The organism is Janthinobacterium kochi (assembly GCF_051380715.1).
Taxonomy (GTDB): Bacteria; Pseudomonadota; Gammaproteobacteria; order Burkholderiales; family Burkholderiaceae_D; genus Janthinobacterium.
On the sequence record NZ_JBNYXO010000005.1, the window covers coordinates 410,642 to 454,653 of the forward strand.

General features: G+C 62.9%; 34 protein-coding genes and 2 pseudogenes (1 of these 36 cut by a window edge). 17 read left to right on the plus strand and 19 right to left on the minus strand.

Annotation, left to right across the window (positions count from 1 at the left end; genetic code table 11):
- The 4 genes from ACQ4WL_RS14520 to ACQ4WL_RS14535 form a co-directional block, all read left to right on the plus strand.
- Positions 1 to 914: the final stretch of a TonB-dependent receptor gene (locus tag ACQ4WL_RS14520; RefSeq protein ID WP_436510379.1), read on the plus strand. It extends 1,240 nt beyond the left edge of the window; only the last 914 of its 2,154 coding nucleotides appear in the window; the start codon falls outside the window, past its left edge; its stop codon occupies positions 912 to 914.
- A gap of 32 nt (positions 915 to 946) precedes the next feature.
- A complete protein-coding gene (locus ACQ4WL_RS14525; protein ID WP_306595331.1) occupies positions 947 to 2,473 on the plus strand; it encodes a PepSY domain-containing protein in 1,527 nt (508 codons plus the stop codon).
- A gap of 232 nt (positions 2,474 to 2,705) precedes the next feature.
- Positions 2,706 to 4,895 (plus strand): TonB-dependent siderophore receptor, encoded by a 2,190-nt coding sequence (locus ACQ4WL_RS14530; protein WP_099759812.1) that lies wholly within the window; start codon positions 2,706 to 2,708, stop codon positions 4,893 to 4,895.
- Positions 4,896 to 4,904: 9 nt separating this feature from the next.
- Positions 4,905 to 5,816, plus strand: coding sequence for an alpha/beta hydrolase (locus ACQ4WL_RS14535; protein ID WP_099759811.1), 912 nt, complete (start codon positions 4,905 to 4,907; stop codon positions 5,814 to 5,816).
- Between the two features lie 55 nt (positions 5,817 to 5,871).
- On the opposite strand, the gene ACQ4WL_RS14540 is transcribed toward ACQ4WL_RS14535, so the two are convergent.
- From ACQ4WL_RS14540 to tssK, 6 genes and pseudogenes are all read right to left on the minus strand, one after another.
- Positions 5,872 to 6,246: a hypothetical protein gene (locus tag ACQ4WL_RS14540; protein WP_099759810.1), complete on the minus strand. Its 375-nt coding sequence runs from the start codon at positions 6,244 to 6,246 to the stop codon at positions 5,872 to 5,874.
- Positions 6,247 to 6,249: 3 nt separating this feature from the next.
- Positions 6,250 to 6,537 (minus strand): transposase, encoded by a 288-nt coding sequence (locus ACQ4WL_RS14545; RefSeq protein WP_436510380.1) that lies wholly within the window; start codon positions 6,535 to 6,537, stop codon positions 6,250 to 6,252.
- A 400-nt stretch (positions 6,538 to 6,937) separates the two neighbouring features.
- Positions 6,938 to 7,408, minus strand: a complete 471-nt coding sequence (locus tag ACQ4WL_RS14550; protein ID WP_436510381.1) for a hypothetical protein — start codon at positions 7,406 to 7,408, stop codon at positions 6,938 to 6,940.
- Between the two features lie 1,189 nt (positions 7,409 to 8,597).
- Positions 8,598 to 11,238, minus strand: a pseudogene (locus tag ACQ4WL_RS14555) (type VI secretion system Vgr family protein); the annotation flags it as partial.
- The gene (gene icmH, locus ACQ4WL_RS14560; protein ID WP_436510382.1) at positions 11,238 to 12,020 is read right to left on the minus strand and encodes a type IVB secretion system protein IcmH/DotU; all 783 of its coding nucleotides are present in this window, start codon (positions 12,018 to 12,020) and stop codon (positions 11,238 to 11,240) included. The pseudogene ACQ4WL_RS14555 and the gene icmH, both read right to left, overlap by 1 nt.
- Before the next feature lie 9 nt (positions 12,021 to 12,029).
- The gene (tssK, locus tag ACQ4WL_RS14565) at positions 12,030 to 13,376 is read right to left on the minus strand and encodes a type VI secretion system baseplate subunit TssK (protein ID WP_436510383.1); all 1,347 of its coding nucleotides are present in this window, start codon (positions 13,374 to 13,376) and stop codon (positions 12,030 to 12,032) included.
- A gap of 289 nt (positions 13,377 to 13,665) precedes the next feature.
- Here tssK and ACQ4WL_RS14570 point away from each other — a divergent pair, with 289 nt between their 5' ends.
- The 8 genes from ACQ4WL_RS14570 to tssH all read left to right on the plus strand — a co-directional run bounded on the left by ACQ4WL_RS14570 (position 13,666) and on the right by tssH (position 23,029).
- Positions 13,666 to 14,241: a hypothetical protein gene (locus tag ACQ4WL_RS14570; protein WP_436510384.1), complete on the plus strand. Its 576-nt coding sequence runs from the start codon at positions 13,666 to 13,668 to the stop codon at positions 14,239 to 14,241.
- 73 nt (positions 14,242 to 14,314) lie between these two features.
- The gene (gene tssB / locus ACQ4WL_RS14575) at positions 14,315 to 14,824 is read left to right on the plus strand and encodes a type VI secretion system contractile sheath small subunit (protein ID WP_058047866.1); all 510 of its coding nucleotides are present in this window, start codon (positions 14,315 to 14,317) and stop codon (positions 14,822 to 14,824) included.
- A 1-nt stretch (position 14,825) separates the two neighbouring features.
- Positions 14,826 to 16,310, plus strand: coding sequence for a type VI secretion system contractile sheath large subunit (gene tssC / locus ACQ4WL_RS14580; protein WP_436510385.1), 1,485 nt, complete (start codon positions 14,826 to 14,828; stop codon positions 16,308 to 16,310).
- Positions 16,311 to 16,343: 33 nt separating this feature from the next.
- Positions 16,344 to 16,835, plus strand: a complete 492-nt coding sequence (locus ACQ4WL_RS14585) for an Hcp family type VI secretion system effector (protein ID WP_035817450.1) — start codon at positions 16,344 to 16,346, stop codon at positions 16,833 to 16,835.
- 95 nt (positions 16,836 to 16,930) lie between these two features.
- Positions 16,931 to 17,422, plus strand: a complete 492-nt coding sequence (gene tssE, locus ACQ4WL_RS14590) for a type VI secretion system baseplate subunit TssE (RefSeq protein ID WP_058047868.1) — start codon at positions 16,931 to 16,933, stop codon at positions 17,420 to 17,422.
- 2 nt (positions 17,423 to 17,424) lie between these two features.
- Positions 17,425 to 19,269: a type VI secretion system baseplate subunit TssF gene (tssF, locus tag ACQ4WL_RS14595; protein WP_436510386.1), complete on the plus strand. Its 1,845-nt coding sequence runs from the start codon at positions 17,425 to 17,427 to the stop codon at positions 19,267 to 19,269.
- The gene (gene tssG, locus ACQ4WL_RS14600) at positions 19,233 to 20,318 is read left to right on the plus strand and encodes a type VI secretion system baseplate subunit TssG (RefSeq protein ID WP_436510387.1); all 1,086 of its coding nucleotides are present in this window, start codon (positions 19,233 to 19,235) and stop codon (positions 20,316 to 20,318) included. Before tssF ends, tssG begins: the two co-directional genes overlap by 37 nt.
- A 53-nt stretch (positions 20,319 to 20,371) precedes the next feature.
- Complete coding sequence (gene tssH, locus ACQ4WL_RS14605) at positions 20,372 to 23,029, plus strand: type VI secretion system ATPase TssH (protein ID WP_436510388.1); 2,658 nt, start codon at positions 20,372 to 20,374, stop codon at positions 23,027 to 23,029.
- Positions 23,030 to 23,042: 13 nt separating this feature from the next.
- Here the strand turns inward: tssH and tssA are convergent, their stop codons facing one another.
- The 7 genes from tssA to ACQ4WL_RS14640 are packed head-to-tail and all read right to left on the minus strand — an operon-like array spanning position 23,043 to position 32,315.
- Positions 23,043 to 24,080: a type VI secretion system protein TssA gene (gene tssA, locus ACQ4WL_RS14610; protein WP_436510389.1), complete on the minus strand. Its 1,038-nt coding sequence runs from the start codon at positions 24,078 to 24,080 to the stop codon at positions 23,043 to 23,045.
- Positions 24,081 to 24,128: 48 nt separating this feature from the next.
- Entirely contained in the window at positions 24,129 to 24,938 is an 810-nt protein-coding gene (locus ACQ4WL_RS14615) for an OmpA family protein (RefSeq protein ID WP_436510390.1), read from the minus strand.
- Between the two features lie 2 nt (positions 24,939 to 24,940).
- Positions 24,941 to 25,924, minus strand: coding sequence for a type VI secretion system-associated protein TagF (tagF, locus tag ACQ4WL_RS14620; RefSeq protein WP_436510391.1), 984 nt, complete (start codon positions 25,922 to 25,924; stop codon positions 24,941 to 24,943).
- A complete protein-coding gene (gene tssM, locus ACQ4WL_RS14625; protein ID WP_436510422.1) occupies positions 25,921 to 29,673 on the minus strand; it encodes a type VI secretion system membrane subunit TssM in 3,753 nt (1,250 codons plus the stop codon). Before tssM ends, tagF begins: the two co-directional genes overlap by 4 nt.
- Positions 29,674 to 29,726: 53 nt before the next feature.
- Complete coding sequence (locus ACQ4WL_RS14630; protein WP_436510392.1) at positions 29,727 to 31,160, minus strand: hypothetical protein; 1,434 nt, start codon at positions 31,158 to 31,160, stop codon at positions 29,727 to 29,729.
- A gap of 31 nt (positions 31,161 to 31,191) precedes the next feature.
- Positions 31,192 to 31,461, minus strand: a complete 270-nt coding sequence (locus ACQ4WL_RS14635) for a PAAR domain-containing protein (protein WP_436510393.1) — start codon at positions 31,459 to 31,461, stop codon at positions 31,192 to 31,194.
- Between the two features lie 11 nt (positions 31,462 to 31,472).
- On the minus strand, positions 31,473 to 32,315 hold the full coding sequence (locus ACQ4WL_RS14640) for a M15 family metallopeptidase (RefSeq protein WP_436510394.1): 843 nt from the start codon (positions 32,313 to 32,315) through the stop codon (positions 31,473 to 31,475).
- A 217-nt stretch (positions 32,316 to 32,532) separates the two neighbouring features.
- Here ACQ4WL_RS14640 and ACQ4WL_RS14645 point away from each other — a divergent pair, with 217 nt between their 5' ends.
- From ACQ4WL_RS14645 to ACQ4WL_RS14665, 5 genes are read left to right on the plus strand one after another with little or no spacing between them, the layout of a single operon-like run.
- Positions 32,533 to 33,336 (plus strand): hypothetical protein, encoded by an 804-nt coding sequence (locus ACQ4WL_RS14645; RefSeq protein ID WP_436510395.1) that lies wholly within the window; start codon positions 32,533 to 32,535, stop codon positions 33,334 to 33,336.
- Positions 33,333 to 36,221 (plus strand): type VI secretion system Vgr family protein, encoded by a 2,889-nt coding sequence (locus tag ACQ4WL_RS14650; protein WP_436510396.1) that lies wholly within the window; start codon positions 33,333 to 33,335, stop codon positions 36,219 to 36,221. Before ACQ4WL_RS14645 ends, ACQ4WL_RS14650 begins: the two co-directional genes overlap by 4 nt.
- A 2-nt stretch (positions 36,222 to 36,223) precedes the next feature.
- The gene (locus ACQ4WL_RS14655; protein WP_436510397.1) at positions 36,224 to 37,144 is read left to right on the plus strand and encodes a DUF4123 domain-containing protein; all 921 of its coding nucleotides are present in this window, start codon (positions 36,224 to 36,226) and stop codon (positions 37,142 to 37,144) included.
- A gap of 13 nt (positions 37,145 to 37,157) precedes the next feature.
- The gene (locus ACQ4WL_RS14660) at positions 37,158 to 37,820 is read left to right on the plus strand and encodes a hypothetical protein (protein ID WP_436510398.1); all 663 of its coding nucleotides are present in this window, start codon (positions 37,158 to 37,160) and stop codon (positions 37,818 to 37,820) included.
- A 3-nt stretch (positions 37,821 to 37,823) separates the two neighbouring features.
- Positions 37,824 to 39,467 (plus strand): T6SS phospholipase effector Tle1-like catalytic domain-containing protein, encoded by a 1,644-nt coding sequence (locus ACQ4WL_RS14665; RefSeq protein ID WP_436510399.1) that lies wholly within the window; start codon positions 37,824 to 37,826, stop codon positions 39,465 to 39,467.
- A gap of 18 nt (positions 39,468 to 39,485) precedes the next feature.
- Here the strand turns inward: ACQ4WL_RS14665 and ACQ4WL_RS14670 are convergent, their stop codons facing one another.
- The 6 genes and pseudogenes from ACQ4WL_RS14670 to ACQ4WL_RS14695 all read right to left on the minus strand — a co-directional run.
- On the minus strand, positions 39,486 to 40,589 hold the full coding sequence (locus tag ACQ4WL_RS14670; protein WP_436510400.1) for a hypothetical protein: 1,104 nt from the start codon (positions 40,587 to 40,589) through the stop codon (positions 39,486 to 39,488).
- Positions 40,586 to 41,422 (minus strand): PoNe immunity protein domain-containing protein, encoded by an 837-nt coding sequence (locus ACQ4WL_RS14675; protein WP_436510401.1) that lies wholly within the window; start codon positions 41,420 to 41,422, stop codon positions 40,586 to 40,588. Before ACQ4WL_RS14675 ends, ACQ4WL_RS14670 begins: the two co-directional genes overlap by 4 nt.
- Before the next feature lie 2 nt (positions 41,423 to 41,424).
- Positions 41,425 to 42,342, minus strand: coding sequence for a PoNe immunity protein domain-containing protein (locus ACQ4WL_RS14680; protein WP_436510402.1), 918 nt, complete (start codon positions 42,340 to 42,342; stop codon positions 41,425 to 41,427).
- Between the two features lies 1 nt (position 42,343).
- On the minus strand, positions 42,344 to 43,039 hold the full coding sequence (locus ACQ4WL_RS14685) for a PoNe immunity protein domain-containing protein (RefSeq protein WP_436510403.1): 696 nt from the start codon (positions 43,037 to 43,039) through the stop codon (positions 42,344 to 42,346).
- Between the two features lie 285 nt (positions 43,040 to 43,324).
- Positions 43,325 to 43,906 carry a PoNe immunity protein domain-containing protein gene (locus ACQ4WL_RS14690; RefSeq protein WP_436510404.1) on the minus strand — a complete coding sequence of 194 codons (582 nt, stop codon included), beginning with the start codon at positions 43,904 to 43,906 and terminating at the stop codon, positions 43,325 to 43,327.
- Positions 43,896 to 44,012 (minus strand): annotated as a pseudogene (locus ACQ4WL_RS14695) (IS481 family transposase); the annotation flags it as partial. The gene ACQ4WL_RS14690 and the pseudogene ACQ4WL_RS14695, both read right to left, overlap by 11 nt.

Below are 44,012 nucleotides of genomic sequence, written 5' to 3' on the forward strand. Positions count from 1 at the left end.
GCGCCGTGCCGACCATCCCCCGCTATCGCAACAAGGCCCGGCAATACGCCATTTTCGCCGAAGACCGCCTGGAGCTGACGCCGTCCTGGGCCCTCTTAGCAGGATTGCGTTATGACCACGCGGAGATTTCGCGCCGTAATTTAATCAGCGCCAAGACGGAATTCGAGCAGACCTATACCAATATCGGCTGGCGCCTTGGCAGCGTGTATGACCTGTCGCCGGATCTAGCCCTGTATGCCCAGTACGCCCAGGCAGCCGATCCGGTCGGTGGCTTGTTGTCGCTCAGTGCGGCCAACAGTAAATTCGACTTGTCCACCGGCAAACAGCTGGAAGTGGGCTTGAAACAGTCTTTCTGGCGCAAGCAAGGTGAGTGGACGCTGGCAGCGTATCAGATCAGGAAAAACAACTTGTTGGCACGCGATGCGAGCAATCCGCAGTTGCGCGTACAGGTCGGTCAACGCTCGTCGACCGGAGTGGAAGCCACGCTGTCGCTGGCACTGGCGTCCGGCTGGCAACTGGACGCGAATGCCACGGTGCTGCGCGCCAAATATGATGATTTTATCGAAGCAGAAGCCGGTGCAGCCGTGTCACGCGCGGGCAAGGTGCCACCAGACGTTGCCGAGAAGCTGGCCAATGTGTGGCTGAGCTGGAATTTCCTGCCCGACTGGACTGCCAGCAGCGGTGTGCGTTACGTGGGCCACCGCTACGCCGACAATGCCAACAGGATAGTGATGCCTGCTTATGCCACCACTGATTTTGCCCTGCGCTGGAAGGCCGCGCGCGATACCACATTGACGCTGCGCGCCACGAACGCCTTCGACAAACAGTACTTCACGACCGCCTACTACACCACCAACCAGTGGTTCAACGGGCCTGGCCGTCGCGTCGAGGCTACAGTGCATTATCGCTACTGATGGTTGTACAACGCTATAGGATGTCCGCCGTGATGTCTGCCGCCAAGCGTTTTTCTTACCAGCTGCACCGCTGGACGGGTGTGTTTGCCTGCGTCCTGATGGCATTGTGGTTTATCAGTGGCATGGTGATGCTGTTTGTCGGCTATCCCAAGTTGACGCCCTGGGAACGTCTGGTCAACATGCCGGCGCTGCAGCCGGCGACATGCTGCATCAGCCCGGACAAAATACTTGAACAACTGGCCGCGCCGGCCGGCGTGCGCGATCTGGTCCTGACGTCGGTAGGCGGCAGCCCTGTGTATCGCGTGCGGGACGACCGCGGCCACTTTCAGTTGTTTGATGCGCGCAGCGGCACACCTGCCGGCCTTGCCGGCCCTGCTGAAGCGCTGGCTGCGGCGCAGGCTTTCCTGCCCGGCGCCAAGGCAGCTTATCTGGGCAAGGTACGCGAAGATCGCTGGACGCATTCACGCGGACTGGATCCGCATCGACCATTGCACATGGTACGAATGGATGATGCCGACGATACGCTGTTGTATCTGTCGTCCGTCACGGGAGAGGTCGTGATCGATGCGCCGCGTACCCAGCGCCTGTGGAATTTCGTTGGCGCCTGGCTGCATTGGGTGTATCCCTTGCGCGAGCGCTCCACTGATCCGCTATGGAGCTGGACGGTGATCATACTTTCAGCTATCGCTACCGTGACGGCGCTGTCGGGTTCGTTGGTGGGTATCTGGCGCTGGCGTTTTACACAACGCTACAAGTCCGGCGCAAGGTCACCGTATCGCGAATCCTATATGCATTGGCACCACATCATCGGACTGCTCTTTGCGGCCATCGTGTGTACCTGGATCTTCAGCGGGCTGATGTCCATGAATCCCTTCCGCATCTTCGACGCCAAGGGCGAGCGGCCGGACCTGGCAGCCTATCGCGGCGGCACGCCGGCGACAGCTCGCCTTGCGCTGGAACCGCAACGGGCACTGTACATGCTGGAGGCAGAGGGATTTCATGCCAGCGAGCTTGAGTGGCGCGTACTCGACGGGCAGCCCTATCTGCTGGCGCGCGATGCGGCGGCGCGCACGCGCCTGATCGTGAACAGTGGCAGCAACGTGCAGGTGCGGGAACAGTGGGGGGCAGAGGCATTGCTGCACGCAGCCAGCAAGCTACTGCCTGGTATCGGAGCGGGCCATGCCTGGCTTGGGCAATACGATGCTTATTATTATGGGCGCCAGCCCGAGGCCATGATGGGCGCTGCGGAGCGGCGCCTGCCCGTGTTGTGCGTGCAGTTCCTCGATCCTCATGGAAATTGGGCCTATATCGACCCCTACACGGGCGACGTGGCGCTGGCGCTGGACCGGTCGCAGCGTGTGAGCCGCTGGCTGTTCAGTTTCCTGCACAGCTGGGATCTGCCGCCGTTGTTGCGCACGGGGCCATGGCGCGACGCGGTCCTGATCCTGTTGAGCATGGGGGGCCTGGCCCTGAGCGTCACCGGCGTCGTGATTGGCTTGCGTCGCCTGCGTATCTGGCTGCGCGACAAGGTGCGGCACAAGGAAAGGAGGATGGCATGAGTGACCCTCCGGGCTTCACCTAGAACGATCGTTATCAGACCATCGCCGTGTATGCACGGGACCAGGCCAGCAATGGCCGGCTTCACATGAGCGGCTCGATGGGCTGCACCCAGTGACGGTTCCACGCACGAGAACAGGCGACGGCCCCTATCTTTAGCGCGCTAAACCAAGGTTAGCTCTCAATTTTTTTCCACGCCATCCTGGCGCAAAAACGACTTGAATCAGGCATCTCATGAAAAAAACTTATCTGTGCATCTGCGTTGCTGCGGCCTATGCCACCAGCTTTGACCTCCACGCGCAAGCCGCAATTGTGCCGGTCGCGGATCTTTCTCCCGTTCCGTATGCAGCGGCCAACCAGACGGACACGCCGTCCGATCAAAAAGAGGGTGCATCAAGCTGGACGATTAAACAAGTTGTTGTAACTGCGAGGCGCGAGCGTTACACCGTACCTACCGCAGCGGCCGCTACTCGCACCGATACACCACTAATCGAGGTGCCGCAGTCGGTGCAAGTACTGACCCGCTCGCTGATCGAGGAACAGGACCGGCGCACTCTGGGCGAGGCACTGGTCAATGTTTCCGGCGTTGTCCCCACGCGATCCGAGGAGCAGCTATTGATCCCGCCGCTCGTACGTGGCTTTCCCGCCGAGGTCTATCTGGATGGCTTGCCGATTTACGCTGGCAACCAGCAGGCGTTCGATCCCACCAGCCTGGTGGGCGTGGAACGAATTGACGTACTCAAGGGGCCTAGCGCCACGCTCTACGGCGGCGGTCTGGGTACGCCGCTGGGCGGCATCATCAATATTGAATCTGTGCGCCCGAACGACAAGCTCGGCGGCTTCCTGGCGATGCGTGCTGGCAGTTTCTCCACTTGGGGGCCTTATGGCGATCTCAACGTGCCTCTAGCGCCAGGGATAGCGGCCAGGGTCGCGGCCGAATACCAGAGCAACCAAAGCTGGATAGATAAGGTCCATGGTCGACGCTGGTCTGTGCAGCCCAGTCTGTCGTTCCAGATCGATCCCCGGACTGATCTTCTGCTTCAGGCCCAGGCCAATCACCGCAGCCAACTGGAATACTCGGGCCTTCCTGCTGGGCAGGCACTGGCGGGGCAGATCGACCGCAACGCATTTCCTGGATCGCCGGTTGCACAGCCACTGACCACGAACGACAATCGGATGGGGCAGGCGACGCTGCGCCGTATCTTCTCCGACAATGTCAAACTGACTGTCAGTGGCCGCTATTACAATAGCGCGATCCGGCAGTATGGCAGCTTTGTCGATCCCGATATGATGCCGCCAGATCCGGCCACGCCCACCATCTATCCGATCCTCCCCATTACCATGATCACCGATACGAAGGAGGCGACATTCGACGCCAACTTGCTGGCAAAGGCCGAGATACTAGGGGGAATGCATACTTTTCTCGTAGGTGCTAACTATGACTGGACTCGTTTCTCCAGCAATATGGGACTATTCGTCAGTAACACGCCAGAGGGCAGCATCGACCTTGCCAAGCCGGTCTATGACGTCGTCTACACACCGCAGTTACCGGTCAACTCCCTCCAGACCGACCATTATCGGACGATAGCTTTTTATCTGCAGGATCAGGCGACCTACGGCAGGCTGCACGTGACAGGCGCGTTGCGCTATACGCAGCTCAAATTCGAGGAAGTCAGCAATATCGGGGTGGCGAATGAGGACACCTACCACCGCGTTTCGCCCAAGGTCGGGGCGACCTTTGATGTCGCTCCCGGTGTCGCGCTCTTTGCGGGCTATGCGACGGCCTTTCGCGCGGCATTTGGCTTCGTTGGCGTGGCTGTGCCCAAGCCTGAGACCTCGCGTAACGTCGATGGCGGCATAAAGCTGGCGTTACCGACAGCCGGCTTGTCGGGCACTATCGCGGTCTTCAACCAGACCCGCGACAATGTCGCCACGGCGGATCCGAACAATCTTGGGTTCAATATCCAGACTGGCCAGCAACGGGCACGCGGTGTTGAAGCAGACCTGATCTGGGAACCCACGCCGGCGTTCTCGTTGCTCGCCAATTATGCCCACACGAACACCAGGGTTACGGCAGATAATGCGATTCCTGTCGGCAGCGAATTGACCCGCGTGCCTCGCAATAGTGGGCGCATCGCTGCGCACTACCGCATCCTTAGCGGAGCGGCCAAAGGCTTGTCGTTCGGCGCAGGCGTAACCGCGCTCGGCGCCCGTCAGCTTACGCTTCCTAACACGCTGAGTGTACCCGGTTACGCAATGATCGACGCCCAGGCAGCCTATGACTTCGGACGATTTACGATACAGGCGTCCGTTGTTAATCTGGCTGGGCGACGCTCATTTGATACCTACCAGTATTTCGGAAACCCGCTCGTGATGCCGGCTCAGCCACGTTCTGCATTCATCATCCTCAAAACCAAGTTCTGAAAGCCGACAATGCTTACGAAGCACCACATCAGAAGAATCAGCCTATGTATCGCAGCGATACTGCTTTCGTCGACAGTTACTGCACAGATATCGACAGACGATGGGTTGATTATCCCGCTCTATCCCGAAGGCACAACCGTCTCGCTCGGCGTACCAGAAATCCGAGAGCATCTGGATAAAACAGGCGACACCATGATCCGCAACGTCAGTGAGCCCACGCTTGAACTGTTCCGTCCCGCGCCGGGCCAAGCGAATGGCACAGCCATGATTGTCGCTCCAGGCGGCGGTTTTGTTGGGCTGGGTTACGAGGCCGAAGGCACCGCGGTTGCGCGTCTGCTGGTGCAGCGTGGCGTCACCGCCTTTGTGCTCAAATACCGTACGATCCGAAGTGTTCCTGATGCGATGCAACTGCCCGAAGTTCATATGAAGGAGATGGAAGTAGTCATGGCGCGGGCTAAGAGCGGAGTTCCTATCGAGCTACCGCGCTTTGCCGGTGAGCAACACGCGGTGGAGGATGGCGCGCGCGCCATGAGGATCGTGCGACAGCGCGCGCCAGAATGGTGCATCGACCCCAAGCGGGTCGGTTTTATCGGATTTTCCGCTGGAGCATATCTCGCCGCGGATCTTGCCATTGGAGAAAAGGCTTCGAGACCTGACTTCGTCGCTTTGCTGTACGGCGGGTTACGAACGCCTGTTCCTGTTGATGCACCAGCGGCCTTCATCGCCGCCGCGGCCGATGACGAGTATCAGCCTAACGATGCCGTACAGCTCTACGCTGCCTGGCGGCAGGCGGGAGCAGCAGCCGAACTCCACGTCTACGAGCGTGGCGGTCATGGGTTCGACCTCAAGCAGAAAGGCACGACAAGTGACCACTGGTTCGACGAGTTGGCATGGTGGATGCAGTCTCGCGGTCTCATATGATCAAGGCTGCATTGCTGCGATAGGGATTTTTCGACTAGGACGTGTCTGACTCTCTTCACTGGAGCCGTAGCATCATTGTTGCCACCGACACGGCGGCGAGAAAGTTATGCCCGCGTTTTTTGAAGCGTATGGCGACAGCACGGAAGTCTTTTAATCGACTGATGGCCCGTCGGTTCTCAACCGCCACACCCGCCAACCAGCATGGAGGCACTGCTTTGTCCAAAACGTAGTGAGGGCTGCTCCAGTACCGGTCGTCGGGTGATGCCACCATGTGCGCCCGGACTGGATTCAAGACGATGTAGCGGGCCAATTCCAACAGATAATTTTCTTGCGGCACCAAGATGGCTTGATAGCGGCCTTGCAATACATGCCCGACAAGCTTGTGGCGCCGATTGAAATGCTGGGCATAAACGCCATTCAACTGGCGCATGCCCTATGACAGATTCGCTTCCGCCGTTTCAACGAGCAGATGATCATGATTACTCATCTGGCAGAAACTGTGCACGACAAAATGGTACCGCTCGCAGACCAGGGCTAGTACCTCTTGCCAGTCAAGGCGATCGGTATCGTCCCGGTAAATGGTGCCACGCCGGTCTCCGCGCGAAGTAACGTGGTAGAGGGCGCCGGGAAATTTGAGGTGTAGGGGGCGCGTCACGCGGTAGACGTTATCTGATCCGTACGCATTGGCACCGGGATCGCGCAGAGGTTGGGACATTGGCATGGCTAAGGTCGTGTCTGAATGACGAGAAATATGATCGCACGAAACTAAACACTTAGCGACCTCTCAATCCAGTAATTGTGTGGGGGGGGGTAGACAGGGGGGTAGCGCTCAAAAGTGAGTCGCATTTCATAGGGATGTTCTACGGACACCGTCTCCGCCAGAATCAAACAAAAAAGCCTCCCCTGCGGGAGGCTTTTTTGTTTGTCTGGACGGGACGGTGGGATTCGAAGACGGAGCGCCCTAAGGGGCGCGAGGCTATTCGACTCGCCCAACCACCGCGCTGCGCGGCACGTTGACCGCGCAGCGGCCAACGCCGTCCCCTCATCTCAAGCCGTAGCGGCCAGCGCCTACGCATCGCCTCCCACAGCCAGCATAGCCAGCCTCACCCAGACGGCCAGCATCACCTCTTCGCCTCCCGCTCCAGGGTATCCCTGCCAATAATTTTCAAGCTCGTCCCGCCCTTGAACGGCAGCGTTTCCTCGCCAGCGTCAGAACCAGCGCCGGCCCCGCTCCGTATCCCCGCCGAGACGCCGATTTCGGCCGTCACATCGACGAATTCCTTGCGGAACAGCAGCAGTTCCGTATGCTTGATGATGGTTTGCAGCGCCACCGACTGCCCCGGCGCGATGGTGGTGAAGGCGCGCTTGAGCGCATGGTCCGCCAGGCCCGTCTTCAGGACTTGGCTGCGCTCGCTGGCATTGTCGATCAGGCGCAGGTTGGGGCCGCGTTGCTGGATGTAGTCGAGCGGATAGCCGACGGCCGCGCTGCCGGTATTTTTGATGACGACCTCGATGCGCATGTCGCTGCCGGTGAAAATGCAGGCGGGATTGTCGAGGCAATGGGCGCTGACGGAGAGCACGTCGTTCGGCATGGCGTTTCCTGTAAGGTGGAGGGACACTGCAAGCAGTGCGGCTAGGAGCGGATGAGGATGATATCGCATTTGATTTTCCGTCCTATTTCCGCGCGCAGCAATTCTTGCACTTCGATGGCGATTTGCCAGGCGTGGCGGTGATAGACAATCGTGGAGCCGACCGAGTTCATGATATTGGCCAGCCGCTCTTCGGGTTCCTCGTCGTCCGACAGCGCCGACACGGGCGCGTCCCAGGTGCCGTCCGGCTTCATGTACTTGACGGTTTCATCGTCCCCTTCGACATACGAGTATTCGTCGGGAATGCCATAGCAGTGGCCGAACTCATGGGCATGCACCTGGCCGTTGGTGGAGGGGGAAACGTCGATCACGGTACCCGTCACGCCCTCGCGATCGTAGCGCTTGTGGATCTGCATGAGGTAGTGCTCGTTGCTTTCCACGTAGACGATGCGGTAAACGATGGGCAGGATGCGCGTGCCGCATTCGGGATCGCGGATTTCCATTTGAAATTTATTGTTCCAGTGCGCTTCCAGGCCCGCGGTGGCGATGCCCTTGACGTACTTGATGGCGGCGGCGCGCTGCTTGACCCTGGTCGCCGCCTGCGGGGTGCCCCGCTCGCGCTCTTCCAGCGCCTGGTCGGCCGCATCGAGCACCGTGATCGCCTTGATGCGCAATTCGGCGATGATGCTGGTATTCGACTTGACGGGCACGTAGATCTTGTAGCGCACGGTGTCGAAATAGTTATGCGGCGCGCCATTGGCACCGAAGGTGTTGTTGTAGCGCGGCACGCTGGAGACGTCGATCTCCTTTTCATAGTCGGCGATCCAGCAGGCGGGGCGCTTGATCAGCACTTCCTTGCGCTGCTTGTTGTCGACGGGACTGGTGCTCGACGTACCCGTTTCCTTGAATTTCGGTTCGGGCTTGGGCGGCGCCTTGGCCGTCGTGCCGGGCGCAGGCGCGGGGGCAGGGCTGTCCGGCGTCTCGGGCGACTGGCCTGGCGATTTGAGCAGTTCGATCACCAGCGCTTCGACGGCGGCGGCGGCCACGACGTGGGTCAAGCCCCTGGCGTCCGTCATGCCCGTTTCGATACTGCCATCGGCGCGCTTGATGCGGTATGGCTGGCGCGGCATCAGTTCGCCCGTGTCGCGGTCTTTCAGCACGAAGCCTTCGTCGAACAGTTTCAGGCGGCTGTCGGGCAGCGGCGGCAGGCCGGCGGCGGCGCTGGCGCCGCCGTTGAAGACATGCTGCCCGCCCTTGACCGTAAAATGGCCCGGGCAGCGGAAGGTGATGTCGCCGCCCTCGAGCGTGATCGACGATTGTCCCGCCTGCAGGACGATCTTCTGGTTGGCCTTGATATCGATGCTGTCGCTCACGGAGATCACCGTGACGGCTTGATCGGCGAGGATTTCCAGCTGGTCGGTATGCGCTTCGAGCGAGACGGGGCCGTTGCCCGCGACAGCCTTGATGCCGCCTTCCTGGCTGAACAGCGTGGCCGCGTTGGCCGCCACCGAGGCGACCGTCTGGCCGGCCGTCATGTGCAGGTCGGCCTGCGCCGTCCAGTGCAGCTGCTGGCCCGCGAACAGCACGGTCGAAGCGGGCGTGGCCCAGTTGATGCTGCTGGGCGACTCCATCAGCACGAGCGGTTGGGCGTAGCGTTCCACGGGTTGCGCCGTATCGGGCGCGCGCGTGCCGCTGCCCGCCTTGCTGGCGTCCTGGCCGCCGACCGCGGCCTGGTACTTGCCATCCTGCTGCGGGTCGATCTGCGCCGCCATGTCCAGCTGCGCCTGGTTCGCATCCTTGCTGACGAGGGCTTTTTGCTGGCTAGCCGACGTCGCCACTGTCTTGCTCAGTTCACAGGCGCCGCGCAGCAGGGCCAGCGCTTCCTTGGTGTCGAGCTGGCTCGACGCCACGCCGGCGCCCTGGCGCGCGCGCGCCGTGGTCGAGATCAGCATGCCTTCGCCGGCGCGCAGCATGGCCCAGGCATCGGTGCGCAATTCAAAGCCGCTGCCACGGTAGCGGCCCCGTTGCGCCGTGGTGGCGTCTTGCTGTACCAGGTAGCCCAGATTGAGCTCGGTGGCGGCGCTGCTCGAAGCGAGCCGGGTGCGCAGCTGGCCCTGGGTATCGTCGAGTACCCACTGGTTGTAGCCGGCGCCGTCGAAATTGTGGCTGTGCATGCCCGACAGGACACCCGCATGGTTGATGCCCGAATCCTCGCCAGCCGCATACGGCGGCGTGTCGCTGCCCGTGTAGAGCTGGGCGACGACGAGCGGGCGGTCCATGTCGCCTTCGATGAAGTCGACCAGCACTTCCGTGCCCAGGCGCGGCGTGAATTGCGAGCCCCAGTTCGGGCCGGCCAGCGCTTCGGCCACACGCACCCACGCGCCGGACGCCTCGTTGCCGGGCGCGTTGCCCTGCTGGTCGGTGTTGTGCGCCAGGCCGCCCGGATTGGCGGCGCTGCCGCGCTGCCAGGCAAACTGGATGCGCACCTGATGGTCGCGGCCCGTGGTGGCCACGCTGTCGGCCAGGCCCACCACCAGCGCGGTCTGCGGACCCAGCGCCACGGCCGGTGCGCGCGCGGCGGTGGCGCGCGGCACGATGGCCACGCTGGCGCGCACGCAGCCGAAGCGGTTGCGGTAGGTGCCCGGTTCGATCTGGCCGGCGATCCAGTCGGCCACGCCGCCCAGGCCGGCCGTCCTGGCCAGCTGCGACAGCATGCCGCCCGGGCCGGCGCCGGCCGGTCCCGTATTGTTGCGCGCCTGGTGCTCGGCCCACAGCACGGTGAATGCGTTGGCGCCATCGGCATGCTGCTCGTGCTGCAGCAGGCGCATGGCGTGGCCGGCGGCCAGGCGGCGCACGGCGCCGGCGCCGTCGAACTGCTTGTTGTCCAGTTCCAGAGCTTGCAGCATGCGCTCGTTGTGCGCCCCGGCCGCCGCGCGGTCGGCATGCAGGCGCTCGCCGGCGCCGTCATACACGGCCAGCTGCGGCAATTGCCCGGCCTCCAGGCTGGAAACCTGCTCGGCGGCGGGCGCCGTCACCTGCTCCGGGTGCCAGCTGCTGATGCTGACGGCATTCGACTGCAGCTGGCGGCGCGCGCCGAAGCGGTCGATGGCGTCGTCCGTATCGGTGGCGCGCACGCCGTGAAAGCGCATGTCGGCGCCGCCCGGCGTCTGCGGCGCCGTGGCCTTGCTGTCGAAGATCACCAGTTTGTGCCTGGCCTGCGCCTGGCCGTCGCCGCCTTCCTGCGTGCCGCCGGGTTGGTCGTGCTCGAAACGCCAGCTCAGGCCTTCGGCGGCCAGCAGGCGCGCGAAGAATGCGAAGTCGCTTTCGCGGTACTGGGTACAGATGGCGCGCATGGCCAGCGCCTGGCTGACGTCGAATTCGAAGCGCAGCTGCGGGTAGTCGGCCAGCAGCTCGGTGATGATGTCGCGCGCATGCTTGTCCTGAAAAATATAGCTGTCGCGGCGCAGCTGCAGCAGGGCCAGGGCCGGCTCGAGGCGCAGCCGGTAGCGCGCCACGCCGCCGTCGGCGCCCAGCCAGGCGCAATCGGTGCAGATGCCGTGCCAGGTGCGCTGGCTGCCGTCGGGCTGAAGCAGGCACAGCGTCATTTCCTCGCCGATGAAGGCGGACAGGTCCAGGCTGGCCGCGGTGCTCAGGGCATCGACCTCGAAGCGGAACAGTTCATTGACGGCCTCGCGGCCCTCGAACTGTTCCGCCATCAGCGATTCCGGCTGCCCGGACTGCTGCGCCGTGGCCAGGGTGATGAGCCGCGCATGCTGGCTCAGGCCGGTGCCGAACTGGCCCGTGGCCGCAGGAGCTTGTTGTGCGCCCCCCATCACGGCAGGGTAATGCTCAGGTTAGCCACGCGCGGCGCCAGCTTGACGATGTCGTTGTAGGCATTGATTTGCGCTTCCGTCTGCTTGGCCAACATGGTGCGCAGTCCCAGATAGCCCAGCGCGCAGATCAGGGCGAACACCGAACACAGCACCCATGGCGGCACGTTGTTGCGCAGCTTGTGGATGATCTGGTCGGGCCGCTCCGCATGCGGGGCAAAGCTGGTTTTCTTGCCCTTCATCTGGGCGATTTCGTCGCCCAGGCGCGCCGTCAGGTAGTTGAGTTTTTCCGGGCCTTCCAGGATGTAGCGGCCCTGGAAACCCAGCAGCAGGCACATGTGGAATACCTCGAGCGCCTGCAGGTGCGCGCTGCCGCGCGCGCGCAGCGCTTCCAGGCGGATGAAGAAGTTTTCGCCGGCCAGCTGGTCGCCGAACAGCACCAGTTGCAACGGCCGCCGCGCCCATTCGTCGCGGATGCTGTAGGGCGAGCGCAGGATGATTTCATCGACGGCCGCGCAGAACGCATATTTCGCGGCGTCGATATCGTCCGCCGACGCGCCCTGTTTTTTCGCGCCGCGGCTGAATTCATCGAGGAAGTGCGTCATCTTGCTGATGAAATCGGCATTGTCTTGCGGCCCGCTGCCGTTCTTCAGCATGAACAGGGCGTAAAAACCGTCGTACATCAAGTCCATCAAGGTGTGTGCCGTGCCGGGACCGGCAGCCATGCTGGAGGCATAGGCGGCCTGGCCGCCGGACATCAGGGAAGGAGGAGCGCTGGAATGCATCGTTGGACCTCAGGAAGTGACGGCGACAAGTTCGAGTTTCAGCTCACGCATGCCGGAAGGGACATAGACCAGCAGCGACTGCGACTGCAGCATGCGTTCGTACATCTGGCCCTTGGCCTCGATGGTGAAGTAAAACATGTCGGGGCGCACCGGCACGGCGGCCGGCACCTGCGGCGCGTGCTGCAGGCGCACCCCGGGCAGGGCGGACAGGACGAACTTTTCCACGTCGTCCGGCGCGCCCACCTTGAAGCGCAGCGGCACCACGTCGACCAGTTCCACGCCGGCCATGTCGGCGGACACGCCCAGGTAGAACGCCGTCTTGGCATCGATCTTTTCCGAGTCCAGCTTGCCGTGGTGGTAGGACGGCTTGGTTTCCGTCAGCGCGATGGCGAAGTATTTCGACGAGATCACGGTGTCGAGCAATTCGCGGATCATGGCGTGCAGCTGGGCGAACGGCGGGCCAGGATCGGCATGCCGGTACGGCGGCAGGTCGGCCAGCGCATGGCTTCTTGAAAATGTCATCAAGCCGCCCGCCAGGGCCAGCAACTGTTCGTACAGCCGCTCCGGATGCAGCGCCGGGTGATGGAAATAATGGCTGAGCGAGGCGTAGGCCGCGCTGGCCGTATGCAGCAGCCAGAACGAGGACATGTCGCCGGAGCGGAATTCGATCACGCTCTTGCTCGGCTCGCGGTGATGCCCGTACAGCGCATTGACCTTGGCCTGCAGCGCGTCGATCAGGCGGCGCAATTGCAGGAACAGCAGGGGCGCGCTGCGGACGGACAGGCTGGGGGGCACGAAGGCCGGATCCTGCTCGAAGCCGCCCGTCGACAGGCGCCGCAGGCGCAGCAGGGGGAAGCTGACGTAGGAATCGCGCGGTTCGGAATCGGCCACCAGGCGCAGGTTTTTTTTCAGGTAGGTCAGTTCGGCCTGCGCGGCCTGGGTGTACAGGTCCGGCGTGCTGAGATTGGCCTGGGCGTAGCGCGCCGCGTTGTTGGGCTGGCCGCTGGCGGCGAAGTTGCCGCCGAATGGCTTGAAGGCCGGCAAGGCGGCGTGGAAGGTCACCGATTGCAGCGACGACGGCAAGTTGCCCAGGTCGAGCGCATCGGGCAGTTCATCGCCTCCGGCCGCATTGTAGATTTCGCCGTCCTGGAAGACCAGCGACAATTCCAGCAGGCGCAAGCTGTTGTTGGCCAGCGCATCGCGGTCGATCTGCAGCTGGTTCACCCCCCACGCATACGGGTGCAGCGCCTTGACGCTCTCGTGCAGGCGCTGTTCGTGGTACTGGTCTTGCTGCTGGAAATGCTGGGGCCGCAGGAACAGGCCTTCGCCCCATAACAATTTGTTTGCCATGCTCATGAATTGCCCTCTATGCCAGACACAGTGAGGCGCGCGGCGGCGACTGAAAAACATGCTTCGCATCGCGCAACTTGGTGCTTTTTTCGCAACTGCAAGAACCTTAACATTATCTTGAGGAATGGTGCGTACAGTACGTTTTTAGCCTCAGTAGTGTGAGTTTTCGCGTATTTTCTATTGAACGCAATAAATTTTCAAATCATGCTACGCTCCGAAAAATAAATAATTAGCAACTATAAAAAGCAACTTTTCAGTCGTCAAATCGGTCTTCTTTTTTGAAGGAACGCTCAACATGACACGCTCGGTTTCGCTACGCACTCTCGCAGTTATCACCTGTGCTTTTGCCCTCAGCGCCTGCGCTACGGCGCCGGTGGCCAAACCGCCAACCGTCGTGGCGCCGCCGACGCTCGAGGAGCTGATGGCCAAGGCCACGCAGGCGGTGGACACGGGCAACAAGGCGGCGGCGCTGGCGCTGTGGCAGGAGGCCGCCGCCGCCGCGCCCGCCGACAAGCAGCCCTGGGTGCGCATGGCGCAAAGCCGCTACGATGCGGGCCAGTATGGCGAAGCCATCCTCAATGCCCAGGAAGTGCTGGTGCGCGATCCTGCCGACAAGCTGGCCAACAGCGTGATCGCCATCAGCGGACTGCGCCTGTCGACGCGGGCGCTGGCTGACCTGAGCCGCCAGAACAACCTGTCCGGCCCGCTGCGCGCGGAATCGCAGGACCTGGCCAAGCTGCTGCGCGAGAGCCTCGGCGAAACCGTGCTGGTGCCGCCGCCGGACAAGCCGCCCGTGCGCCAAGCGCGCAAGCAGCCAAGCAAGCGCGCCGCCGATGAGGGCAGCGCCAATCCATTCAATGCCCTGAAGTAGCCAGCCAGGCACAGGTACGCCACAGTTCAACAGGCGCATCGCCGATGCCGCCAACATTTGGGAAGGGGATGTCATGTCGAAAAAAGATAGTGTGCAGAAGCGCTTGCAAAAGGTACGCCCGCCACGCGTGCAGATGACCTATGACGTCGAGATCGGCGACGCCATCGAAAACAAGGAGCTGCCCTTCGTGGTGGGCGTGGTGGGCGATTTCGGCGGCAATTCGGAACTCGAGCAGAAGCGCCTGAAGGACCGCAAGTTCGTCGATATCGACCGCGACAATTTCGATGAAGTGATGAAGGGCATTGAGCCGCGCGCCACCTACCGCGTGCCCAATGAACTGGGTGCCGGTGGCGGCCAGTTCGGCGTCGAGCTGAAATTCCGCTCGATCGCCGATTTCCGCCCGGAAGCGGTGGTCGAGCAGGTCGAGCCGCTGCGCAAGCTGCTCGAGGCGCGCACCAAGCTGGCCGACTTGCGCAACAAGCTGGCCGGCAACGACAAGCTGGAAGACATCCTGAATGATGTACTCAACAGCACGGAAAAACTGGCCCAGCTGGAACAACATTCCCACGTCAGGAAAGATTGATATGTCCGCACAACTGACCCCCGCATTGAGCGCTGCCGGCGCCGCCGAAATCGACTTGCTCGACCAGATCGTCGAGCAGAGCAAGGTGGCCAAGTCCAGCGTCGAACACGCCCGCGCCAAGGATCTCATTTCCGAACTGGTCAGCCAGGTCATGGATGGCACGGTGGTGGTGTCGAACAACCTGGCCGCCACCATCGATGCCCGCGTGGCCGAACTGGACCAGCTCATTTCCGCGCAGCTCAGCGCCATCATGCACGCGCCCGAATTCCAGAAGCTGGAAAGCAGCTGGACGGGCCTGCATTACCTGGTGAAGAACACGGCCACCGGCACGAACCTGAAAATCAAGCTGATGAACGCGACCAAGCGCGAACTGGTCAAGGATTTCCAGAGCGCGCTGGAGTTCGACCAGTCGACCATGTTCAAGAAGGTCTACGAAGAGGAATTCGGCACCTTTGGCGGCGCGCCGTTCGGCACCTTGTTGGGCGACTTCGAATTCAGCCGCCAGCCGGAAGATATGTATTTCATCGAACAGATGTCGCATGTGGCCGCCGCCGCGCACGCGCCGTTCATCTCGTCCGCGTCGCCGGAACTGTTTGGCCTGGAAAGCTACAGCGACCTGGGCAAGCCGCGCGACCTGGCCAAGGTATTCGATACGGTCGAGTATGCGAAGTGGAAATCCTTGCGCGAATCGGAAGACGCGCGCTACGTGGGCCTGACCTTGCCCCGCTTCCTGGGCCGGCTGCCGTTCAATCCGCTCGATGGCGCTACCGTCGACGGCTTCAATTTTGTCGAGGACGTGGACGGCACCGATCACCAGAAATACCTGTGGTGCAATGCCGCCTACGCTTTCGGCACCAAGCTGACGGCCGCCTTCGAGGATTACGGCTGGTGTGCGGCGATCCGCGGCGTCGAGGGGGGCGGCCTGGTGGAAGACTTGCCGACGCATACCTTCAAGACCGACGAGGGCGAGGTTGCGCTGAAATGCCCGACCGAGATCGCCATCACGGACCGCCGCGAAAAGGAATTGAGCGACCTGGGCTTCATCTCGCTCGTGCACTGCAAGAACACGGACTATGCCGCGTTTTTCGGCGCCCAGTCGGCACAGAAGGCGAAAAAATACAATTCGGACGCCGCCAACGCGAACGCCGTGCTGTCGGCGCAGCTGCAATACATCTTTGCCGTCTCGCGCATCGCCCATTACATGAAGGCCATGATGCGCGACAAGATCGGCAGCTTTGCCGCCGCCTCCAACGTGGAAGATTTCCTCAACCGCTGGCTGACGCAGTATGTGCTGCTCGACGATAACGCCAGCCAGGAACAGAAAGCCCAGTTTCCGCTGCGCGAAGCTTCGGTGCAGGTGTCGGAAGTGCCGGGCCGGCCCGGCGTGTACCGCGCCGTGTCCTTTTTGCGTCCGCATTTCCAGCTGGACGAATTGTCCGTTTCACTCCGTTTGGTCGCGGAGCTTCCGCAGTCGACCAAATCGTAATGTATTTTTCTTTACACTATTGAAAGGAATAACATGGCAATCGACGTATACTTGCAAATTGATGGCATCAAGGGCGAATCCACGGATAACAGCCACAAGGATTGGATCGAATGCAAGTCGGTCCAGTGGCAAGTGCTGCAACCCAAATCGGCGACCGCCTCGACGGGCGGCGGCCATACCGCCGAACGTACCGAGCACAAGGATATCGTCATCGCCAAGATGGCCGATCTCGCCAGCCCCTTGCTGCTGCAAACTTGCTCCTCGGGCAAGACCATCCCGAAAGCCAAGCTCGAGTTCCTGCGCGCCGATGGCCAGGGCGAACGCATCAAGTACTTCGAAATCGAACTGGAAAACGTGATGATCAGCAGCGTGGCGCCATCGGTGGCCGCAGGCGACATTCTCGGCGAAGACCTGGCGCTCAAGTATTCGAAGGTCAAGTGGAAGTACACCCAGCAAAAAGTGGGCGGCGGTTCGGGCGGTAACACCTCTGGCGGCTGGGACCTGTCGGCCAACAAGACGGCCTGATCGTACCCGACCGCGTACGCCAGCGGCGCGCTGCCGCCGCTGGCTTTCCTGGCCGCCGGCAGCGGTGTCCACGCCATCCATGAAACGGGAAGCTCATGAAAGGTTTTACGCCTGGCCTGTTCGACCGCCTGATGGATACGCCCGTGCACGGCGCGTCCAGCGGCACCGTCTCGCGCCTCTCGCTCGAGGATTTGAAAGACACCGTGGCGCGCGATCTCGAAGCGCTGCTCAACACGCGCGCCGTGCTGCCCGAGGCGCTGCTCAAACCCTTTCCCGAGTGCGGCAAGTCGATCATCACGTACGGCTTGAACGATTTCGCCGGGCTTAGCCTGTCGAGCACGGACGACCGCGCCCATATCTGCCAGTGCCTGGAAAAGGCCATCGCCCGCCACGAGCCGCGCTTGCGCCAGGTACGCGCATCGCTGGAAATCGAGGAAGGCTCGATCAACCGCCTCAATTTCGCCATCAGTGCGCTGCTGGTGGTGCATGCGGCGCACGAACCGGTCAGCTTCGACGCCATCCTGCAGCCTTCCAGCCTGCATTACACGATCAGCAAAGGGCGCCGCGCCGCGTCCACGGGAGCCTGACCTTGGAAGAATTGCTGCCCTACTACGAGCGCGAACTGGGTTTCCTGCGCCGCTATTCACGCGAGTTTTCCGAGCGCTACCCGAAGATCGCCGGCCGCCTGCTGATGGGCGGCGAGGTGTGCGAGGACCCGCACATCGAGCGCATGATCCAGTCGTTCGCGCTGCTCAATTCGCGCATCTCGAAGCGCATAGACGACGATTATCCCGAGTTTACCGAAGCGCTGTTCGAAGTGCTGTACCCGCATTACCTGCGGCCGTTTCCCTCGTGCTCGATCGCACGCATGGATTGCGGCGCGGCGGCGGCGCAGCTGACGGCGCCTGCCGAAATCGCCCGCGGCACGGAGCTGACGACGCGTCCCGTGAAAGGCGTGGCCTGCACCTTCCGCACGGCCTATCCCGTGACGGTGGCGCCGCTGGCGCTCACGCATGCGGCGTTTTGCGCCATCATCGAGGCGCCGGAACAGGTGCTGCTGCCGGCGAATGCCACCTCGGGCGTGCGCATCACCATCGAGTCGAGCGCCGCCCAGCTGGCGCTGGACCAGCTGGGACTGGCCTCGCTGCGCGTGTTCATCGATGGCCAGCCCTCGTTTTGCGCGGCGCTGCGCGACGCCCTGTTCATGCGCACCGTGAAAGCCTACGCCGAGGCGGACGGCAGCGGCAGCTGGGTCCCGCTCGACGGCAATCCCGTGCGCAGCGCCGGCTTTGCCGAGGACGATGCGCTGATCCCGTTTTCCGCCCGCTCGCATCCGGCCTACCGGCTGCTGACCGAGTATTTCTGCTTTCCAGAGAAATTCAATTTTTTCGACATTGACCTGGGCGCGCTGTGCGCCGCGCTGCCGGCCGGCTGCCGCCGCATCACCTTGCACCTGGCGCTGAGCGGCCTGCGCACCGATTCGAATACGGCGCGCCTGCTGGGGACGATGAACACGCATAACCTCCTGCTGGGCTGCACGCCGGTGGTCAACCTGTTCCGCCAGCGCGGCGAGCCTATCCGCCTCACGCATACGGCCGCCAGTTATCCCGTGCTGGCCGATGCGCGCCGCGCCTATGCGTTCGAGGTGCAGTCCATCGATTCGGTCAAACTGGTGCGGCAGACGCCGCAGGGCGAATCCGTGGTGGAATTCCGTCCGTTCTATTCGCTGCGCCATGGCGAGTCGCCGGCCAGGGATGGCCACTACTGGGTCATGCGGCGCGACGAGATCATCGCCGGCAAGAGTCCCGGCTATGAAACGCAGATCTCGATCGTCGACATCGATTTCGACCCGGCCGCCGTGGAAACGGACACGCTCAGCCTGGAGTTGAGCTGCACCAACCGCGACTTGCCGGCGCAGCTGACCTACGGCTTGCACGGCGGCGACCTGTTCCTCGAAGGCGGCTCCAGCGTGCGCAGCATCAGCCTGCTGCGCAAACCCAGCGAGTCGCACCGTTTCGAACGGGGACGTGGCGCCCACTGGCGTCTGATTTCGCATCTGTCGCTGAATCACCTGTCGCTGGCCGGCAGCGGCCTGGAAGCGTTCCAGGAAATGCTGACCCTGTACGACTTGCCGCGCTCGGCCACTTCGCAGCGGCAAATCCGCGGCGTCACCGCCATCGCCCACCAGGCCGTCAATGCTTGGCTGCCGGGCAATCCCTTCGCCTGCCTGGTGCGCGGCGTCGAAGTGCGGCTGACGATAGACGAAGAGGCCTTCGTCGGCAGCGGCATCCACGCCTTTGCGCACGTGGTCGAGTGCTTCCTGGGCTTGTATGTGCATGCGAACAGCTTCACGCAGCTGGTGGTGCTGGCAAAAAAATCAGGAGAGGAGCTGTGGCGATGCAAACCACGCAGCGGCGATTCGAGCCTAGTGTAATCGAGCGCCTGTTTGCCCAGCCTTGCCGCTTCCAGTACTTCCAGGCGGTGCGCATGCTCGAGCTGTGGCTCAGGCGCAATGGCTTGCCGCACGACGATGCGGTGGCCAGTTTCCTGCGCTTCCAGAATTCCATCTCGCTCGACTTCGCCCCCAGCCAGCTTGAAGCGCTGGCGCCCGAACCGCGCGAACTGGCGACGGACCCCAGCGCCCTGGGCGCGGCGCTGCGCGGCGGGCAGCTGAAATACGTGCGCGTCACGCCGGCCTTCATGGGCTTTCTCGGCGTCGCCGGCGCGCTGCCGCTGCACTATACGGAACGCATCGCCACGCACCAGCTGTATGAAAAGGACGAGGGGCCGCGCGCCTTCCTCGACACGTTTTCGAACCGTGCGCTGGCCCTGTTCTATGAAGCGTGGCGCAAGTACCGGCTCGAGCTCAAATACCAGCTCGACGGCAAGGACCAGTTCCTGCCGCTGCTGCTGTCGCTGGCGGGACTGGGCAACGCCTCGCTGCGCCAGCGCCTGGCCGGGGACGGCGCCGGCGTGCTCGACGAATCGGTGGGTTTTTTCGCCGCCGCCATGCGCCACCGGCCGCCGTCTGCCGTGCTGATCGGCCAGGTGCTGTCCGAGTATTTCGGCCAGCGCATCGCCGTCAGCCAGTTTGTCGGCTGCTGGTACGACGTGCCGCGCGAGCAGCAAAGCACGCTGGGCGGCAGCAACGCCTTGCTGGGCGCGACCGCCATGGTCGGCGCGCGCGTGTGGCAGCGCGACCTGCGCCTGCGGCTGACCATCGGCCCGCTGGCCCGCTGTCACTTCGACGCATTCCTGCCGGGCGGCGCGGCCGCCCTCGCGCTTGAGAAGATGCTCGCCATGTTCACCGGCTTGACCCTGGAATACGAAGTGCAGCTGGTGCTGCGCGCCGCCGACGTGCAGGGCATTACGCTGGCAGTGCCGCGCAGCGGCGGGCGGCTGGGTTGGGACAGTTTTTTGATCACCGGCGGCGAGGCGCGCGACCGCGCCGATGTCCGCTATGAACTGCATGCGCTGGCTTGAGCGCGCCACTTCACCGATTTCGCCAACCATCACCCGACAAGGACCGCCGCCCCATGAGCATCAACCTGAAAACATTGATCAGCAAGTTGAACGACACCTGCCGTACGGCCGCCACGCGCGCGGCCAGCCTTTGTGTCGGCCTGGGGCAGTATGAAGTCGACCTCGAGCACGTCTTCCTGGCGTTGCTGGAGCAGCCGCGCAGCGATTTCGTGCTGATTGCCCGCAGGAGCGGCGTCAGCGTGAGCATGCTGGAAGCCGATTTGCGCGCCGAAGTGGCGCGCCTGCAGACGGGCAACGCGCGCACGCCCGTGTTTTCCGTGCGCCTGCCGAAGCTGTTCGAGCATGCCTGGCTGATCGCTTCGCTTGATTTGCGGGCCGGGCGGCAGGTGAGCATCCGCAGCGCTCACCTGCTGCAGGCGCTGCTGACCGAGCCGGAACTGGCGCAGCTGGCCTACCGGGGCTCGGCGCTGTTCCACGAATTCAAGCTCGACGAGATCAAGCACGGGCTCGACAAGCTGACCGAGGGCTCGCAGGAGGCGGGCGTGGCGGCCGCAGGGCAGGAGGAAGCGAGCGATGCCGGCGGCGATCCCGTGGGGGAATTGGCCGGCGCGGCGGCGTCGAAAACACCGGCACTGGACCAGTTCACCGTCAACCTGACGGCACGCGCGCGCGCCGGCAAGGTCGATCCCGTGATCGGGCGCGACATGGAAATCCGCCAGGCGATCGACATCCTGATGCGGCGGCGCCAGAATAATCCCATCCTGACGGGCGAAGCCGGGGTCGGCAAGACGGCCGTGGTCGAGGGTCTGGCGCTGCGCATCGTGCAGGGCGACGTGCCCGACATCCTGCAGGGCGTGGAGATCCACACGCTGGACATGGGCTTGCTGCAGGCCGGCGCCAGCGTCAAGGGCGAGTTCGAGAACCGCCTGAAAAACGTCATCGCCGAAGTGGGCAAGAGCGCGCACGCCATCGTCCTCTTCATCGACGAGGCGCACACGATGATAGGCGCCGGCGGCAGCGCCGGCCAGAACGATGCGGCCAACCTGCTGAAGCCGGCGCTGGCGCGCGGCGAGCTGCGCACCATCGCCGCCACCACCTGGGGCGAATACAAAAAATATTTTGAAAAGGATGCCGCGCTGGCGCGCCGCTTCCAGGTCGTCAAGATCGAGGAACCGAGCGAAGAACTGGCGTGCGCCATGTTGCGCGGCATGGCGCCGCTGATGGAGCAGCATTTCAAGGTGCGCATCTTCGACGAGGCGATCACCGAGGCCGTGCGCCTGTCGCACCGCTACATCGCTGGCCGCCAGCTGCCGGACAAGGCCATCAGCGTGCTCGATACGGCCTGCGCCAGAGTGGCACTGGGACAGAGCGCCACGCCGGCCCTGCTCGACAGCGTGGCGCGCCGGCGCGAGCGCATCGATGCGGAAGCATCGGCCCTGGCGCGCGAGGAGAGCGGCGGCGCGCGCCATGGCGCGCGGCTGCAGCGGCTTGACGCCGAACGCGACGCCGCCACGCAGGAGCACGCGCAGCTGGCCGCCCGCTGGGACAGCGAAAAGGCGCTGTCGGAACAGATCCAGGCGATCCGCCGCCAGCTCGAGGACGGCACGCCGTCCGACGCGGGCCAGGGACGCGAGCTGCTGGCGCTGCAGGCCGAACTGGCGTCGCTGCAGGGCGAGACGCCGCTGGTGCCGGTGCAGGTCGACGGCCACGTGGTGGCGGAAATCGTTGCCGGCTGGACCGGCATCCCGCTGGGCAAGATGGTCAAGGATGAACTCAAAACGGTGCTGCGGCTGAAGGATTTGCTGCAGGAGCGCGTGCTGGGCCAGCCCCACGCGATCGAGGCGGTGGCGCAGCGCGTGCGCACGGCGCGCGCCAACCTGGACGACCCGGACAAGCCGAAGGGCGTGTTCTTGTTCGTCGGCCCGTCCGGCATCGGCAAGACGGAAACGGCGCTGGCGCTGGCCGACGTGCTGTACGGCGGCGAACGCAAGCTCATTTCCATCAACATGAGCGAATACCAGGAAGCCCACAGCGTGTCGGGGCTGAAGGGTTCGCCGCCCGGCTATGTCGGCTATGGCGAAGGCGGCGTGCTGACCGAGGCGGTGCGCCGCAATCCGTACAGCGTGCTGCTGCTCGACGAGGTGGAAAAGGCGCATCCCGATGTCATGGAGCTGTTCTTCCAGGTCTTCGACAAGGGCGTGATGGACGATGCCGAGGGGCGCGAGATCGATTTTAAAAATACCATCATCATCCTGACCTCGAACGTGGCGTCGGCCACCATGATGCAGGCGTGCCTGAACTTGCCGCAAGAGCAGCTGCCGACGCCGGAGCAGCTCGAGCTGGCCATCCGCCCGCAACTGCTGAAGGTCTTCAAGCCCGCGTTCCTGGGGCGCCTGAAGGTGATTCCCTATTATCCGCTCGGCGACGACGTGCTGGCCCGTATCATCGGCCTGAAGCTGGGCCGCATCGCCGCCCGCATCGCCGCCAATCACCAGGCAGAGTTTATCTACGACGAGGCGCTGGTCGAGGCGGTACTGGCGCGCTGCACCGAAGTCGATTCGGGCGCGCGCAATGTCGACAATATCCTCAATGGCAGCCTGCTGCCGGAGATCGCCGAAGCTGTGCTGGCGCGCATGGCGGAAGGGCAGGGCATCAGCCGTATCAAGGCCAGTGCCGGCAAGCAGGGGCAGTTCCGGTATACGATCAAATAGGCGCCAAACCGGGTCAGTGGCCGCTGCCGGGCGCGATGCCCAGCAGTTCCTCGATGTGGGCCAGCGAGGCGCCGTCCTTGACCACGCCGCGCAGCCATTCGTGCAGGTTCTGCTCGCCTGCATTGGCGGCCTTGTCGGCGAAGTACGAAACGGGGCTGTGCGGCTCCGTTTGGCGGAAGTACTGCGCTACCTGGCGTAGCTGCGCCAGCGCCTGGGCGCGGCTGTGCAGCTCGCCGGGCGGCGCCGGCGGCAGCGCCGGCGCGGCGGCCCCCGCCGCTTGGCTGCCAGCGGGCACAGCCGCAGCCGCGACGCTGGCGGCAGGGCTGGCCGCGGCCGCGACCGGCAGGGCGAGCTGCATCGCCTGCAGCGCTTCGCGCGCCATGGAAAAGCCCGGGCTGTCCTTGCCCAGGCGGGTATCGGCGGCCTGTTCCAGCTCGGCCAGCGCGTTCAGGCAGAACTGCGCGTCGGCCGCAAAAGCGGTGCGAAACTGCGCCGACGTGCCGCGCCGCGCCGCCTCCATGTCTACCAGCCTGGTGCCGTTGACGCCGTCCTGGTTGCTGGCGGCCCGCTTGCGCGCCGTCTCGAAGTCGATCGTCGACCAGCCGCCCGACTGCTTGTCCGTCAGCGCCATGGCGCGCACGAGCGATGGCGTGCGCGCCAGTATCCAGCTCAGGTTGCCGATGCGCTGCTCGTGGTCGTCCCCGTCGGGCTGCGGGTACAGGCCCAGGTCCCAGTACTGGCGCATTAGGCCCGCCAGCAGCCGATAGCCTTCGCCCAGTCCGCGCAAATGGTCTTGCCTGGCGCAAGCTTCGGCCAGCCAGGCGGCGAGCCGCAAGTCCTTGCTCTTTTCGCCCAGCAGGGCGGCGCAGCGCTGCAGCACGAAGGCCCAGTCGGCTTCCTTCAGTTCAGTGACCCACTCGCCCTGATCGAGCGTGGGGTCGTCGAACTTGCGCGCCTGGCCGATGGCGTCGAAGTCGGTGGAGAAGGACAGGTCGACGCCGCATGGCTGTTCGGCGTTGATGGGAAGTAATAGCTGGTCGGCTGAAATCATGTGTGTTCTCGGCAGTGGGGCGGATGGTTTGCTCGGGGCGGCGCGGCCTTACTGGACCATGCGAAATTCGATGCGGCGGTTGCGCGCGCGGCCATCGGCGCTGTCATTGCTGGCGATGGGACGGTCCGGGCCTTGTCCGGAAGCGCTGAGCAGGTCGGCGTCGATGCCCTTGCCGGCCAGGTAGCTCTTGACCGCCTCGGCGCGCGCCTGGCTCAGGTTCTGGTTGCTGGCGCGCAGTCCCAGGTTGTCGGTGTGGCCGATGATGTCCACCTTGCGGCCCGCCAGCTTGTGCAGCGCCGCGCTCATTTCGTCGAGTATGGCGCGGCCCGACGGCGTCAGCGTGGTTTTGCCGCTCTCGAATTCGATGCTGCGGTTGGCCAGCGTGCCGTCGAGGATGTTCTGGTCGGAGGCGGACACGCGCAAGCCGTTGTTGACGGTGTACGTGGGATTGAGGCTGGTGGCGAAGTCGCTGGCGATCTTTTGCCGCTGCGCCTCGTTGGCCACTTCGCCGCGCACGCTGACCACGCTGCCTTCGATCTTCAGCTGGCCGCGGCGGATCTGCTTGAGGTCCGCCGTCAGCAGCTTTTGCACATAGGCGTTCCAGTTTGCCGGCTGCGCGACCTGGCCGACGGCGATCTGGTCGACCACCTTGTCGGCGCCATACAGTTCGCGCAGGCGCACCAGCACCGCCGCCTTGGCCGCTTCGTCCGGCACCGTGCCGCTGGCGAGTACCTGGCCCGGTTGCGGCGTGGCGGCGGCCGGTACCGAGACAGCAGCCGCCGGCGCGGCGGCGTTTTGCGCATTGGCGCTGGCCAGCGCGCATGCGAGGCCGAGAAGGATGGCAAGGCGGATATGCATGATCAGCTCCCGATGAAGGCCGCACGGAACGTGTCGTGCGCCGATTTGAGTGACAGGTTGGCTTGCGCGAGGTAGCTCGAGGCTTTCTTGATGGCGTAGTCGCTGTCGGCCTGTTCCTCGACCCAGGCCAGGTCGTCGAAGGCGATATGGTGCTCCAGCGCCGCCTGCGGTTCCATGATGGCGTGCAGCGTCTGCGCCGAGGCGCCGCAAAAACCCAGCACCAGCGCATGGCGGCCACGGATGCGGGTGATGAACAGCGCCAGTTCGAAGTCGGCGCGCGCCAGGAACGGGGCGATCAGGTGCATCCAGAAGGCCGCCACCAGGTTGCGGTACAGCGGGTCGGCCGGCAGCGGCAGTTCCAGGCTTTTTTCCAGCCGGCTGGAGCTGCTGGCCATGACGGGCTGCAGCAGCATGCCCAGCGCCAGCAGTACCTGGCGCACGGAACCGCCAAAACCCGTGGGCGCCAGCAGGGCGTCGAGCGCGCCTACCGTCTGCAAGCCGAGGAAATCGTCGAAGGCGGCATCGTAGGCGCTGCCGCGCAAGTCCAGTTCGATGCTGGCGCCTGCGGCGGCCGCCGGCAGCGCGGCGCCGGCCGCCGCGCCGCACATCTCGGCGCTCATGGCATCGAGGCGGTTCCACAGGCGCGACAGTACCAGCGGACTGGTCGGCACGAAGCCGGCCGGCTGCGCCACTTCCATGGCGCCCATCATCAGGAAGGGAAAGCGGCGCGACGAGGCATCGCTGCTGGCGGCGATATGCCCGGCGATGGCGCGGCCGCGGCGCGGGCCGATGAAGGCGAAATGCAGCGGCGGCAGCGCATCGTAGGTGAGCTTCCAGCGCGCATCGGCCGTCATCAGCTCCATGGCGTTGGCCAGCCAGTCGTCGAGCATCTTCAGCAGGGCCGGGTTGTCGCCGTGTTTGATGAAGTCGCCGCGGCTGGGAATCTTGCCGAAATAGCCGATCTGGGTAGCGGTAGGGCGGCTCATGGCGTGTTCCCGGCGATGGCGGTGGCCGTTTCCGGCGCGCCGATGGCTACCGATTCCGGCAGTTTCAGGCCACGGAAACCCTGGTTGCCGGCGGAGGCGGGCGCCGGTGCGGCAGCGGCCACGATCTTCAGGTTGGCCGTCACGGTAACGCCGCTGTTTTCCCAGCTCAGTTCAAATACGCCGCCTTCCTTGCGCGTGCGCCTGGCCGAGTCGATCATCTTCTTCAGGCCGAAATGCCCCGGTTCGTTCAGCAGCACCACGGTGCGCCCTTCCGGCGTGATGGCGCTGATGCGCGAGCCGGGCACACCCTGCGGGTTGGGCCAGACCATGTGCACCCAGGGCTGCGGCTGGCCGCGCCAGCGCAGCGCCTGGCCGTCGATCTCGATCGTATATTCGGTGGCGCCGGGCGCGCTCAGCGCCTGCAGGTCGAAACGCGTCTGCGCTTCGGCGGCGCCGGCCGCCGTGGCCACGCCGTTGGCGCTGAGCGGCGCGACCCAGCCGGGCAGGCTGGCCACCACCGGCGGCGCCAGGGTGATGCCCATCGCGGCCCAGGTCCTGGCGCTGATGGCGTCGCCGCGCCGCACGACCAGCGGGCCGATGGTGGTGTTGAAGAACTTGGCGATGGCGCCTTCCGGGCCGAATACCTGGCCGATGTCCGCATTGCTCGCCTCGATGCGCGACTCGGGCGCGAACGGATACTTCGGTGCCAGGGTTTTCTGGAACGGTTCGAGCACCTGGGCCAGCCATACCTTGTTGATCTCCGTCTCGGTGGGCTTGACGATGACGGCGAAGGTCTGCATCAGCGGGCGCACCAGCAGCGGGCGGATGGCCTGCTTTTGCGGGTCGCTCATGCCGGTCAGCATCTGCTCGTCCACGTATTTCAGTGCGTCGGCCAGTTCCGAACCGCTGCCGTCGAGCGTCTGCTGCATCAGCAGCTTGGCGCCGGGACCCGTGTCGCCCTGGTTCTTGATCAGGTTAAAACGCACGCGCAGCTTCGACAGGGCCGCCAGGTAGCCGCGCATGGGCGACGCTTCCTTGTCGCGCGCCACCACCAGGCGCGCCACGCCGGAAAATTCGCGGCCGACAGGGCCCATCGGCATGGCGCCGCCGGCCTGGCCCGTCACTGTGGCGGCGGGCTTCTGGCGCAGCACCGTTTCGCGGAACCAGTCCATCGCCCCGCGCTGTGCCCGCTGCAAGCCCTGGCCCAGCAGAGAAGGGTTGTCCCACGAGGTTTCCTGGTACACCGTCTCGATCAGCTTGTTGAGGGGCGAGCCCTGCGGATCGCCGAGGCGGTTCATCGCCTGCGCCGCGTTGTCGAACCCGTTCAATTCGCGGATGCTGACGCCCTGGATGAATTTCTGCCACTCCCTGGCGTAATCGGTCTTGTACAGCTCCACCAGCGCCTTCTGGATCTGTTCCGGGCTGCCTTCCAGGGTCAGGTCATCCTTCGACGCCGTCTTGAGCACCCAGTCGGCGCTTTGCAGTTCGCGATTGGCCGCTTCCTGGAACGCCTGCTGGATGTATTTTTCCCAGGCGTCGCGCGTGAAGGTGCCGGGGATGGCGTAGCTGCCCAGCACCAGTTCCTTGTCCTGCTCGCCAACGATGCGCGCCACCGTCATCGACGGGAAGCGCGTGGCGGCGCGCGCCTTCACGTCCGCATACACGCGGTCGCGCGCCGGCATGCCGCGCACCACGCGGCGCAGGCTGTCGCGCGACTGGTCGGCCAGGGCCCGCTGGTTCTCGATCTGCGGCCAGGACGGGTCGTCGATCTGCGTCAGGTAGAACGAGATCAGGCGCTCGGCGCTGCGGATCATCTGTTCGCGCGGCATGTTGCCCCGGTTGGCGTCGAGCCAGCCGCGCCAGTAGCGGGTCAGCTGGTCGTTCAGGTGACCGGCCTCGGCGCGCGACTTGTCGCCCAGCATCAAATAGGTTTTCAGGGCATTGTAGGCATCTTCCACGTTCGTCGGCGTGGCATCCTTGAAGGGCTGGCCTGTTGTGCTGGCCGCCGGGCTGACTGTGGCGGCGGCCGTCGTGCCGGCCGGCACTGCCGCCAGCGGCTGCAGCCGGTCGGCGCCCGCGTTCACTTCCGCGAGGAACGATTCCAGCGACTGCGCGACCGGCGCGAGCATGACTTCCTTGAGGCCGGAAAAATACTCCTCGCGCAGTTTGCGTTCCAGCAAGTCACCCTGGTACAGGCCCAGGCTGAGCGCCAGCGGCCGCTTGCTGCGGTACGATTCCAGCTGTTCGATGCGGTCCTGCAGGATTTCCAGGGCCTGGAAGCGCGACTGCAGGTCCAGGCGCTTGTCCTGCACCTTGATGGCCTGCTCCAGGTCGGCTTGCACGTTGGCCGCCAACTGGCGGTTGGCCAGGTAGGACCAGCTCCAGCCGCCCAGCGCCAGGCCGGCCAGCGCGATGGCGGTAAAAAACGTGGCATAGCGCAAGCGCGTCTTGCGTGGACTGGCGTATTGCGCCACCAGTTCCCTGTCGGCGAAGATCACCTTGCGAAACAGGTTCAGCAGGAAGTAGCCGTGCTGGTCCTGCACCTGCACCGTCTGGTGTTCCTGCTGCTGCGGCTTGAGGTCGAAGCGCTGCGACACCCTTTCCGACGAGGCGGAAACGGAAGCGCCTTCCTGCAGGGCGCTGGTGAAATAGAAACCGCGGAAGACGGGCTTGAACTGGAACGGGTTTTCCTCGAACAGCGTGGCGATGAAGGCGCGCAGCGATCCCTTCACGGAACTGAATTCCAGCGGGAAGGTGAAGACGCCGGGCGGCATGCGCTCGCGTCCCAGCAGCGACATGTTGGCCAGGCTGAGGTCCTTCAGGCCATCGTACAGCTCGTCGAAGCGCTGGTCGAACTGCTCCAGCACGTCCTGCTTCGAGCTGTTGACGCTGTAGGGCAGGGTGGCGCCCCACACCTTGTCGCGTTCGCTGCGCTCGGCATCGTGGAAAAATTCGCTGAAGCCGGTGATCAGGTCGGCCTTGGTGAACACCACGTACACGGGCGCATGGACTTCCAGCCTCTCCGTCAGTTCCTGCACGCGCTGGCGCAGGTTCTTGGCCAGTTCGATGGCGAATTCCGGCTTGCTGCCGGTCAGCTCGGCAATGCTGACGGCGATGATGATGCCGTTGATCGGCGCGCGCTTGCGGTGTTTTTTCAGCAGGGCGAGGAAACCGAACCACTCGGCGCGGTCTTCATCGCTGACAGCGTAGCGCCCGGCCGTGTCGAGCAGGATGCCGTCGGTGGTGAAAAACCAGTCGCAGTTGCGGGTGCCGCCCATGCCTTGCACGATCTTGCTGTCGACAAAAGGAAACTGCAGGCCCGAATTGGCGATCGCCGTGCTCTTGCCGGCGGCGGGATTGCCGATGATCATATACCAGGGCAGTTCATACAGCGCCGCATCGCCCGACAGCTGGCCCAGGCGCGATGTCTTGATGGTATTGATCGCTTCCAGCATGCGCTTGCGGATGGCTTCGGTTTCCTCGCGCTGCACCAGGCCGGCCTTGGGCGCGGCGCCGGCCGCCTGCTGCTCGAGCATGCTGTTGAAGCTGGCGCTCTCGCGCCGGCGCCGGCGGCGGCGCAGCCACCACACGATGGCGCCCAGCAGCGCCGCCGCGGCCAGCAAGGGCAGCAGCCGGGTGGCCGGCCAGTCGAAAATGACGGCGCAGGCGAACAGCAGCAGGACGGCGGCCGCGATGCCGAGGATGAGCATGCTGGTGCGTGAGGTCAGGGAGTGCCAGAATCGTTGCATCATAATTTTATAGTGTGCAAACCGTTAATGTGCGTGGAGGGGACGTCGCCGTATCAGGTGGTGCTGTGACTGCTTTGCGCGGGCGGACCAATGACGAGGGCGCCGCGCTGGAGTGGATTGAGGTTGCTGAGACATAGGACTTGCGCGCCGTCGTCGGCCGCCGCCTGCCGCGCCATGGCCAATGCTGCCAGCGTCGTGACGGCGCCGCACTGGCCGCATGCGGCGCCGACGCCCAGCACCTGTTCGCCCAGGTCGAGCTGGGGCAAGAGGGCGCCGGCGCATTGCATCAGTTCGAGCATGCGGGGGGCGCGCTGGTCGGTATCGGCACTGACCAGCGTGATGCCGGCCGCCGCATCGTCACCGGCTACGGCCAGCGCCTGCCGGCCCAGGTCGGCCAGCATGGTCTTGTCCACCCCTGCGCGCCGGCTGGCGCCTTGCGGCAGTTCGCCCGTGGCGGCGCGGTGCAGCAGCACTGGCGCCGGCTCGTCCAGCGGCACCGTTGCGCCAGGGCCGGCCAGCAGCAGGCCGGCCGCGCCTTCGCCGGGGATCTGCCCGTTCGCTTGAGCGGCGTTGAACAGCTGGCCCTGACTCGACAAGGCGAGCACGCGCAGTTCGCCCAGCTGCGAATCGCAGGCCAGCACGATGGACAGGCAGGGCGGTTGCGGTGGCGCGTTTCCGGCAAGCGCATTCAACAGCGCAAACGGCGCCGGCTGCCCCGTGGCTGGCTCGGCGGCCGGCAGCAATTTCTGCGCCGGCCAGCCTTGCTCGCACGCCAGGTGGTGCAGCCAGGCGTCGCCGGCCTGGCGCTGGGCGACGCTCCACGCGGCCGGCATCAGCAGGTGCAGCCGCAGCATGGGCAGCGCGCTGGCCAGCGAGGCCGGTGCGCCTGCGGACAGCGCATGCTGCAGGGCTTCGTCCACCAGTTCGGCCAGCACCACGGCACCCAGGGCCAGCGCGCGCAAGTCTTCCGGATTGAAGGGAAAGGGTTCGCTGGCAAGGCCGGCCTGCGGATGTTCGCGCAGCCAGGCGGCCAGCAATTGCTGCTGTCCCTCTTCGTCGATGCCATCCACCCTGCCGCACAGCAGGGGATAGCCGTCTTCATCGAGGAGCTGGCCGTCGAGCGCGGGGCGGGCTTGGCGGGAGCGCATGGCGGCCAGCAATTCTGACGGCGTGGCGCCGCCCGGCATGCGCAGGCTGGCGGCCACGATATGCAGCGGCACCGGTGCCGCGGGAGGTGTCGCCGCCTCGGCCGGGAGGGGGGCGGCAAGGCCCGGCGCCGCCAGGGCTGGCCCGGCCAGCAGCCTGGCCAGCACTTTTTTACCCAGCCACAGCATCAACAGCAGGGCCAGCGGCAGCGCCAGCATGGCGCCGGCCAGCTCGCCCGGCGTCGGCATGCGCGTGCTGTCGCGCCAATACGCGATGGCGCCCGTCCAGCAGAGGGCAAAGACGGACACGCTCAGCAGGCAGCGTCGCAGCCAGGGGCGCATCAGCGGGCTCCTCCGCATATGGCCAGGGCCGTCATGCCTGGTCAGTGGTGGCTTGCTGGCTGGCGATCAGCAGCGCGCCGCAGCTGGTTTTGTCGCCGTGGCGGGCCACGGGCTTGCCATCGACGATCAGGCTGGGGTCGCCGCTGACGATGGGGCAGATGCCATGGCCGGGCAAGGGACAGGATACCTTGTCGCCGACCCGCGCCATGCCGATGCCGCCGCTATCGCTCACCGCCGATGCTTCCAGCACGGTGCCGCCATGCGATGTCTTGTCGCCTAATCTGATTACCGGACCGGCCATACGCGTTCCTCTCAGTGTTTTTTCATTACGCCGGGCAGGCGCAGTTCGGTATGCCCGAAATCCATCATTTTCCAGCGTCCGCCCCAGGTCATGCCGACCGATTCGGCCACTTCGCCATACAGCTGGTAGCCGCGCATGGCCCACGGGTCCTTCTCTGAAATGATCAACTTGCCATTGCGCAGGAAGGCGCAGTCGGCCGCCAGGCCGTACTGGTGCCAGCTTTGAAAGGCGGCCGCGTTGCTGACGTTGGGGCCCATGGCCGCCAATGTGTTTTGCCGCTCCGGACTGCGGTAGCCTTCCAGCAGCGCCATGTCGTAGCCATATTTTTCCTTCATGATCTTGAAGACCAGCAGCAAGCGCTGGGCGTATTCCACATTCAGCAAGGTCCAGTTGCGGCTGGCCGATACCAGCAGCGGGCGCTCCTGGCGCACTTCTTCCGTGGCAAACACCAGCGGCGGCAGGTCGACGGGCGGCACCAGCTGCTCGCCCTGCAGCAGGCTGGCTACCTGCGTATTCATTTCGCGCGTCGATACATCGTAGGCACCCAGCATGGATTTGCTGTCGACCATCAGGGCCAGCAGGGTCGGCAGGCTGATCGCGGCCACGCCCGCGAGACACAGCAGGTAATGACGGCGCAGCAGGTCGGCAGTGCGGGCCAACAGCATGGCGCTTCTCTGGCCCAGGCTGTCCATGCCCGTCTGCCGGCGCCTGGCCACGCGCTGCAGGCAGGCGGCGAGGCGCTGCTCCGCGCCATCGACGGCGTGCAGCACGAAATCGCGCCCGGCCGGGAACAGGATCAGCCAGCTGATCAGGCATGCCAGGATGAAATACAGCGCTACCGCGAGTAGGAACACGCTAACCTCAATCAAAAATGTTTGGCTGCGGAACGGTGCTGTCCATCGGGCGAAAACAGGGAAGCGATGGATATTGCCTGGAAGTATATCTTACAAAACTGCTAATTAAGGCAGGCGTTTTTCAATTGTGCGGGGGGGCGCACTGTTGATTTTATGGCACGCGTCATGTTTTTTTTGGATAGCGTAAAGTCTTGCAAATATTACAGGAGCGCACATTTTGCGAACTCATGACGATAGCCCCCGGCTCCCGGCCCGGCCCAGCCTGTTGACGCAGGCGCAGCAGGCGGAGGCCGACCGTAACCGCATCCTGACCACGCTCGAGGGTGGCAATACCGGCTCGTCTGCCAGGAGCAGGCGTGGCAGGCCGTCGCTGCGCGGGGGCATGGGAGCGGCGGCCGCGTTGCTGCTGTTACTGGCCGCTGGCGTCTGGCTGGGACAGAGCGCAGAACGGGCTGGAGACGACGATGGGCTGGCGGCGCCGGTTTCCCTGCCCGTCGCCACCGCCGAGCCCGCCGCTGTGGAAGCGCCGCCGGCGGCCGCCAGCATCCATGACGAGGCGCCGTCCGGCGCCGCCGTACCGCAGCAGAGCCTGAGCGACATGCTTGATGCCGGCGCGGCCGCCACTGCCGCTGCCAGTAACGCGAGTGCCGCACGCCCCGGCGATGTGCTGAGCAAGGCGCTGGAAACGCCATCGCCACCGGCCGCCGCCTCGAAACCCGTCTCGAAACAGGTGGCCAGGGCGGCTCGCCCCGCAGCCAAAAAAACGCCGGCGAAAGTGCCTGCGGCAACGCCTGCCCGCCGCGCGGAAGACAGCGATATCGCCCTGCTGTCGGCCCTGCTGGCCCATGCGCAGGCCGCGCCGGCGCCGAAGAAAACCGCTGCGGGTCTGCGGGCCCAGTTGCGGCAATGTGCGGCGCTCAAGCGCGACGCCGCCGTGGCGTGCCACGCGCGCGCCTGCCAGGGCCATGGCGACAACGCGCAATGCCAGGTCGGGCAAGCTGCCGCGAAAGGCGGGAAATGAGTGCCGCAAGCGCCGATCAGGTCAACGCCTCCCTGGCTGGTTTCAGCAGCGTGACGCGGCTGTACGAGCTGTCGCTGGACGGCGGCGAGGGTGGGACGGCACAGTGGCTGGTGGAAGCGTTTGCCGCCGACGAGCAGTTGCAGGCGGTGGGCGTGCGCGACGTCATCGTGCTGTCCACGAATGCCAATATGGCGCTGGCGCCCCTGCTGGGCAAGCCGGCCGCGCTGCACGCCAGCCTGGCCGACGGCAGCCGTGCCGTCTTCAGCGGCTATATCAGCGAAGCGGCGATGCTGGGCAGCGACGGCGGACTGGCCCGTTTCCGGCTGCGCCTGACGCCGTGGCTATGGCTGTTGAGCCAGGTACGCAACAGCCGTGTCTGGCAAGACAAGAGCGTGATCGAGATCGTCGACAGCGTGTTCCAGGCCTACGCGCCGCAAGCCGAGTGGCGCTGGAGCGGCGACACGGGACCGTTCATGGCCGAGGCACAGCCGCGCAGCTATTGCTGCCAGTACCGCGAGTCGGACCTGGACTTCGTCACGCGCCTGCTGAGCGAAGAAGGCCTGGCCTGGCGTTTCGAAGAACACGATGGCGGCCATTGTCTGGTACTGTTCGCCGACAGCAGCGCCTTGAGCGCGGTGCCGGAAGACGCCAGCAGCGCGCAAGGCGGCGGCATCCGTTTTCATGGCGCGCGGGCCATGGAGCAGGCCGACTCCATCCAGGCGCTCAGCCGCGCGCGCGCCTTGTGCACGGCGGTGGCGACAGTGCTCAGCTACGACTACAAGGCCAAGAAAGCCGTCAGCGCCAGCGTGCCGACGCGGCTGGTGCCGGGCGGGAAAAACGCGCCCGTGCTGGAAAGCTATGATGCGCCAGGACAGTATTTCTATGCCGATGCGGCCCAGGCCAAACGCTATGCCTTGCTGCAGATGCAGGCGATCGAAGCGCGCGGCGAACGCTGGCAGGCGCGTTCGACCGTGCGCACCTTGCGTGCCGGCACCCGCTTTACCTTGACGCAGGGACCGTTGCAACAGGACGGTGCCGAGGCGCCTACGCTGGTCGTGCTGCGCGTGTGCAGCGTAGGCGTCAACAACCTGCCGGCGCCCGCGCGGCAGGGACTGGCGGAACTGTTCGGCCCGATCCCGGAATTGTTGCAGGAAACCTTGCAAACGGCGTTCGCCGGCCTGGCCCCTCTCGCACAGGTGATCGCGCAAGCCGTCGAGAGCGGCTATGCCAATCATCTTGACGCCATCGCGGCCGACACGCCATGGCGGCCGCTGCAAGATACGGACGATATACGCCATCACCCGAAGCCGACGGCCTGCGGCAGCCAGAGCGCCATCGTCGTCGGCGCCGACGGCGGTGCCAGCGCCAGCGGCGGCAGCGAAATCCATTGCGACAAGCTGGGCCGGGTGCGCATCCGTTTTCACTGGCAACTTGACGGCAGCGCCACCTGCTGGGTGCGCGTGGCGCAGCGCGCGGCCGGCGGCGGCATGGGCAGCCAGTTCCTGCCGCGCATCGGCCAGGAAGTGCTGGTGCAATTCCTGGAAAACGATATCGACCGGCCCATCATCGTAGGCGCCCTGTACAACGGGCAGGGCGAAGGCGGTGTCGCGCCCACGCCGGGCGGTGTCAGGGACAAGCCCGCGGACGCCAGCGTATTCGAGCCGGCGCGCGACCATGCGCCATCGGCGCAGGGCAACGTGGCGGGCGGCAACAGCCCGCTCTGGCATGGCGCGGCCGGCGGCAGCGCCGGCCATCGCAACGGCGCCGCGCAATGGGGCATCCGCAGCAAGGAATTCGGTACCGCCGGCTCCGGCTCTGGCTATAACCAGCTGCTGTTCGACGATACGGACCAGCAAGGGCGCATCGAGCTCAAGAGCAGCCATGCGGCCAGCGCACTCGGTCTTGGCCACCTGATCCATGCGGCCGACAATTACCGGGGCAGCCTGCGCGGCCTGGGCGCTGAACTGCGCACCGACGATTACGGCGCCGTGCGGGCCGGGGCCGGGCTATTGATTTCCAGCTACCTCGTCAATCACGACGCGCAGGCGCGCGATCCGGCCGGCGACAATGCGCCGGGCATGGTCCTGCTCAAGCAGGCGGCCAAGCTGGGCGAAACCTTCAGCGCCGCCGCCGTCACGCACAAGACGGTCGCGTATGCCAGCCACCTGGGCCCGGCCAAGGCGAACACCAGCGTGCTGGACGAAAAGGCGGCGCCACTGCAAGCCTTCCTCACCACCGCCTCCGGCATGCTGAGCCAGGACAGCACCGCCGCCGCGCGGCGCGACGCGGCGGGCAAGCCGACCAGTCCCGGCGACGGCAAGCTGCCGCACAGCAGCGACGCCATCATCGCCATCGCCGCCCGCGCCGGCCTGGGCGTGCTGGCGAGCCAGGATATCCAGCTGGTCAATGGCGAAACCACCTCCCTGATGAGCGGGCTGGACACCCAGTTCGTCGGCGGCGGCCAGCTGCGCGTGCACAGCGGCCAGGCCATCGGTGCGCTGGCCGGCGTCGTCAAGGCGGGCGAGAACAATATCGGCCTGCAGCTGATCGCCGCCAAGCAGGCCATCGACCTGCAGGCGCAGGCCGACGTGCTCAACGTGCAGGCGCGTGAGGAAGTCAATATCGTCAGCGCCGCCGCGCACATCGACTGGGCGGCGGCAAAAAGCATCCGCCTGTCGACGGCGGGCGGGGCGAATATCACCATCGAGGGCGGCAACATCACCGTTCAGTGTCCCGGCAAGATCACGGTGCATGCCGGCAAGAAGAGTTTTGACGGGCCATCGCGTGCAAGCTATCCACTGCCGGTAATGCCTCGCAGTATTTGCAAGGAATGTCTGTTAAATGCGGCCAGGAGCGGCTCGCCCTTTGCCGCGAAGGGGGAGTAATCATGCACTACAACGATGGCGAGTCCTCCGCGTGTGGCTTGCAGTTGCTTGCGCTGCTCAATCGCCATCCTCTCGACAAGGGCGTGACCCTCTACAGCTTGATTGATGGTGCCAAGTTTGATGGTTTGGCCCGTATCCGCTTGCCAAGCGATCATAGCGTCGAGTTGTATTCCTTGTTAGGTGAATTGGCCGAGCCAGACGCCATGTACGCTGGCCCGATATTGTTGCGGCATCTCAAGCGCGAGAAATGTTCCTTGCTCGCCAAATTGCTGTGCACTGCCGGCAGCGCCAATTGTATGTCGCTGATTGTGTCTGACGAGCCCCTGCCACAATTACTAGAACGGCTGACTTGGTTGACAGAGGTGGTGCACGATGACGGTACCGAGTGGATCATGCGCTACTACGATCCGCTTATCCTGCCGCACTGGCTGGACGTGCTGGCAACGGCGCAGCGCAAGGCTGCACTCGCAGAAATGACAGCATGGTTGTACATGGACGTACGTGGGCAGCCACAAATTGTACCTGGCGAGAAGAACGAGGCGCCGGCATCCCTTGGAAGTGAACGCATGCTTTTGACACAACATCAGTATGTCGAACTGATGAATAGAGCATCGCCGTACATGCTGATGAAGCAAATGGAGAGCGATGATCCGCAGGCGCTCGATGGTTTGCCTCCGTATCAGCGCTACGACTTTTTTTTTCAACAGCTGGGCAGGGCGCAGGCATATGGATTAAGTTCACCCACAGACTTGAAAAGTTACTGCATGTTGTCGCTACTGTTAGGTGCCGATTTTCATCTGGCCCCACTCGCCGCCATCGCTCTGCAGGCCGCAGGAACGGCGCAGTCATTCAGTGACCGGATCCTGGCCTGGACTCCTCAGCAATGGGCTGCACTCGAAGAAATTTCCGCTTCCAGTATATGAATGCGATCCAGACATGAAAAAATTGACCTCCATCGTGTTGTGCCTATTCATTTTGGCCGCTTGCAATTCAAAGGAAAAGGAAGATCGCTTGCAACAGGAATTGAGCGAGAAAACCTTCACTACCACCTCATATAACTACACGCCGTACGATATTTACTCCATCACATTCAAGGGTGTTTCACTGCCATTCAATGTCGATGAGGCTCCCAGCGGTGGTTCCATTTTTTTTCGCGACGCAAGCGAGACGAAAATGGATAATGGTGAAAAAGTCAGTTTCAGCAGTGGAAATTGCTGTTTTATCTGGGACACTCCTGTGGATAAACCGCTGCGCGTGCGCGTGGTCTGGAGCGTGGTTTTTGACACTGCCTACCACGATGGAAAATCGAGTGTCGACTATGACGAACGCACTTCCAGGATGAGTGCTCCTGGAAGCCGCTGGTGTCAGGCTACTGTTGACATCCTGCCCGCCAAAGGGCCCGAGCGCCCAACCATCGTGCTTTTGCACTTTCTTGCCGATGGTACGGTTCAGGCACATCTGGGCACATTCAAGACGCAGGCGCCGCTTGCTGCCGAGCAAGTGAAACTGCATTCCGCGCGCCTTCCCCAAGGCCAGTTCTGCAAGCAGGAAATCGAAAATCCTTTTTATGGCATACCTCGCACACCGCATAGGGAATAGACCATGAGTAAACCAACGATACGCCGGCTTAGCGACGTCACGAAGAGTGAACGGCTTGCTCGAGGAATTTATCGCAAGGAACTGGAGAAATGTGCGAAGGAGTCGGATTGCCGAAAACCCGTCTGGATCAGTTGTTTTTTTGACGGGACTGGAAATAATTTCAAAAAAGATGGCAATGGCTCGCTGGCTTCGGCGAATGTAAAGTACAGCAATATTGCGAAATTGGGAAAATTTGCGCATACGGCCGAAGATGAAAAAAACAAGACCTACGCGATATATACGCCAGGGGTCGGCACACCGTTTCCAGAGGTTCAGGATAGTGGTGATGGAATCGATGGGGCGCTCGGCATGGCATCTGCTGCAAAAGGGCAGGCCCGGATCAGCTGGATGCTGAAGGAGTTCAAGATGCGGGTGGACAAACACATGCCGCATGTAAATCAAATCAATGTTGCCGTGTTTGGCTTCAGTCGGGGGGCAGCCCAGGCGCGCGCCTTTGTGCGTCAGTTGGCAGGACAATGTTATCAGCAAGGAGATGGACTGATCTGGACCAAAAGTGGCGGATTTATTCAGCCGCGTCTGGTGATTTACTTCCTCGGCATTTTTGATACCGTGGCCTCGGTGGGGTTTGGCGGCAGTCGCCTTGAGTCCGATCTCAAATATTACCTGGGACCTGTGTGGGGGGGCGTGATGTATTTGGCAGACGAGGGCGGCCATGCGGAATGGGCCGCCGATCTGCGTATTCCACCGTACGTGCGCTTCTGCGAACATTATGTCGCAGCGCATGAAGTGCGGGAGAAATTTCCATCCGATTCTATTCGAATCGATCAGGCCACTGACTCAAACTGCCGGGAAACCCTTTATCCCGGGGCACACTCCGACGTGGGCGGCGGTTATGACGACATGAATCAGGAAGGACGCTCAAACGAGTTGTCGCGCATTCCGCTGTGCAATATGTATCTGTCGGCATATGCGGCGGGGGTGCCGTTCAAGTCTCCCGAAGAGGTTCTTCAGGATTATGGCTCGCTGTTTAACATCAGCAGCGAATTGCAGGGATGCTTCGACACCTACATGAAGCACATCAGCGCAGACAAGCGGCTCGAGAAACAAGTCATCAGCCACATGAACAATTACTATCATTGGCGCTGGGGGCGCACGGAACGCCAGCGTGCGGCGCGCAAAGAACGCGAAGCCATCATCGCAAAGGGGCAGTCCGTCATGTATGCCACGCCGGATAAATACATGACCACGACGGACAGCGAATGGGAACGCGACGTTCAGAACATCGCAGAAAAGAAAACAGGCTTTTTTCGTAGTGCCACGGAACCGCTGGAAGACGCGATCTACGATGCTTGGAAAGGCAAGCTCCGAAAGTCGATGTCGGTTGCGGAGCGGACTTTATTTGACAAATTCTTCGATCGTTATGTGCATGATTCTGTTGCGGGATTCAAGAATCAGATGACTGACGCCAGTATCGGCTTTGTTGAAGCCAGTCGCTGGGCCCGAAACCGGCAGTATTTCATGGGGAAACGGGGCAAGAAATATCTTTATTGGCGATATGAGGGTTCAACACCGGAATTGGGCGGCGTAAAAGAGGCGATGCTGGTGCCGAAAGAAGCGTCGGCAGGTGGCGATACGGCGATAGCCTAGCAGCAACGGGCTTTGCCGCTATCTGGCGCGGACCGCCGCCCTGGCTTGCTTGTCGCACTCGCGCACGGCCGCTTTGCATGCGGAAAACGCTTCCAGATAGGTCACGGCGCTCTGCCGCTCTGCGACCTGTTCTGCCACCTGCTGCGTGAGTTGCAACGGTGTCGTCGGGGGCAGTTTCTCCAGTTGTTTGCTGAGGTCTTTGAGGGAACGTTGTTGACGCGCCAGTTCCGCGGCCAGCACGGCCTTGCGCTCGGCAGCGGGCAGGGCCGGATACAGCCGGCCATTGCCGGCATTCACACCGCCATCCTCCGTCATCGACAACGACGCGTGCGGGGCGCGAAATTCCAGCGCCAGCTTGCCATCGGCTTGCACGACGACCAGCAGCTCCTCGGTGGCAGTGCCGGCCGGTAGCGGCAGCGTGCGCGTTTCCGGCTTGCTGTCCGGCAGCCAGCGGTATTCGATGTTGACCCGTACCGGCTTGTGCGGGGTGGCTGGCAGGTAGAAACAGCAATTGGCGGCGCTGCCCATATAAGGGTTCAGGGGATCGGTATCGACGGCGTTGGCCGGATTGCCGGCATCGCTGACGCCGACCTGGATGGAGCGGGCGCTGTAGTTCAAGGTGCTGATCGCTATCTTTGCCTCATCGGCCCCGGGCCGGTAGTCATGCTGGCCGCGCTCGCCCCGTTCGGCATGGCCTGCCAGCAGCGGACGGCGCTGCATGGACTTGATGCCGATGGCAAAGATATGGCTCAGGTAGCCGGTATCCGAGCGGCCATCGCGCGAGTAGCTGTCGCCGGGTTTGCGGTACAGGTAGCCGATGTCTGCGATCGCCAGGGCACGCACCTTGCTGTCCTGGGTAAATAATGGTTCGGCCAGGTAGCGGTCCCCGGCGCCCATGACCTTGGCGGAGAGCACGCCTGCCCATGCCCGTTCGCCCGCGAAACGGGGAAAGACGTTGAATTCGCCATCGATGAAGGGTTTGATCTTCAGCACATCCTGTGTCATGCCCGTGACGGGATCGATGACGGAGTAAATCCCTGGGAAGGGGCCATCGGCGGCGTGCGCAAGCGCGGGCATGGCGAAAATGAGACAGGCTGCCATCACGGCGGGTTTGTTGCTCATGCTGGATCCAATCGCATGGAGGGTGGCTGACGCTGGAATGCCGTCAGGTCGGCGGGATAGAATGCGGCATCGCGATAGTTGCAGTCGTCGATATCGAGCAGGCAGGTGATGGCTGCCGCTTCCCATGACCAGTAGCCTGAAAATGAGGTGTCGCGCGCGTGGCTGTCATGGTAGGGTTCGCGGCGGCTGGCGTCATACCATTTGTCCAGGTAGTCCTGCATCAGCGCCGGGCGCTGGTTTTTTTCTGCTGCGAATATCTTGAGCGTCTTGACGTAGGGCAGGTGGCGCGTGCATTCCTGCCAGTTGGTATCCCTGTTATCGATGGAAAATGCCAGCAGGCGTTCGACCAGTCCATCTTTTTCATGGTTGTTGAAATCGATAATGGGAGCCAAGCGAGGCAGCAAACTGCTCCAACCGAGGAGAATGCCAAGGCAGATCATCCGGTTGACCTGCTCGTAGCCGTCACCAAGTAGGGCGAAGTGGGGAAATCCCTGTTCCGCAGCGCCGGCCTGCACGTCATAAGCCCTGTCATAGTTGGCAAACTCTTCCCAGTACTCCAGTATCGTGGGGTACAGCGCGCGCAGATCGGCTGTCGCATGACCGGCGCTGTAGGCCAGGCTGAGCAGGTCGATGCCATCCCAGGCCCGTTCGCGCGTGGCTGTCATGAAATTTTCTGGCGGAATATCGCGCAGCAGTTCCGCCGGCTGTAGCAAGCCGGCGGCCACCATGCCGATGCCTTCTTCCATACCGTGCTTGCTTTCAAGGTAAATCGCGTAGGACAGCAGCGGTTCGCTGCGCCTGGCCAAGAAAGTGTGTTCGTCCAGAGTCTGCATCCTTACTCCCGAAAATCCGTGTCACGGCAGGGCTGTTTTCCTTCGACATGTCCGACATCGCCCGCCTCATTCATATCTATGCTGGTATAACGGTTTTCCTCGCGCAGTGCACGTCCATACGCAACGAGATCTGTCGGATAGGCGAAATGATCGATACCGCTGTCATCGAGGTCAAACACAAAGGCCATTGCACCGGCTTCAAATGCCCAGTAACCGTAATAGGGAGCGTAGCCTTTGTCGCTAATGCGCAGATGGCCGTTGTACCAGCGTGGATGATCCTTCATGGCAGGGTACCACTGCGTCAAATACTTTTTGATGAGCGTTTGTGCCGCATCCTCATCGCTTTCATATACCGTCTGCAGCAAAGTGTCGTAGGGCTGGCCCAGTACGCAGGTATCGAGGGTCATCTCATCGTCCACATACGCGCCAATCAGTTGTTCAAACAGGCCGTCCTGTCCTCGGTGACTGCGAAATATGCGGATGATGCGCATGACCGAGCGCTGATCGCGCAATAATATGGCGACACTTAGTAATTGCAGCGTATCTTCATAATCGGAAAGGTCGCCGAAATTTGGCGCCGCCCTGTATTTGTATGGGCCATACTCGGGGTATTGCGACAACATTTTCTTTTGTTGATGTTGATCGGCTTCGTTCCATTCCGAAAACCTGTCCACGATATCGGACAGCCGTGGCGCAAGTTCCTCGATTGGCACGCCCGCGGTGTAATCGAGCATCCAGATCCAGAAATTTTCCAGATATAGGAAATGGCAAGCCAAACTGGTGTCTCCAGCGCATTCAGCTGATTCCTTGTTTTTTAGCTGAACTTGTAGCAGGGCGCGTGAATTCTCCAGGGTTTTCTCATATAGTTCCTGACAAAGGAATTGTTGGCAACGACGATCATCAAATGGTGGATTTTTCATTCTATTCGCCGGGTTCTCGTTCGGCCGATGGTTTCATCTCCACGCTGCTGTGGCGGCCTTCTTTCCATAACTGTCGCGCATAATCGACCAGGTCTTTGGGGTAGACGAGATGCTCGATCTGGCTGTTGTCCAGGTCGAGCATAAAGACGGTCGCACCGGCTTCAAAGGCCCAGTAACCGTAATAGGCGGCATAGCCTTCCTCGCTAATATGAAGGTGCTCATCATGCCAGCGCGGATGATTTTTCATGGCCGGATACCACTGTTTCAGATACTTCTGGAGCAGCTTGAGTGTGGTTTTCTCATCATCTTCATAGAATACCTGCAGCAGGGTGCTGTAGGGCTTGCCGATGATGCAGGTGTCGAGGTCCTGCCCGTCTTCGATATATGCGCCAATCAATTGCTCGAACAAGCCATCGCGCCCACGGTGACTGCGCAGTACGTGGATGATGCGTCGCACCGAACACTGATCGCGTAGCAGGATGGCGATGCTGAGTAGTTGCAGTGTGTCTTCATAATCGGAAAGGATGGAAAACTGTGGCGCTCCCTCGTATTCGTATGGCCCGTACTCTGGGAGCTCAATCGCCGCTTCCTGCTGATAGAGTTGTTCCACCTCGTTCCATTCTTCAAATTTATCCACGATACCCGCGATGCGGGGCGCCAATGCCTCGATCGGCTCGCCAGCGGTGTAGTCGAGCATCCAGATTCAAAATACTTCCAAATACAAAAATTGGTAAATGACCGTTTGACTTTGTGCCGATTCGGCCACATTTTTGTTGAGAAGTTGTCCTTCAAATAATGCGAGTTGATTTTTTCGCGTGTTATGGTAAATATCTTCATGGAGAAATTTCTGCCGGCGCCGTGCATTGAATGGACTGATACTCATTGTTTCCCTGTAGGTTTATCAGCATAAATACCGTAGAGCGTTCATTTATCTCAGCGCAGACGCACTTCGGTGGGGACATCCTCCACGCCGTCACGGAGGTTACAGTTCCGTACTCCAATGCCAGATGGTTTCGCCGTATGCCGCATCATCAAAAACAGGCATTACTTGGCCTTGCGCGAAGTGACTGCGGCTGTGTAATTTTGCCGGGGTTTCCCAGAAACCACTTTGGGGACACGGATTTCCCCCTTCAACACGGCAGATATTGTGCTGCTGTTTCGGATATAAGCTGGTGTAACGGTTTTCTTCGCGTAATTTTCGCCCGTAGTCCACAAGATCTTTTGGATAGACCAGGTGATTGATACCGCTGTCATCGAGATCGAGTAGATAGACTGTTGCTCCTGCTTCGAATGCCCAGTAACCATAATAACCGGAATAACCTTCCTCGTTTATATGCAGGTGTTCGTCATACCAGCGTGGATGATCCTTCATGGCTGGATACCATAATTTCAAATACTTTTTCACAAGATTGAGCGTCGCACTTTCATCTTCTTCATAAAATACCTGCAGCAGCGTGTCATAGGGTTTCCCAAGAACGCAACTGTCTAGAGTTATTTCTTTTTCGACATATCCTCCAATTAATTGTTCGAATAGTCCATCTTGCCCACGGTGACTACGTGTCAAGACCCGCCTGGTTATAAACACGTTTAACGAATAATTGTGGCTTTTTTGCCTGCCATTTCTTCATTGCCTGAATCGGCGTTTCGTTGTTGAGAGCACGCTGTGGGAT

Bases quoted from the DNA above. Each gene is read 5' to 3' on its own strand.
- ACQ4WL_RS14525 (WP_306595331.1), top strand. From the start codon at position 947: ATGTCTGCCGCCAAGCGTTTTTCTTACCAGCTGCACCGCTGGACGGGT.
- ACQ4WL_RS14530 (WP_099759812.1), top strand. From the start codon at position 2,706: ATGAAAAAAACTTATCTGTGCATCTGCGTTGCTGCGGCCTATGCCACC.
- ACQ4WL_RS14535 (WP_099759811.1), top strand. From the start codon at position 4,905: ATGCTTACGAAGCACCACATCAGAAGAATCAGCCTATGTATCGCAGCG.
- ACQ4WL_RS14540 (WP_099759810.1), bottom strand. From the start codon at position 6,246: ATGCGCCAGTTGAATGGCGTTTATGCCCAGCATTTCAATCGGCGCCAC.
- ACQ4WL_RS14545 (WP_436510380.1), bottom strand. From the start codon at position 6,537: ATGCCAATGTCCCAACCTCTGCGCGATCCCGGTGCCAATGCGTACGGA.
- ACQ4WL_RS14550 (WP_436510381.1), bottom strand. From the start codon at position 7,408: ATGCCGAACGACGTGCTCTCCGTCAGCGCCCATTGCCTCGACAATCCC.
- icmH (WP_436510382.1), bottom strand. From the start codon at position 12,020: ATGCATTCCAGCGCTCCTCCTTCCCTGATGTCCGGCGGCCAGGCCGCC.
- tssK (WP_436510383.1), bottom strand. From the start codon at position 13,376: ATGAGCATGGCAAACAAATTGTTATGGGGCGAAGGCCTGTTCCTGCGG.
- ACQ4WL_RS14570 (WP_436510384.1), top strand. From the start codon at position 13,666: ATGACACGCTCGGTTTCGCTACGCACTCTCGCAGTTATCACCTGTGCT.
- tssB (WP_058047866.1), top strand. From the start codon at position 14,315: ATGTCGAAAAAAGATAGTGTGCAGAAGCGCTTGCAAAAGGTACGCCCG.
- tssC (WP_436510385.1), top strand. From the start codon at position 14,826: ATGTCCGCACAACTGACCCCCGCATTGAGCGCTGCCGGCGCCGCCGAA.
- ACQ4WL_RS14585 (WP_035817450.1), top strand. From the start codon at position 16,344: ATGGCAATCGACGTATACTTGCAAATTGATGGCATCAAGGGCGAATCC.
- tssE (WP_058047868.1), top strand. From the start codon at position 16,931: ATGAAAGGTTTTACGCCTGGCCTGTTCGACCGCCTGATGGATACGCCC.
- tssG (WP_436510387.1), top strand. From the start codon at position 19,233: ATGCAAACCACGCAGCGGCGATTCGAGCCTAGTGTAATCGAGCGCCTG.
- tssH (WP_436510388.1), top strand. From the start codon at position 20,372: ATGAGCATCAACCTGAAAACATTGATCAGCAAGTTGAACGACACCTGC.
- tssA (WP_436510389.1), bottom strand. From the start codon at position 24,080: ATGATTTCAGCCGACCAGCTATTACTTCCCATCAACGCCGAACAGCCA.
- ACQ4WL_RS14615 (WP_436510390.1), bottom strand. From the start codon at position 24,938: ATGCATATCCGCCTTGCCATCCTTCTCGGCCTCGCATGCGCGCTGGCC.
- tagF (WP_436510391.1), bottom strand. From the start codon at position 25,924: ATGAGCCGCCCTACCGCTACCCAGATCGGCTATTTCGGCAAGATTCCC.
- tssM (WP_436510422.1), bottom strand. From the start codon at position 29,673: ATGCAACGATTCTGGCACTCCCTGACCTCACGCACCAGCATGCTCATC.
- ACQ4WL_RS14630 (WP_436510392.1), bottom strand. From the start codon at position 31,160: ATGCGCCCCTGGCTGCGACGCTGCCTGCTGAGCGTGTCCGTCTTTGCC.
- ACQ4WL_RS14635 (WP_436510393.1), bottom strand. From the start codon at position 31,461: ATGGCCGGTCCGGTAATCAGATTAGGCGACAAGACATCGCATGGCGGC.
- ACQ4WL_RS14650 (WP_436510396.1), top strand. From the start codon at position 33,333: ATGAGTGCCGCAAGCGCCGATCAGGTCAACGCCTCCCTGGCTGGTTTC.
- ACQ4WL_RS14655 (WP_436510397.1), top strand. From the start codon at position 36,224: ATGCACTACAACGATGGCGAGTCCTCCGCGTGTGGCTTGCAGTTGCTT.
- ACQ4WL_RS14660 (WP_436510398.1), top strand. From the start codon at position 37,158: ATGAAAAAATTGACCTCCATCGTGTTGTGCCTATTCATTTTGGCCGCT.
- ACQ4WL_RS14665 (WP_436510399.1), top strand. From the start codon at position 37,824: ATGAGTAAACCAACGATACGCCGGCTTAGCGACGTCACGAAGAGTGAA.
- ACQ4WL_RS14670 (WP_436510400.1), bottom strand. From the start codon at position 40,589: ATGAGCAACAAACCCGCCGTGATGGCAGCCTGTCTCATTTTCGCCATG.
- ACQ4WL_RS14675 (WP_436510401.1), bottom strand. From the start codon at position 41,422: ATGCAGACTCTGGACGAACACACTTTCTTGGCCAGGCGCAGCGAACCG.
- ACQ4WL_RS14680 (WP_436510402.1), bottom strand. From the start codon at position 42,342: ATGAAAAATCCACCATTTGATGATCGTCGTTGCCAACAATTCCTTTGT.
- ACQ4WL_RS14685 (WP_436510403.1), bottom strand. From the start codon at position 43,039: ATGCTCGACTACACCGCTGGCGAGCCGATCGAGGCATTGGCGCCCCGC.